At 70.6% G+C, this 57,671-nt stretch carries 42 protein-coding genes and 1 pseudogene (1 of these 43 running past the window's edge); 34 read left to right on the plus strand and 9 right to left on the minus strand.

What is annotated here, in order from left to right; genetic code table 11:
* Window positions 1-110: 110 nt before the first annotated feature.
* Complete coding sequence (locus ILP86_RS00005; RefSeq protein ID WP_046748558.1) at window positions 111-860, minus strand: DeoR/GlpR family DNA-binding transcription regulator; 750 nt, start codon at window positions 858-860, stop codon at window positions 111-113.
* A gap of 54 nt (window positions 861-914) precedes the next feature.
* Between ILP86_RS00005 and ILP86_RS00010 the strand changes: the two genes are divergently transcribed.
* Window positions 915-1,280 carry an NUDIX hydrolase gene (locus ILP86_RS00010; RefSeq protein ID WP_046748559.1) on the plus strand — a complete coding sequence of 122 codons (366 nt, stop codon included), beginning with the start codon at window positions 915-917 and terminating at the stop codon, window positions 1,278-1,280.
* A 9-nt stretch (window positions 1,281-1,289) separates the two neighbouring features.
* Window positions 1,290-1,466, plus strand: a complete 177-nt coding sequence (locus ILP86_RS00015; RefSeq protein WP_193761089.1) for a hypothetical protein — start codon at window positions 1,290-1,292, stop codon at window positions 1,464-1,466.
* A 7-nt stretch (window positions 1,467-1,473) separates the two neighbouring features.
* Here ILP86_RS00015 and ILP86_RS00020 read toward each other — a convergent pair whose 3' ends face one another.
* Window positions 1,474-2,415, minus strand: coding sequence for an SDR family oxidoreductase (locus ILP86_RS00020; protein ID WP_193761090.1), 942 nt, complete (start codon window positions 2,413-2,415; stop codon window positions 1,474-1,476).
* Between the two features lie 121 nt (window positions 2,416-2,536).
* Here ILP86_RS00020 and ILP86_RS00025 point away from each other — a divergent pair, with 121 nt between their 5' ends.
* Window positions 2,537-3,379 carry a helix-turn-helix transcriptional regulator gene (locus ILP86_RS00025; RefSeq protein WP_193761091.1) on the plus strand — a complete coding sequence of 281 codons (843 nt, stop codon included), beginning with the start codon at window positions 2,537-2,539 and terminating at the stop codon, window positions 3,377-3,379.
* A gap of 74 nt (window positions 3,380-3,453) precedes the next feature.
* Here the strand turns inward: ILP86_RS00025 and ILP86_RS00030 are convergent, their stop codons facing one another.
* Window positions 3,454-4,836 carry an LLM class flavin-dependent oxidoreductase gene (locus ILP86_RS00030; RefSeq protein ID WP_193761092.1) on the minus strand — a complete coding sequence of 461 codons (1,383 nt, stop codon included), beginning with the start codon at window positions 4,834-4,836 and terminating at the stop codon, window positions 3,454-3,456.
* 121 nt (window positions 4,837-4,957) lie between these two features.
* On the opposite strand from ILP86_RS00030, the gene ILP86_RS00035 reads away from it, so the two are divergent.
* From ILP86_RS00035 to ILP86_RS00065, 7 genes are all read left to right on the plus strand, one after another.
* Window positions 4,958-6,415, plus strand: a complete 1,458-nt coding sequence (locus ILP86_RS00035) for an adenosylhomocysteinase (protein WP_193761093.1) — start codon at window positions 4,958-4,960, stop codon at window positions 6,413-6,415.
* The gene (locus ILP86_RS00040) at window positions 6,412-7,707 is read left to right on the plus strand and encodes an amidohydrolase family protein (protein ID WP_193761094.1); all 1,296 of its coding nucleotides are present in this window, start codon (window positions 6,412-6,414) and stop codon (window positions 7,705-7,707) included. The genes ILP86_RS00035 and ILP86_RS00040 overlap by 4 nt, the downstream gene beginning before the upstream one ends.
* Window positions 7,704-8,132: a cupin domain-containing protein gene (locus ILP86_RS00045; protein ID WP_193761095.1), complete on the plus strand. Its 429-nt coding sequence runs from the start codon at window positions 7,704-7,706 to the stop codon at window positions 8,130-8,132. The genes ILP86_RS00040 and ILP86_RS00045 overlap by 4 nt, the downstream gene beginning before the upstream one ends.
* 79 nt (window positions 8,133-8,211) lie before the next feature.
* Window positions 8,212-9,063, plus strand: a complete 852-nt coding sequence (locus ILP86_RS00050; protein WP_046748567.1) for an ABC transporter substrate-binding protein — start codon at window positions 8,212-8,214, stop codon at window positions 9,061-9,063.
* On the plus strand, window positions 9,060-9,926 hold the full coding sequence (locus tag ILP86_RS00055; RefSeq protein ID WP_061018176.1) for an amino acid ABC transporter permease: 867 nt from the start codon (window positions 9,060-9,062) through the stop codon (window positions 9,924-9,926). The genes ILP86_RS00050 and ILP86_RS00055 overlap by 4 nt, the downstream gene beginning before the upstream one ends.
* Window positions 9,923-10,660 carry an amino acid ABC transporter ATP-binding protein gene (locus ILP86_RS00060; RefSeq protein WP_193761096.1) on the plus strand — a complete coding sequence of 246 codons (738 nt, stop codon included), beginning with the start codon at window positions 9,923-9,925 and terminating at the stop codon, window positions 10,658-10,660. The genes ILP86_RS00055 and ILP86_RS00060 overlap by 4 nt, the downstream gene beginning before the upstream one ends.
* A gap of 128 nt (window positions 10,661-10,788) precedes the next feature.
* Window positions 10,789-12,150 carry a heparan-alpha-glucosaminide N-acetyltransferase domain-containing protein gene (locus tag ILP86_RS00065; protein WP_193761097.1) on the plus strand — a complete coding sequence of 454 codons (1,362 nt, stop codon included), beginning with the start codon at window positions 10,789-10,791 and terminating at the stop codon, window positions 12,148-12,150.
* Window positions 12,151-12,210: 60 nt separating this feature from the next.
* Here ILP86_RS00065 and pnuC read toward each other — a convergent pair whose 3' ends face one another.
* Both pnuC and ILP86_RS00075 read right to left on the minus strand, forming a co-directional pair.
* A complete protein-coding gene (gene pnuC, locus ILP86_RS00070) occupies window positions 12,211-12,924 on the minus strand; it encodes a nicotinamide riboside transporter PnuC (RefSeq protein ID WP_193761098.1) in 714 nt (237 codons plus the stop codon).
* Between the two features lie 2 nt (window positions 12,925-12,926).
* Window positions 12,927-13,478 carry a GNAT family N-acetyltransferase gene (locus ILP86_RS00075; protein ID WP_193761099.1) on the minus strand — a complete coding sequence of 184 codons (552 nt, stop codon included), beginning with the start codon at window positions 13,476-13,478 and terminating at the stop codon, window positions 12,927-12,929.
* 210 nt (window positions 13,479-13,688) lie between these two features.
* On the opposite strand from ILP86_RS00075, the gene ILP86_RS00080 reads away from it, so the two are divergent.
* From ILP86_RS00080 to ILP86_RS00095, 4 genes are all read left to right on the plus strand, one after another.
* Complete coding sequence (locus ILP86_RS00080) at window positions 13,689-14,138, plus strand: peptidase inhibitor family I36 protein (RefSeq protein WP_193761100.1); 450 nt, start codon at window positions 13,689-13,691, stop codon at window positions 14,136-14,138.
* Window positions 14,139-14,167: 29 nt separating this feature from the next.
* Complete coding sequence (locus ILP86_RS00085) at window positions 14,168-15,040, plus strand: hypothetical protein (protein WP_193761101.1); 873 nt, start codon at window positions 14,168-14,170, stop codon at window positions 15,038-15,040.
* A gap of 108 nt (window positions 15,041-15,148) precedes the next feature.
* Window positions 15,149-16,324: a peptidoglycan-binding domain-containing protein gene (locus ILP86_RS00090; protein ID WP_193761102.1), complete on the plus strand. Its 1,176-nt coding sequence runs from the start codon at window positions 15,149-15,151 to the stop codon at window positions 16,322-16,324.
* Window position 16,325: 1 nt separating this feature from the next.
* The gene (locus ILP86_RS00095; RefSeq protein ID WP_193761103.1) at window positions 16,326-18,269 is read left to right on the plus strand and encodes an ATP-binding cassette domain-containing protein; all 1,944 of its coding nucleotides are present in this window, start codon (window positions 16,326-16,328) and stop codon (window positions 18,267-18,269) included.
* A gap of 42 nt (window positions 18,270-18,311) precedes the next feature.
* Here ILP86_RS00095 and ILP86_RS00100 read toward each other — a convergent pair whose 3' ends face one another.
* The gene (locus ILP86_RS00100) at window positions 18,312-19,526 is read right to left on the minus strand and encodes a hypothetical protein (RefSeq protein ID WP_046748576.1); all 1,215 of its coding nucleotides are present in this window, start codon (window positions 19,524-19,526) and stop codon (window positions 18,312-18,314) included.
* 201 nt (window positions 19,527-19,727) lie between these two features.
* On the opposite strand from ILP86_RS00100, the pseudogene ILP86_RS00105 reads away from it, so the two are divergent.
* A pseudogene (locus tag ILP86_RS00105) lies at window positions 19,728-20,628 on the plus strand (DUF222 domain-containing protein); the annotation flags it as partial.
* Between the two features lie 72 nt (window positions 20,629-20,700).
* Window positions 20,701-20,955 carry an HNH endonuclease gene (locus ILP86_RS19510; protein WP_227750962.1) on the plus strand — a complete coding sequence of 85 codons (255 nt, stop codon included), beginning with the start codon at window positions 20,701-20,703 and terminating at the stop codon, window positions 20,953-20,955.
* A gap of 131 nt (window positions 20,956-21,086) precedes the next feature.
* Here the strand turns inward: ILP86_RS19510 and ILP86_RS00110 are convergent, their stop codons facing one another.
* Window positions 21,087-22,004, minus strand: coding sequence for a DUF808 domain-containing protein (locus ILP86_RS00110; RefSeq protein WP_193761104.1), 918 nt, complete (start codon window positions 22,002-22,004; stop codon window positions 21,087-21,089).
* Window positions 22,005-22,040: 36 nt separating this feature from the next.
* Entirely contained in the window at window positions 22,041-22,988 is a 948-nt protein-coding gene (locus tag ILP86_RS00115; protein ID WP_193761105.1) for an AraC family transcriptional regulator, read from the minus strand.
* A gap of 96 nt (window positions 22,989-23,084) precedes the next feature.
* On the opposite strand from ILP86_RS00115, the gene ILP86_RS00120 reads away from it, so the two are divergent.
* From ILP86_RS00120 to ILP86_RS00200, 17 genes are all read left to right on the plus strand, one after another.
* Window positions 23,085-24,185, plus strand: coding sequence for an iron ABC transporter permease (locus ILP86_RS00120; protein ID WP_308431866.1), 1,101 nt, complete (start codon window positions 23,085-23,087; stop codon window positions 24,183-24,185).
* On the plus strand, window positions 24,182-25,267 hold the full coding sequence (locus ILP86_RS00125; protein ID WP_058631970.1) for an iron chelate uptake ABC transporter family permease subunit: 1,086 nt from the start codon (window positions 24,182-24,184) through the stop codon (window positions 25,265-25,267). The genes ILP86_RS00120 and ILP86_RS00125 overlap by 4 nt, the downstream gene beginning before the upstream one ends.
* The gene (locus ILP86_RS00130) at window positions 25,267-26,103 is read left to right on the plus strand and encodes an ABC transporter ATP-binding protein (protein WP_058631971.1); all 837 of its coding nucleotides are present in this window, start codon (window positions 25,267-25,269) and stop codon (window positions 26,101-26,103) included. Before ILP86_RS00125 ends, ILP86_RS00130 begins: the two co-directional genes overlap by 1 nt.
* Before the next feature lie 76 nt (window positions 26,104-26,179).
* A complete protein-coding gene (locus ILP86_RS00135; protein WP_113681311.1) occupies window positions 26,180-27,199 on the plus strand; it encodes an ABC transporter substrate-binding protein in 1,020 nt (339 codons plus the stop codon).
* A gap of 1 nt (window position 27,200) precedes the next feature.
* Window positions 27,201-27,857 (plus strand): isochorismatase family protein, encoded by a 657-nt coding sequence (locus ILP86_RS00140; RefSeq protein WP_141385682.1) that lies wholly within the window; start codon window positions 27,201-27,203, stop codon window positions 27,855-27,857.
* Window positions 27,854-28,591 (plus strand): SDR family oxidoreductase, encoded by a 738-nt coding sequence (locus tag ILP86_RS00145; protein WP_141385683.1) that lies wholly within the window; start codon window positions 27,854-27,856, stop codon window positions 28,589-28,591. The genes ILP86_RS00140 and ILP86_RS00145 overlap by 4 nt, the downstream gene beginning before the upstream one ends.
* A 59-nt stretch (window positions 28,592-28,650) precedes the next feature.
* Window positions 28,651-29,820 (plus strand): isochorismate synthase MenF, encoded by a 1,170-nt coding sequence (locus ILP86_RS00150; RefSeq protein ID WP_193761106.1) that lies wholly within the window; start codon window positions 28,651-28,653, stop codon window positions 29,818-29,820.
* On the plus strand, window positions 29,817-31,463 hold the full coding sequence (locus ILP86_RS00155) for a (2,3-dihydroxybenzoyl)adenylate synthase (RefSeq protein WP_179515700.1): 1,647 nt from the start codon (window positions 29,817-29,819) through the stop codon (window positions 31,461-31,463). The genes ILP86_RS00150 and ILP86_RS00155 overlap by 4 nt, the downstream gene beginning before the upstream one ends.
* Window positions 31,460-32,824 (plus strand): lysine N(6)-hydroxylase/L-ornithine N(5)-oxygenase family protein, encoded by a 1,365-nt coding sequence (locus tag ILP86_RS00160; protein WP_193761107.1) that lies wholly within the window; start codon window positions 31,460-31,462, stop codon window positions 32,822-32,824. Before ILP86_RS00155 ends, ILP86_RS00160 begins: the two co-directional genes overlap by 4 nt.
* The gene (locus ILP86_RS00165) at window positions 32,811-33,068 is read left to right on the plus strand and encodes a phosphopantetheine-binding protein (protein ID WP_113681471.1); all 258 of its coding nucleotides are present in this window, start codon (window positions 32,811-32,813) and stop codon (window positions 33,066-33,068) included. The genes ILP86_RS00160 and ILP86_RS00165 overlap by 14 nt, the downstream gene beginning before the upstream one ends.
* Complete coding sequence (locus tag ILP86_RS00170; protein WP_058631979.1) at window positions 33,065-33,289, plus strand: MbtH family protein; 225 nt, start codon at window positions 33,065-33,067, stop codon at window positions 33,287-33,289. Before ILP86_RS00165 ends, ILP86_RS00170 begins: the two co-directional genes overlap by 4 nt.
* Complete coding sequence (locus tag ILP86_RS00175) at window positions 33,286-34,119, plus strand: siderophore-interacting protein (RefSeq protein ID WP_193761108.1); 834 nt, start codon at window positions 33,286-33,288, stop codon at window positions 34,117-34,119. Before ILP86_RS00170 ends, ILP86_RS00175 begins: the two co-directional genes overlap by 4 nt.
* A gap of 71 nt (window positions 34,120-34,190) precedes the next feature.
* Entirely contained in the window at window positions 34,191-45,077 is a 10,887-nt protein-coding gene (locus ILP86_RS00180; protein ID WP_193761109.1) for a non-ribosomal peptide synthetase, read from the plus strand.
* Entirely contained in the window at window positions 45,074-52,483 is a 7,410-nt protein-coding gene (locus tag ILP86_RS00185; protein WP_193761110.1) for a non-ribosomal peptide synthetase, read from the plus strand. The genes ILP86_RS00180 and ILP86_RS00185 overlap by 4 nt, the downstream gene beginning before the upstream one ends.
* Complete coding sequence (locus ILP86_RS00190; RefSeq protein ID WP_179515703.1) at window positions 52,480-54,132, plus strand: ABC transporter ATP-binding protein; 1,653 nt, start codon at window positions 52,480-52,482, stop codon at window positions 54,130-54,132. The genes ILP86_RS00185 and ILP86_RS00190 overlap by 4 nt, the downstream gene beginning before the upstream one ends.
* Complete coding sequence (locus tag ILP86_RS00195; RefSeq protein ID WP_193761111.1) at window positions 54,129-55,952, plus strand: ABC transporter ATP-binding protein; 1,824 nt, start codon at window positions 54,129-54,131, stop codon at window positions 55,950-55,952. The genes ILP86_RS00190 and ILP86_RS00195 overlap by 4 nt, the downstream gene beginning before the upstream one ends.
* A complete protein-coding gene (locus ILP86_RS00200) occupies window positions 55,949-56,746 on the plus strand; it encodes a 4'-phosphopantetheinyl transferase superfamily protein (protein ID WP_058631985.1) in 798 nt (265 codons plus the stop codon). The genes ILP86_RS00195 and ILP86_RS00200 overlap by 4 nt, the downstream gene beginning before the upstream one ends.
* Here the strand turns inward: ILP86_RS00200 and ILP86_RS00205 are convergent.
* On the minus strand, window positions 56,737-57,462 hold the full coding sequence (locus ILP86_RS00205; protein ID WP_046748580.1) for a FadR/GntR family transcriptional regulator: 726 nt from the start codon (window positions 57,460-57,462) through the stop codon (window positions 56,737-56,739). The genes ILP86_RS00200 and ILP86_RS00205 overlap by 10 nt on opposite strands.
* Window positions 57,463-57,591: 129 nt before the next feature.
* On the opposite strand from ILP86_RS00205, the gene ILP86_RS00210 reads away from it, so the two are divergent.
* Window positions 57,592-57,671, plus strand: the start of a protein-coding gene (locus tag ILP86_RS00210; protein WP_193761112.1) for an ABC transporter substrate-binding protein. The gene runs 1,519 nt beyond the window's last position; only the first 80 of its 1,599 coding nucleotides appear in the window; its start codon is at window positions 57,592-57,594; its stop codon lies beyond the right edge, outside the window.

Raw genomic sequence — 57,671 nt, forward strand, 5'->3', positions numbered from 1 at the left:
GCGGATCGCCGCCGCCCTGCGTTCGGGCGGCTACGGCATCCCCGCCGTTTCGCGGATCATCGACGAGGTGCGCGCGCACGGTGACACCGCGCAGGTGCAGGGGTCGTCGCTCACGTCCGCGCCGGGATCTGCGCCAGGACCTCGGGGATCAGCGGATTCTCGTCGAGGGGGTCGGTGATGACCGCGGCGATCGCCTCGAACGGCAGTACCGGGTAGCGCGAGGCGGCGCCGATCTTCTCGTCGCTGGCCAGCACGATGGTCGCGGCGCATCGGGAGGCGATCGCCCGCTTGGTGACGGCATCGTCGAGTTCGCCCGTCGTGAGACCGTGTCGGGGGTCGACGCCCGTGACGCCGACGAAGAACACGTCGGCAGCGAGGTGCTGGATCGCCTCCATCGCGAGTCCTCCGCCGGCGACGAGAGAGTGTCGGGCGAGCTCGCCGCCGATCATGATCACGCGCGCATCCGAGTGCTCGGCGACGGCCAGGGCGACGGCAGGACTCGGGGTGATGACCGTGATGTCGGTGCCGGAGGGAAGCAGTCGCGCCATCGCGAGCGTGGTGGTGCCGGCATCCAGCACGATCGTCGATCCGGGGAGGATGGTCGTGACCGCCTGGCGGGCGACCCGCTCCTTGCTCTGGGTCGCCAGATCGTGGCGCTCGCGCACCGGGCGATCGGCCGCGGCGATGGGCAGCGCGCCGCCATACACGCGCTGGAGCCTTCCCTCGTCGGCGAGCTCGCGGAGGTCGCGACGGATGGCGTCTTCCGATACTCCGAGTTCATCGGCCGCAGCCTTCGCCACGACCCGTCCCTCGCGGGTGAGCACGTCGAGCAGGTGGTCCTTGCGCTGAGCAGCGAGCATACGTTTCCTCACGAAGTTGCACGTTTATGCATGATTCAGACTACAGTCATCTCCATGATGAAGCCACTCCTGATCCTGATCGCCGGCCCCTACCGTTCCGGCACGAACGGCGACCCCGCCCTGATCGCTCGCAATCTCGCGCGCCTGGAGGAGGCGTCCGGTCCGATCTTCCGCCTCGGCCACGTGCCGATGATCGGGGAGTGGGTCGCATTGCCGGTCCTGCGCACCCTCGAGCCGGGCGACTCCGGCGAGGGCGACGTCATGTACGAGACCGCCCGCCGACTGCTCCTGCACTGCGACGCGGTGCTGCGGCTGCCGGGGGAGTCGTCCGGCGCCGACAAGGACGTCGAGATCGCCCACGAGCTCGGGCTGCCCGTGTACCGGTCGCTCGACGAGATTCCTGCAGCTTCGACTCCGTAGGCTGGAGGCATGACCAAGAACCTCTGGACCATCCTCGGCGTCATCCTCGCCGTCGTGATCGCGTGGTGGATCGTGAGCGCGCTGTTCTCGGTCCTCGCGTTCATCTTCAAGCTCGGGATCGTCGCGGTCGTGGCCGTGGTGGTCTTCCTCGTGCTGCGAGGGATCTTCAGCCGCGGTGACGACTGACCAGACGTCACCGCGGGTAGGTCACGCCGCTCAGCCGCTCCGAGAGGTCCCAGCTGCGCGCGGCATCCGCCGTGCTCCGTAGCGGATGGTACAGGGCCTGCTCGGCCGGAGCGCCGCCCATGTGGCCAGGACCGCGCGGGCCGTACAGGCGGCCGGGCAGAGCGGACGACGACGCTGCCGCGAACAGGGCGGGCAACGCGGCGCTCTCGGCCGTGCCGACGATCAGCCCGCGCTGGGACGCCCACCGGATCACCCTCACCTCGACGGTGTCGTCGGCGCGACCGAGTTCCGGACGGGCGGCGAGCAGGCTCGTGGGGGCGACTCCGGGGTGGGACAGGTTCGACGTGATGCCCCATCCGAGCGCCTGGCTGCGCCGGTCGAGTTCGAGGCCGAACAACCCGAGCGCGATCTTCGACTGCCGGTAAGACCGCATCCCGTCGTACGACTGCTCCCCGTTCGGATCCTGCCAGTCGATCGTTCCGCGGGCCGCGGCCACGCTCACCTGGGAGGTCACGCGCGCCTGCCCCGCGCTGAGCACGGGAAGAAGGTGTGCGACCAGGGCGAAGTGCCCGAGATGATTCGTCCCGTACTGCACCTCGAACCCGTCGGCCGTGGTCTGCCGGTCAGGCGGCGACATCACCCCGGCGTTGTTGATGAGCAGATGCACGGGGCTGCCGTCCCTCCGCATCGCCTCGCCGAACTCCGCCACGGAGTCGAGCGATGAGAGGTCGAGCGGCGCGGTCTGCACCTGCGCACCCGCCGCGGCGTCCCTGATGGTCGCGGCGGCGGCATCCCCCTTCCGCGGATTGCGCACGGGGAGCACGATCTCGGCTCCGGCACGGGCGAGACGCGTGGCGATGTGCAGGCCGATGCCGTCGCTCCCTCCCGTCACCATCGCACGGCGGCCGGCGAGAGAGGGGATGCGGATGTCGGGGATGCGCGGGCTCATGATGTGCTCCTTCGGGTCTTCCTCCAGTGTGCGTGCTGGGCGTCGCCGCAACCAGGACTCCCCATGCAGTGGATACCGGCACGGACGGATGCGAGGATCGGGGCGTCGGGAGGAGGCCCGGATGGTCATCGACAGGACGGCGCTCGCGGGGTTCCTGCGACTGCGGCGAGACAGTCTGCAACCGGAGGACGTGGGTTTGGCGCGGGGGGCGCGACGGCGCACCGAGGGGCTCCGTCGCGAGGAAGTGGCCGCGCTCAGCCACATGTCGGCCGACTACTACGCGCGACTCGAACGGGGTGACGGGCCGCTGCCCTCGGAGCAGATGCTCGCCGCGATCGCCCAGGGGCTGCACCTCACGATCGACGAGCGCGACCACCTGTTCCGCCTCGCTGGACATCAACCGCCGGCACGAGGGGGGATCAGCGACCACATCGGGCCGGGGATGCTGCGGATCCTCGACCGGCTGCAGGACACTCCGGCCGAGATCGTGAGCGAACTCGGAGAGACCCTGCGGCAGACGCCCCTCGGTGTAGCGCTCACCGGCGACACGGCACACCTCACCGGCATGGAGCGGAGCCTCGGTTATCGCTGGTTCCGCGAGCCGTCCACGCGGGACCTGTACGACCCCGCCGAGCACGAGTTCCTGTCGCGGCTGTGGGTGTCTGGTCTGCGGGAGGTCATCGCCCGGCGGGGCCCCTCATCGCGCGCTGCCCGCATGGCCGACGCGCTGCAGGAGCACAGCGCGGAGTTCCGCGAGATCTGGGAGCGTCATGAGGTCGGCCTCCGGCCCCGCGAGACGAAGCGCTTCGTGCATCCCAGCCTCGGGCCGCTCGAGCTGACGTGTCAGAGCCTCGTCGATCCCGAGCAGTCGCAGTTCCTTCTCGTCTACACCGCGATCCCGGGGTCGGAGAGCTATGAGAAGCTCGCTCTGCTGTCGACCCTGGCTCCCCGGGTCTTCGTGTAGGGGACCTTCGAATCGCGCAAATGGTGGGAAACGGCGTCCGCAGCACCCGTTTGCGCGATTCGAAGGCGAGAGGGCTACGCCTTCGCGAAGGAGCCGACGCGGTACTTCGCGGCGCGGTGCGTGTCCTGCACGCGGTCGCCGCGGCCGTGGAGCTTGTTGCGGAGTGTGCCGGGCGCATACTCCTCGGGGTAGGCGCCACGCGCGCGCAGCACCGGGATCACATGCTCGATGATGTCCTGCCACGTGCCGGGCGTGACCGCATAGGCGAGGTTGAAGCCGTCGATGTCGGTCTCCTCCACCCACGACTGCAGCTCGTCGGCGATCTCCTCGCCCGAGCCGACGATCGTGGGGCCGAGGCCGCCGATCGCGTTGTGACGCCCGAAGTCGCCGACCGTCCACTCGCGACCGAGGTCGGCCTCTTCCTTGAGGTGCTGCAGCACCGACTGGATCGCGTTCGACTCGACGTTCCCGACCGGCTCGTCCTCGGCGTACTGGGACAGGTCGACGCCCATCCACCCCGACATGAAGGTGAGTGCGCCCTCCGGGCTGGCGTAGGAGAGGTACTCGGCGTGCTTCGCGGTCGCCTCTTCGCTCGTCGCTGCGGTGATCACGGTGAGCAGCGTGTAGATGCGGGCGTCGTACCGGTCGCGACCTGCGGCCTCGAGCGCGTCGCGGATGCGCTTGACAGTGCCGGCGAGCACCTCTTTCGAGGGGGCGGCGACGAAGATCGCCTCGGCGTTCTCGGCCGCGAACTTCACTCCGCGGGGACTCGCGCCGGCCTGGTAGATCACCGGTGTGCGCTGCGGCGATGGCTCGGAGATGTGGATGCCGGGAACGCTGAAGTGCTTCCCCTCATGCCCGATCGGGTGCACCTTGCCGGGGTCGGTGAAGATGCCGCGCTCGCGGTCCTCCACCACCGCGTCGTCCTCCCACGAGCCCTCCCAGAGCTTGTAGAGCACCTCGACGTACTCGTCCGCGTGGTCGTAGCGGTCGTCGTGGGCGAGCTGGTCCTCCTGGCCCATGTTCCGTGCGGCGCTGGGCAGGTAACCGGTCACGACGTTCCAGCCGACGCGGCCCTGCGTGAGGTGGTCGAGTGTGCTGAGTCGTCGAGCGAACGGGTAGGGATGCTCGAACGCGGTGCCGGCCGTGATGCCGAAGCCGAGGTTCTCGGTCACCGCGGCCATCGCGCTGACCAGGAGGATCGGGTCGTTCACCGGCACCTGGGCGCCGTTGCGGATGGCGGCCTCGTTCGTGCCGCCGTACACGTCGTAGGTGCCGAGCACGTCGGCGATGAAGATGCCGTCGAAGGTCGCGCTCTCCAGCAGCTTCGCCAGATCCGTCCAGTACGAGATGGTGTTGTACTGCCGGGAGCGGTCGTCGGGGTGCCGCCACAGGCCGGACGACTGGTGGGCGACGCAGTTCATGTCGAAGGCGTTGAAGCGGATCTGACGGGTCATGGGCTCCATGAAAGGCGAACCGCGCCGGGGAATCCAGGGTCGCCGACACGCGCCGACACATTCGGGCGCGACAGCCTCCGCTCTGGCAGTCGGCACACCCGGCGGGCTCTACCCTTGACTGGTGACCGACGAGACCGCGACAGCCCAGCGTCTGGTGCGGCGCTTCGCCCGCGAGACCAACCTGCTCGTGGCCGGTCGCGACTTCTCCGTCGTGGGAACGGATGCCGTGGCCGACGAGCTGCGTCGACTGCTGCCCGCGTTCGGTGCGCATCTCGGAAGCACCGGCACGGTCGGCCACGGAGTCGTCCTCGCACCGGGTGCGACGCCCGAGATCCTGCTCGACGGCAAGGCTCTCCCAGCGCGTGAGACGGCTCACGACCGTGTCGATGCGGCCGGACGTCACATGCCCGTCGCCACCGATCGCGCGCGACGCCTGCGCGAGGCCGGCACGGTGAAGGGTGTGCGGATCGGCATCGCGATGGTGCTGGAGCCGAAGACCGCCCAGCTCGCCCTGCTGCTGCGGGATGCCGGAGCGACGGTCGCCGTCTACGCCCACCCGGATGAGATCGACGTCGAGGTCGCCCAGGTGCTGCGATCCCGCGGAATCCCCGTCGACGGTGACCCGGCCCTGTCGGCAGCTGCGGAGCGCGCCGCCGCCGTGGCCTTCCTGCGCCGCGGCTTCGACCTGCTGCTCGACGACGGCTCCCACCTGATCCGTCTCGCGCACGAGGAGGGGATCGCGGCCGGGCTGCGCGGCGCGGCCGAGGAGACCACGAGCGGACTCACGCCCCTGCGGCTCATGGAGCGCGAAGGAGTGCTCGAGATCCCGGTCATCGCGGTGAACGACGCCCTCACCAAGACCTCCTTCGACAACCGCTACGGCACCGGGCAGTCCTGCGTGTTCGCGATCGCCGACGCCCTGGACGACGCCGGCATCGACCTTCGCGACCAGCCGGCCGTGGTCGTGGGCTACGGGCCCGTAGGAGAGGGCGTCGCCGCCCACCTGCGGGCGCTGGGCGTGCAGGTCGGCGTCACCGAGACCGACCCGGTGCGCGCACTTCGCGCCGCGCACGACGGCTACCGCATCGGGCGTCTGCACGCCCTCGCCCCCGGAGCGCTCGTCGTCTCGGCCACCGGTGCGCCGCACACGGTCGATGCCGAGGTGCTGCGCACGGCGGCGATCGTCGCGGTCGCCGGCGGTGTTCCGCACGAGGTCGACCTCGATGTGTCGACGCTGCAGTCGTACGCGGGAGCGGACGGGCAGAGATCGCCGTTCGTCGAGCGTGTGGGAGACGGCGCGCTCGTGATCGCGAGAGCCGGATGCGTGAACCTCGCAGCCGGCGAGGGCAACCCGATCGAGATCATGGATCTGTCGTTCGCCGTGCAGTTGTACGCCGTCGAGCACCTGCTCTCGCTCGCGCTGCCCGTCGGAGTGCATGCCCTTCCCGCCGAGGCCGACACCGCCATCGGCACGGCCGCTCTCGCCCTGCGCGGAGAGCGCATCGACCAGCGCAGCGCCGCCCAGATCGACGCGCTGCGCGAATGGCGCTCGCCGCGTTTCCGAGGAGAGTCCGCATGACCGCCGTGACCGTCTACTCCGCGGGGCTCGTCGCGCCGATCACCGCCCCGCCGATCGTCGACGGTGCGGTCGCCGTGCGCGACGGACGGATCATGCACGTGGGCGAACGCGAGTGGGTGCTGCGGTCGCTCTCGGAACGCGGGATCGAGGCGGAGGAGGTGCACTGGCACGGCGTGCTCACCCCCGGTCTCGTGAACGCGCACACCCACCTGCAGTACACGGGCATGGCCTCGGTCGGGCGCGGGCAGTACGACGGCTTCGACGACTGGGTGCGCGCGTTCGATCCGGTCTACGAAGGTGGGCGCGACTGGGCGGTGGACGCGGCCGACGGTGCCGCACAGGCACTGCGTTTCGGCACGACGGCCGTTGCGGATGTCGTGACGGACAGGGCGGCAGCGACCGCATTGCACGACGCCCGCCTGCACGGCATCACCTACTGGGAGGTGATGAGCTGGACCAACGCCGACTGGGCTCGCACCGGGCGCGAGCAGGTGGAGCAGGCGCTCGACGCGCTGCCGACGCCGCCGGGGACGGGCCTCTCACCCCACGCTCCCTACTCGCTCGACATCGAGCCGCTGCTGGAGATCCCCGACATCGTGCGCGAGCGCGGCGGACGCATCCACATCCACCTCGGCGAGGCTGCTTTCGAGAGCGAGTTCGCGCACGAGCACCCGCAGGCCTGGCACACGGCAGGGCTCGCGAGCTTCCAGGAGCTGCGCAAGGCCGGATTCGGCACCAGCGCCACCGAGTTCGTCGATCAGCTCGGCGTGCTCGGACCGGACTGCCACATCGCGCACGGGGTGTACATGAGCGCCAGGGACCGTGCCATCCTCCGGGAGCGCCGCACCACCGTGGCGCTGTGCCCGCGATCGAACGCCGTCATCGGGCTCGAGGAACCCCCGATCGCCGCGTACCTGCGCGAGGGCAGCCCGATCGCCGTCGGCACCGACTCGTTGTCGTCGAGCCCCTCGCTCGATGTGCTGGCCGATGTGGCCGAGCTCGCGCGCATCGCCCGCTCGCAGGGGTACACCGACCGCGACCTGCACGCCCGCCTGCTGGGTGCGGCCACCCTCGGAGGGGCGCACGCCATGGGCATCGACGTCGGTCCCGACCGCACCGGGTACCTCGCGGTGGGGGCACTCGCCGACCTCACGTTCTTCGACGTCCCGTCAGGCCCCGATGCCGTGGTCGAACTCGTCGAGCACGGGGCGGGCCGCACGGCCGCCACCATCATCTCCGGCGAGGTCCGCTACGCCGTCGACTCCTTCCCCGAAACCGGAGCACCCGCATGACACAGCGCCCCGCGACCGCCGAACGGCTCGACCTCGCCCCGCACCCCGAGGGCGGCTGGTTCCGTCGCACCTGGACGAGCCCGCTTCCCGTCGAGACGCCGAACGGTCAGCGCCCGGCGGCCACCTGCATCCACTACCTGCTGCTGCCGTCGGAACGGAGTGAGTGGCACGTCGTGACCAGCGACGAGCTGTGGCTGTGGCACGGCCCGGGGCGGCTCGAACTGAGTCTCGGTGGCGACGGCGCGGAGCCGGGGGTGGCGACCCCGGTGGTGCTCGGACCCGACGACGCGGCGCAGGTGCTCGTGCCCGCCGGCGTCTGGCAGGCCGCGCGGCCGCTCGATGCCGACGAGGTGCTGGTGTCGTGCTTCGTGTCGCCAGGTTTCGACTTCGCCGATTGGCGACTCGCCGCATCGCCTACTCTGTAGAGGCAGACCCGCCTCGACACCTGGCGGACCCGCCCTGCCCCGCGCTCTCCTCCCTACCCTTCTTCGCCCTGGAGTCATCGTGCCCTTCGCCCTCTCCCTCCGCCGCGCAGCCGCCGTCACCGCTGCGGCCGCCGCCATCGCGCTCACTCTCTCCGCGTGCACCTCGCCGTCCTCCGACTCCGGCAGCGGTGACGGGTCGGGCCTCTCGACCGTGACCGAGGGCAAGCTCACGATCGCCACCGGCGAGCCCAACTACGAGCCGTGGTTCGTCGACGACGACCCCTCCAACGGCGAGGGCTTCGAGGGCGCGGTCGCGAACGCGGTCGCCGAGCAGCTCGGGTACGCGGCCGACGACATCGTCTGGGTGCGCACCACCTTCGACGGCGCCATCGCTCCCGGTCCCAAGGACTGGGACATCAATCTGCAGCAGTTCTCCATCACCGACGACCGCAAGAAGGCCGTCGACTTCTCGTCGCCGTACTACACGACCACCCAGGCCGTCGTGGCGGTGGGCGATTCGCCCGCCGCATCCGCGACCACCATCGACGAGCTCAAGGCCACCAAGGTCGGCGTCGCCAGCGGCACCACGAGCTACACGGTCGCGAAGGCTCAGCTCGGCGAAGGCAACCTCAGCGTCTTCAACTCGGTCGACGACGTCGTGCTCGCGCTCAAGGGCGGTCAGATCGACGCCATGATCACCGACCTCCCCGGTGCCTTCTACGTCGTCGGCGCTCAGCTCGACGACGGCGTGGTCACCGGACAGTTCGCCGACGCGAACGGCGGAGACGACTTCGGCATCGTGCTGCCCAAGGGCTCCGCCCTCACGGCCGACGTCACCAAGGCGGTCGACGCCCTGCGCGAAGACGGCACGCTCGACGAGCTGCAGCAGAAGTGGCTCAGCGACGCGGTCGACGTCCCCGTCCTCAAATGACCTCGACGTCCGTCGACGCGCAGTGGCAGCCGAGCGAGCTCGAGCTGTCACGCCGCGCTCTGCGGCGCCGGGCCACCACGCGCTCGGTCCTGATCGCCTTCGGCAGCAGCCTCGCGCTCGCCGTGGTGCTGATCGTCGTCGTCGTCAACACCCCCGGTTGGGCGATCGTCAGCCAGACGTTCTTCGACCCCCAGGTGGCGCTCGAGAGCATCGGTCCGATCTTCCAGGGGCTGCTCGTCAACCTGCTCGTACTCGTCATCGCCGTGGTCTGCGTCGCGATCCTCGGCACGCTCCTGGCCACCCTGCGCTCTTTGCGTGGCCCCGTGTTCTTCCCGCTGCGTGCGCTCGCTGCGGCGTACACCGACTTCTTCCGCGGCATCCCGCTGCTGATCGTGCTGTACCTGGTGGGCTTCGGCATCCCCGCGCTCGGGATCTTCCCGCGCATGCCCGCGATGTTCTGGGGCACGATCGCGCTGGTCCTCACCTACTCCGCGTACGTCGCCGAGGTGCTCAGGGCCGGCATGGAGGCGGTGCACCCCTCGCAGCGCATCGCCGCGCGCTCGCTCGGACTCACGCACGGGCAGACGCTGCGGATCGTCGTGATCCCGCAGGGCGTCCGCAAGGTCGTGCCCGCACTCATGAACGACTTCGTGTCGATGCAGAAGGACGTGGGTCTGATCTCCGTCCTCGGTGCGGTCGATGCCGTCAGGGCCGCGCAGCTGATGGTCGCCGAGACCTACAACTTCACCCCCTACGTCGTCGCCGGGCTGATGTTCATCGTGCTCAGCTGGCCGATGATCCGCCTGACCGACGTCGTCACGGCACGTCTGAACAAGCGCGAGCAGGCCGGAGGAGTCGTATGAGCGTGCCGGTGATCGAAGCCAAGGGCGTGCGCAAGCGCTTCGGCGACCACGACGTGCTGCGCGGCATCGACCTCTCGGTCGGCACGCACGAGGTGGTCGTGCTGATAGGCGCATCGGGTTCGGGCAAGTCGACGCTGCTCAAGACGATGAACCTCATCGAGGGGATCGACGACGGGCAGATCTTCCTCTCCGGCGAGGACATCACCGACCCGCGGGTGGATGCCGACGCCGTACGGGGGCGGATCGGGGTCGTGTTCCAGCACTTCAACCTGTTCCCGCATCTCACCGTGCTCGACAACGTCACGCTCGCCGCGGTCCGCGTGCACGGGATGCGCAAGGCCGAGGCGCGGGCGAAGGCGCGCGCGCTGCTCGAGACGCTCGGGCTCGGCGCCAAGGCCGACGAGTACCCCGACCGGCTCTCCGGCGGTCAGCAGCAGCGCGTCGCGATCGTGCGGGCGATCCTCACGCAGCCCGAGGTGCTGCTACTCGACGAGATCACCAGCGCGCTCGACCCGCAGCTGGTCGGCGAGGTGCTCGACCTCGTGCGCGAGCTGAAGGTCCGGGGCGCCACGATCGTGATGGCCACCCACGAGATGTCGTTCGCCCGCGAGGTGGCCGACCGCATCGTGTTCCTCGAGCACGGCGTGGTCGTCGAGCAGGGTCCGCCCTCGCAGGTGTTCGACGCCCCGCAGCAGCCGGCCACGGCGGAGTTCCTGGCCCGCGTGCGGCACTGACACCCGCCAGGATCCGCACGCGTCGACTTCATCCGCTCGACGGATAGAAGCGGTACTGAGGGTGGATGTGTGCCCTCGGGCGTTCGTGTTGAGCTTGAGGTCTCTGCTGAATCCTCGAGAGGTCTCCTTTGAGCACGCCCCACAACATCCCGTCATTCCCTGCGCCGACGGAGGACGCTTCGGTCGCAGACTCCGGCGACCGTCCGCGACGCGGAGGAGCCACCTCCACGGGTAGGCGCCGTATCGTCGGCGTGGATGTCGCGCGCGGACTCGCGCTGGTCGGGATGTTCGGCGCGCACCTGATGGTCGCGAGCGGTCCCGACTTCACTCTCTCGGATCCGTCGACGTGGCTGGACATCGTCAACGGGCGCTCCTCGATCCTGTTCGCCCTGCTGGCGGGGGTATCTCTCGCGCTGATGACCGGCGGTGCGCAGAACGCGACTGCGGACGAGCTGCGGAAGATCCGGTTGCGCCTGGTCGGTCGAGGAGCGGCGATCTTCGTGATCGGGCTGCTGGTCGAGCTGCTGGGCTCCGGGATCGCCGTGATCCTCACGCTGTACGGGGTGCTGTACATCCTGGCGGCGTTCACGGTGCACCTGCGCACCAGGGTGCTGGTGATCGCGGGGGCGGCGCTCGGCATCCTCGGTCCTCCGCTGCTCGCTCTGATCGGCACGCTCTCGCCGGATCTGGGTGGCCCTGGGCTGTCGCTGGTGCTGTTCGGCACGTACCCGATCACGGTCTGGGCGGCGCTGCTCTGCGCAGGCCTCGTGATCGGCCGCCTCGATCTGACCCGCGTGAAGACGGCGGTGGTCATGCTCGTCTGCGGTGGGCTGGTGGCGATCGGCGGATACACGCTGGGTGGGCTGCTCACGCCGCCGCAGCAGGATGTCACGACGTCGAGCTCCGCCTCCGGCTCGAGTTCGGGTTCAGTTCCGGGCTCGATGAGCATGGTCCCGGGTGACGAGGTCGACATCTCCGGGCTGACCTGCCAGACGAGCGACGGCATCGTCGCCTGCTTCGCGCCCGAGAAGGCCTCGCTGTTCGGTGGCGACGGCGGTGGCGACGTCGACGGCCAGTCGTACTTCGACCGGGTGGCGTTGCAGGACCCGCCGGCGAAGATGCTCGAGGCCGTCACCAACTTCTCCGCCCACTCCGGCGGGGTGCTCGAGATCCTCGCATCCGGCGGATTCGCGGTGGCGATCCTCGGGCTGTGCCTGATCGTCACCCGCTACGCGAGGTGGGCGGTGGCACCACTGGCCGCCTATGGTGCTGTGCCCCTCACCGGCTACGTCATCCAGGCGATACTCATCCTGGCGGGTGCGGCGACCTGGCTCCCGAACCCGGTGCTTCCCTGGATCGCGTTGTCGCTGCTGATGATGGCCGGCGCACTCGTCTGGACGCGCACGGTCGGCAAGGGTCCGCTCGAACGGCTCACGGCGCGTGCGGCCGATGTCATGGCGCTGACCGTGAAGGGGAAGAGCCGGGCCTGAGGACTGCCTCGTTTCGAGGAGGGGCGACAGCGAGGCGGAAGGGCCGGGGGAGGGCGGAGCTCAGGCGAGCTCTTCCTCCTCCGGACGTCGTGGGCTCGGGTCGGGCGGCAGGATCTCGATCGGATGCGCGGCGGTGCGCTGTGCCCGCCACCAGATCACGAAGCCGACCGCGGTGAAGACGCCGTAGAAGACGTACATGAAGCCGGTTGCGTAGTAGCCGGAGCTGAACAGCAGCGGCACGCCGACCACGTCGACGGCGATCCAGATCAGCCAGAACTCGGTCCAGCCCTTGGCCATGCCGTAGGTCGCGAGCAAGGATCCGACGAACGTCCAGGCATCGGCCCACACCGGCTCCCACGATCCGAGCAGACGGAACAGCGGGGTCAGGGCGACCGTGCCGACGATCATCACGAGCACCATGCCGATGCGTGCGCTCGTCGGGGCCCAGCGGGGAACCACTCGCCCGCCGTCGAGATTCCGCCAGCGGATCCAGCCGTAGATGGCCACGGCGATGAACATGATCTGCCGACCGGCCTGCCCGAGCAGGTGCGGCAGCGACGGGTCGGGGCTCAGCGCTGAGCCCAGGAAGACCGTGAGAAGCAGCAGGTTGCCGATGATGCCGACCGGCCACGCCCACACCTTGCGGCGCATCCCGCCGAGGGCGCTCGCGAGGCCGAACGTGTTGCCCACGACCTCACGCACGAGGAGGGTCTGCCCGCCCGGCAGGATCCACTGCGAGTTGAAGGCTTCGACGAACCACTGCAGCAGGTCCATCGTCAGGATCCGGTGCGGGGTTCGGTGCGGGGTTCGGTGCCGGGTTCGGCGCGATCGTCGAGCATGAGTTGCAGCATGCTCAGATCGAGCCAGCGTCCGAACTTCGCGCCGACCTGCGGCATGCGCCCGACCTCGACGAAGCCCAGTCGCTCGTGCAGGGCGATGGAGGCCGCGTTGCCGCTCTCGACCCCCGCGATCATCACGTGCATCCCGGCCACCCTGGCACGCTCGAGGAGGGCCGTCATCAGCGTGGTGCCGATGCCCCGACCATGCTGGCCGTCCCGCACGTACACCGAGTGCTCGACCGTGTGACGGTATCCGCTGTGCGGGCGCCACTGCGCGTAGGAGGCATAGCCCAGCACCCCGGTGTCGTCGACGGCCACGATGACCGGAAAGCCACGGACGGTGCGATCGGCGAGCCAGGCGGTGCGGTCGGCGAGGTCGACAGCCTCTTCGTTCCAGATCGCGGTGGTGTGCAGCACGGTATGGTTGTGGATCGCGGTGATCGTCTCGAGATCGGCAGTCTCGGCATCCCTGATTCGCACGGCTGTCATCGGCGGGCGGTCTCTCTTCTTCTGCGCTTCGGGTGCGCATCGCCGACGCTAGCAGGAGGGGCGCTGTTCGGGCGCGCTGCGACCGAACAGTTACGAGAGGCAGAGTGCGGGTGTCGCTCTTGTCCCCCGAACGGCCTACAGACGCGCGCAAAGATCATGTCTACTGTGTAGAACGTATTATTTTAGTTGGCGGGTGCATCGGAGGATCTCATGTCTTTGGAACACGCGCGTCGCGCAACCTGGCGCACAAGAGCGGCCAGCGCGCTGATCGCACTCGTCCTGTCCGGGGTGGGAGTTCTCGCCTTGGCGGGCCCTGCCGCAGCCGCGCCGAGTGATTGCCCATCCGGGTACACGTGCAGTTACTCGGGTTACAACTACACCAACGACGCATGGCAGCAGCCATCCACGCACAAGTTCGCGAACTGCGTGGATGTCATGGCCATCGGCTGGAGGTCCTACGGCAACGTCATCTCCTCCACCTTCAACAGCGGGCGCTCCCAGAACTCCTACCTCTACAAAGGACAGAACCAGACAGGAGGGAAGGGCCTCCTTATCCTCCGGGGGCAGGGCTTCGGCAATGTGGGTAGCTACAACGACGAGATCGAGTCGGGATACTTCAGCGGCACCCTCAGTAGCGTTGGTTCGGCTCTATGCCGGTGACGTCTCCGCGCGTAGGTGGCCGCCTGGTCATGGCGACCGTCCTTGCGGTCACGGTTGCCGGGGGTCTGGTGGGGTGTACCGCGTCCGACAGTGAGACGGATGCGGGGGTGAGGAATCAAGCGGCTTGGAAGATGCCTCTTGATGAGTTCGTCGTGTATTCCCCGGACCTGGACAACTATGCGGAGCAGTTGTTGATCTCGGATTGTCTGGGTGCGCAGGGGTATGAGTGGCCGGTGCCGTGGCAGGATACCGACTTCCCCCGTGCGGAAGACTTCAACCGGGTAGGTCTGCGGCTGTTCAATCTGGAACTGGCAAAGAAGTGGGGTTACCATTTCGCGCGGCTGGATGATCCGGAGAGCGCTGAGCTGTGGTTTACATACACAGAGACAGTGGATTCGTACTTTCCGAATCAGGAACTGGATGACGCGCTCGTGGCCTGCACTGACAAGATCCGCGCGAAAGACAAGGACTTCGCATCCACCGCCGACGGGCTGAACTACAACGCTGAGCTATCCGCCCAGGCTTGGGACATCGTGGAGCAGGATCCGGATGTGGTCAAGGCGGTGAAGGCCTGGCGGGAGTGTCTGACCCCACGGGTGGATTACGCGGTGACTCAGGAGCAACCTTGGGAAGGAGCTCCTTATGAGGTGGCAGAGGTGTGGGGTGCGGTGACCGGGTCGTCGTCCGCGCCTTCGGCGGAGGAGCTTGCTGCGGCTGTTGCTGATGCGGAGTGCCAGGAGTCGAGTGGGTGGGCCTCGCTCTGGTATGAGCGGAATTGGGAGGAGCAGGAGAAGCTCGTCGCGGAGAACAGGGACAAGCTCGATCGGATCCGTGCGGACGCGATCGAACGGAAGAAGAAGCTGTTGACGATCGTGGCGGAGAACGCGCCAGCCGCGCCCTAGAGAGGCGGCGCGAGAGTTGGCTCGGTAATGAGCCTTGGCCGATCAGTGAGTGATGAGAGTCCGATGGATGAAGTAGGTGTGCCGGAGACGGCGAGACGGTCCCGTTGGATGGCCGTGATCGCTGTGGTGCTGATCGTGGCGCTGATTGGGGCGGGATTCTGGTTTGCTGCGCAGTTCCAGTCTTCGGCGCAGCAGGAGGCTAATGCCAAGGCGCCCGCCCCCGGGCCGGTCTTCGCGGAAGTTACGCAGGGTTCGCTGGCCGGAGAGGTTGGCTTCACTGGGCAGGCGGGGCCGTCGACGCAGACTCCGGTGACGGTGCTTCCGGTCGCGGATGCGTCGCTCACCGTCGTCACCGGACGCCCATTGGCGACGGGTGCAACCGCTTCTTCGGGGCAGGTTCTCACCGAGGTCAATGGGCGCCCTCTCTTCGGTGTGCAATCGGCTTTCTCCTTCTATCGCGACATGGGCGTCGGGGATCGTGGACCGGATGTCGAAGCATTACAGGCCGCACTGGTGGCGCGGTCGTACCAGCTCAACGCTGATGGGCGATTCGGAAGCGAGACGGCCACGGCGGTGAAGCGCTGGTATCAGGACAGCGGCTATGAAGCCCCCACTCGCAGTGCCGCGGCAGAAAAGACGAGCCCGGGAGAGGGCGAGAAGTCGGCGGAGACGAGCGCGAAGGTGCCGACTGCTGAGGGGTATGTTCCTGTCGCCGAAATTCTGGCGATGCCTTCGGCGTCCGCTCAGGTCGTGCAGGGCGTTCAGGTCGGACAGCGTCTGGCGGCGGAGGGCGTGCCGGACTTCATCCTCGGGTCGGCGGATCTGGTGGTCACGATCACGGTTCCCGTCACCGATCTCGGGGATGTGGTCGCAGGCGACGCGGCTGTGATCTCGATCGGTGGCACTGAGGTCGAGGGCACCGTGGGGGACATCCGCCCCTCCGGCTCGGCCGAAGACCCAGAGGGAACGGGCTCGAATGGGGACGCGGAACAGGCAGCGCCCGAGGTCACCTTCGCCGTGATACCGAAAACAGCACTGCCAGAGTCGGCGGGGCGGGCGCGGGTGACGGTGGTCAAGCAGATCGTGGCCGAGGACGCGTTGATCGTCCCGGTTCTCGCAGTCTCGGACCGAGGGCCTGACAAGAATGTTCTGACAAAGCAGCAGGCGGACGGAACGCTCTTCGAGGTGCCGGTCACGGTCCTGGGCACACTGCAGGGCGAGGTCGCCGTCGAGCCGCTCGACGAAGGTGCCCTGAAGGCCGGCGACCTGGTTCGAGTCGGTTGACGTGACGCTGATTCAGTTACGGGGAGTGCGTCGGACGTACTCGTCGGCAGGTCGGCCCGATGTCGATGCACTGCGCGGTATCGACCTGGAGATCGACCAGGGGGAGTTCGTTGCGATCGTTGGGCCATCGGGCGGTGGCAAGACGACACTGATGAACATTCTGGGGCTCCTCGACGACCCGACGGCGGGTAGCTATGTTCTGGACGGAGAGGAGGCTCGTGCCGGCGACGGCCGCCGTGCGGCGAGCGTGCGGGCACGGACGATCGGATTCGTGTTCCAGGCCTTCCATCTTCTCGAGGCCAGACCAGCCGTCGACAGCGTCGAGCTGAACCTGCTCTACCGGGGCGTGCCGCGTGTCGAGCGGCGTGAGACTGTCCTCCGCGCCATCGACTCTGTCGGGCTCGCGGAACGTGCGTTCCAGAGCACCTCGACGCTGTCGGGCGGGCAGCGTCAACGCATCGCGATCGCCCGGGCGATCGCCGGGGACGCGAAACTGATCCTTGCCGACGAGCCGACCGGAAACCTCGACTCGGTCAACGCCGCTCGTGTTCTGGACGAGCTCGAACGCATCAATCGCGGCGGCGCGACGGTCGTCGTCGTCACCCATTCGGCTGAGGTCGCGGCGCGGGCGCGTCGTGTGGTCCACATCGCCGACGGGGCGATCGTGTCCGACGAGCGACAGCCCGGCACCGGAGCGGATCCGGCACCGAAAGAGTCCGGGGATAGGCCGCTGGCTTCTGCAGTCGACGAGGGGCCCTTCCCTGTTCCGGGCGACGACGAGCAGGCGCAGCTCACCGGGCGCATCCGATTCGCCGACATACTGCGCGACGCCTGGGCGTCGGTGATGTCGAGAAAGTACCAATCGATCGGACAGGGGCTCGCCGTCGCCATTGCCGTGGCATTGACGATCACCACCCTCGGGCTTTCGGCATCGGCACGGGCCCAGGTGTCCGCCACGTTCGATGCTCACCTGAACCGCGAGGTCTCGGCGACGTGGTCGACGGGAGCCAAGCACTCGCTTCCGCCCGAGGAGGTTCCGCAGGCGATCGAGCGACTCAGCGGAGTGGATGCAGCCGCGGTCGTCAGCGATCTCAATGTCAGCACGGTCTCGACGTTCGCGGAGGCACGCCAGATCCGGCCGCACGTCGCCATCGGAGACATCGCCGGCGCTGCGCGTCTCACCGTCGACGAGGCACCGTGGCATGAGGGACCTCTGGCTGCCGGTGAGGCCTACGTCGGAGATCTTCTCGCGAAGGACATGCAACTCAGCAGCATCGACGGCGCCCCCACGATCTCAGTTGATGGCATCACCTATGTCGTCGCCGGCATCATCACCACGTCCTCGCGCCTCCCCCTGCTCCGCGGTGAAGTGGTCGTCGGACCCCGCGACGACATCACGGCGAAAGGGGCCGTCGACGTGACGATGTTGGTCGTGACGTCCTCCGGCGCAGCGCAGCAGGTCGCCAAGCAGTTGCCTTCGGCGCTGAACCCGTACGAGCCGGACCGGATCGTCGTCGCTGCGCCGACCGATTCTGCACAGTTGAGAGGACAGGTCGAACAAGGGGTGCAGGCCACCCTCACCGCGTTCACGCTGCTCGCGCTGATCGTCGCGATCGCCGCACTCATGAACGCCACGCTCCTCGCTGTCAACGCACGCCGGGGTGAGATCGGCATGCGCAAAGCGCTCGGAGCCCGAGACCGACAGATCGGGGAACTCATCACCCTCGAATCCGCAATCGTCGGTGTCGTCGGAGGGGCCGCAGGTCTCGTGCTCGGCATGGCGGCAATCCTCGTCGTCACAGTGAGCCAACGATGGGCGCCCGTGTTCGATATCCTGCTGCTTCCCATCGCCATTGCCGTCGGCCTGATCGTCGGTGCCGGAGGAGGTGGATTGGCCTCCATCCGCGCCGCGCGTCTGCGCCCCGCCGAGAATCTCCGCAGCTGACATCCCTGCTGGACGTCGTGCGGGCGCGCTGCGGCCGAACAGTTACGAGGAGCGGCGCGCCGGTGTCGTGCTGACGGCCTCGCGCACGAGGATCGCTCGCCGCATGTCGGCCATGATCGGGTCGAAGAACCGCTCCCGGTAGCGTGCCTCGCTCACAGCGGAGAACACGAAGGGGAGGGCGGCGATCACGGCGAGCAGAGTGGCGGCCTTGAGCAGGTTGACGGTGAGCGGCAGCTTCGCCCCGAAGAACTCCAGGGGCTGCACCGCGAGCGGCTGGGCGGCGCTGCCGGGACCGAGCCAGATGCCGACGACGCCCTGGGGGATCGCGATGCCTCCGATCACGATCAGCAGCGCCGCGAGGAGCCCGGCGAAGAACAGCGCCTGCACGAGTTGCGCGACGGTCATCGCGAGCAGGATGTTGATGCGCTGCGGAGCGTGCAGGCGCCCCGGCCGCCCGGGTGCGGGACGCCCCTCCGCCGGGGTGCCGACGAGCAGGGCGGCTCGCTGCTCCGCGGTCGGCGCGTGCGCGTGGTCATCGATCTCCGACGCGCTGACGCGCAGCACGACGATGCCGGCGAGCACCGCGACGACGAGGCCGACGAGGGCGATCGATCCCCATGACAGCGCGGAGGCCATCTGCCAGACCTCGGCAGAGAAGAACGAGAAAACCACCAGCATGAGGATCACGGGCAGCGCGATCGACGCCATGTGCCCGATCGCCGACGCATTGCGCACCGCCAGGCGCGAGGCCCAGGAGATCATGGCACCGCCGCCCATGCCGGTCACCAGGATGCAGAGGGCGAGCACGAGCGCCGTGCGGAGGACCGGCCCCACGGTTGAATTCGGGTGGGTGCTGTAGTCGTAGACGATCGTGAAGGCGAGGCTGACGGCGATCAGGACGAGGGCGACCGCCGTGCCGATCCCCGCAGGGAGACGCCGCAGCAGGGCTCGGACGAGGAAGTAGGCGGCCCAGGCGAGGCCCACCGCCAGCAGGAAGATCGTGAGGGCGAGGGGGACGATAAGGAGCTCCCACCCGATCGAGTCGTCGTCGAGGGCGAAGTCGAACACGACCTCGATCCCGTCCTGGAAGAGGTAGGCGGCCACCGCGACCCAGGCGATGAGGGGGGCGACGCGACGGGGGAGGTCGGTGAACCAGCGCCGCAACGGCACGAAGGTCGGAAGCCCCTGCTCGCGGAACCAGCGGTCGGCGTCGCGCTTCGTGCTGCGGGACTTCGGCGACGGCGAGGTGGCGGACATGGCGATGAGACTACGGCACGGCGGCGCATCGACTTATCCACACCCCTCCAATACATCGAAGATATGTTCTAAACTGAGGGCATGACGAACCCACATCTGAGCCCCCTCCTCGAGGCCGTGGAGTGCCTCGAAGACGTGTGGGCGGATGCGTCGAACGCGGCCGAGCTGACCAGAGCACAGCTGCTCGAGGCGCATCGCACGATGGGGCTGGTGCAGCGTCGACTCGACGGCATCCACGCCGAGATCGCGGCGAGCATCGCGCGGGAGTCGCGCCCCGAGCTGGGAGCGGCGAGCCTGGCGAAGGAGCAGGGGTTCCGCAGCCCTGCGACCATGATCGCGGCGACGACCGGCGGATCGACGGGAGATGCGGTGCGCCTGGTGAAGGTGGGGGAGGCTACGGCTCCCCGGGCGAACCTCCTGGGCGAACCGCTGCCGCCGCGTTATCCCGCGGTGCAACAGGCGATCGGCGCGGGCGCGCTGAGCGCCGCAGCAGCAGCGTCGATCGTGACCCTGCTCGATCGGGCCCGGCTGAAGGTCGGTCTGGAGCGGATCATCGAGGCCGAGCGACTGCTCGTCGAACGCGCCGCGGAGCTGTCGCTCGACGACGTGCGCAAGCTGGTCGTGCACGCCGAGGCCTGGCTCGATCCCGACGGTGTGGCTCCGCGCGAAGACGAGGCTCGTTCACGGCGCTCGCTGACGATGTTCGAGCGCGACGGGTCGCTGCACCTGACGCTGCAGACCGATGTCGCCTCCGGCGCGCCGGTGAAAGCGGCGATCCAGGCCTACGTCACTGCGACGTTCCAGGCCAGGGCGCACGTGCTCGATCCCGAGGCGCCCGATGCCGATCGACGCACGGTCGCGATGCTCCAGGCCGATGCGTTCGTCGAGATCTGCGCACACGCGAGCGGATGCGACAACGGCGGTCTCCCCGTGTCCGGCGACGGTCGTCGTGCGGGTGGGCCTCGACGAGCTGACCGGCGGCACCGGGTTCGCGACGGTCGACGGCCTCGGTGGGCCCATCAGCATCGCCGCCTGTCGCCGGATGGCGGCGGGCGGTGGCATCATCCCCGTCGTGCTCGGGGGTGGAGGCGAGATCCTCGACTGGGGTCGTGAGAAGCGGCTGTTCACCCGTGCTCAGCGGCTCGCGCTGGTGGAGCGTGACGGCGGCTGTGTGATGTGCGGGCTCGCGCCGCAGCTGACCAGGGCGCATCACCTGCGTTGGTGGCAGCGGGATGCCGGGCCGACCGACCTCGACAACGGGGTGCTGCTCTGCGAGAGCTGTCACCACCGCATCCACGACAACGACTGGGAGATCAGGATCGAGGGGGTCGGGGTCGCGGCACGGGTGTGGCTCATCCCACCGCCCAACGTCGATCCGGAACGCAGACCGAGACTCGGGGGTCGAGCGCGCTACGACATCGCAGCGTGACTGCCTGCCGCGCGGGTGTGTGCGTGGAGTGAGGCGCGGGCGCGCGGGTTCGACTAGGACGAGGGTGCGGCTCGAGAGCGGCACGTCGCATCCCCCGCACGGCGGATAGTCGCGAGACGGCCGACTCGGAATCAGACGTGCACGTCGGCGGGGGAGGTCTCGCCCTCGTGGAAGCTGGGCGTCTTGCCGAAGAGCCGCGCGATGCCGAGCACGATCACGACGATCAGCAGTCCCAGTGCGAGGCCCGCGATCGCCGACACGAGCGTCTCGACCAGCCAGACCACGAATCCGCCGGCCGGCTCCAGGGCGTGCTCGATCCCGTGCAGCAGGTCGGTGGTGAAGTGCAGCCCCACCTCGCCCAGGTTCACGAGCACCAGGTGGCCGCCGACCCAGAGCATCGCGACCGTGCCGAGGATGCTGATGAAGCGGAACACCGCCGGCATCGAGCGCACGATCCTGGTGCCGGTGTGGCGCACGCGCTGCACCGGATTCTTCGCCATCCTCAAGCCGATGTCGTCGATCTTCACGAGCAGCGCGACCGCACCGTAGACGACGCCCGTCATGAGGAGGGCGATCACGGCGAGGATGGCCAGCGTCGCCCAGATGTCGAGCCCCTTCTCGAGGCTCGCGAGCGAGATGAGCATGATCTCGGTGGAGAGGATCAGGTCGGTGCGCACGGCGCCCAGCACGAGCTTCCTCTCGTCGCGCGCGCCCTCGTCGGCGTGGCCGTGCTGCACGCCGAACCACTCCAGCACCTTCTCCGCGCCCTCGAAGCAGAGGTAGGCCCCACCGAGAATCAGCAGATAAGGCAGCACCCACGGCGCGAACGCGGTGAGCAGCAACGCCACCGGGATGATGATCAGGAACTTGTTCGCCAGCGAGCCCAGGGCGATCTTGCCGACGACGGGCAGCTCCCTCGCCGGAGTGAGTCCCTGCACGTACTGCGGGGTCACCGCGGCATCGTCGATCACGACGCCCGCCGCCTTCGCCGACGCCTTCATCGCGGCGCTCAGGATGTCGTCGACGACGGCCAGAAGTCCAACGGACATGCGTGGGTTCCCCTCGTGAAGTGCCGGATGATCACACTACCGACTTCGAGGTGCCCCGCCCGCGCCAGACGGCTTCATGTCGCGGGTCTGATGCCGTCTCATCGCGCTCGGCCGGCAGCCGTAGCCACGATGGAACGCGGCGAGCAGACCGTTGTGGGTGAGCCCGACGGCCCTGGCGGCATTCGCCACCGGGTATCCCCGACGCAGAAGCGCAGCGGCCGCTTCGAGGCGGACCGCTGTGCGCCACGTCGTGTAACTCGTGCCGAGCTCCGTCACGAAGGCGCGACGGATGCTCGTCGTGCTGGTGTGCAGGCGTCGCGCCCATCCATCCAGAGTGCGATCATCCGCAGGATCGGCGCGGAGTGCGGCGCCGATCGCGGAGGTCAGGGGGCCGCGCAGCTCCGCGTGCGCGATGCGGGCGACCTCCGACCGCATGCGAGCCCGCTCCGCAGCGGCATCGCTTCTCCGCGGAGCGGGCGCACCAACCGGCGAAACGGCGACCGCGTCGACGTGAGCAGGATCCCCCACTCCGCGGACCGAACGACGTCGACTGCTCCTGCGCAGTGCGGCGCACAGCAGGGGAGAGGCGTCCGCTCCGGAGATCGCGGTCGCCAGCAGGCGGTTGCGCAGCTCCACGGATACGGTGACAGCGCACGGTGCGGAGACGACGCCGGTGGGAGCACCCGTGCGGTGCACGAACGGTGCGAACCCGGGATGGAACCGCGCGGAATGCGGCACGCCGGCCGGGATCCAGATCCCCTCGGTCTGGTCGACCGTGAACGGCTCGCCATCCACCTCGATCACGGCACTGCCGCTCAACGCGACGATGAACTGGTCATCGTCGTGGCGGTGCCTCCCATGACCCCAGGGGCCGAAGTCCTCGTCGTCCGGACCCTCCTCGTCACCTCTCTCGCTTCCGGTCCCTATGCCCTCCGGGGCATCGACACGGGCCTCTTCGGGGATGGGGGGACGTGAACGGAACATGGGACTCCTGGAACGCTGAGTGGGAAATAGTTAGGTTAGCCTAACCTCGGCCATCGCGGGAGATCGCGATCGGGATTGAGGGGAGCAGGGCACGAGGTGAGTACGACCCAGACGGCGGATGCCTCTGAGCGGAAGGTCGCTGAGGAGATCGCCACGGACCCTCGTGCCGTCCTCGGACCCGTCCGCTCGAGCATGCGCCGGAGGCTGATCGGTCTCACCGCACTCCTCCTCTTCCTCGCGGTCGCCGCGCTGCTCTCGCTCGCTATCGGGGCCCGGGACATCGCCCCCGATGTCGTGGTCCGAGCGCTGGCCGCTGCTTTCCGCGGTACCCCGGACGGCGACTTCGAGGCCACGGTCGTGATCACCGAGCGACTGCCGAGGACCATCCTCGGCCTCCTCGTCGGGGCCTGCCTCGGCGGCGCCGGCGTGCTCATGCAGGGGCTCACCCGCAACCCACTGGTCGACGGGGGCATCCTCGGCGTCGAGATGGGTGCGGCGTGCGCGGTCGTGGCGGGGATCGTGCTGATGGGCCTCACCGGCGTGGGTGCGACGTTCTGGTTCGCCCTCGCAGGCGCGGGGATCGCCGCTGCCCTGGTCTTCTCGATCTCGCGGCTCTCCCGTGCAGCGTCCACGGCGATGAGCCTGGTGGTGGCGGGAGCGGCGACCGCCGCGATGCTCGCCGCCGTGATCAACCTCCTGATCGTCCGGGACAACACGGCATTCTCGCGCTACCGGTTCTGGTCGGTGGGGCAGCTCGCTGGGCGCGGGGAGACCATTCCGGAGCTCTGGCCCTTCGCCGTCGCCGGGATCGTCCTCGCCCTCCTCTGCGGCGCCACGCTGAACGCCCTCGCACTGGGCGAGTCGACGGCAGCTGCCCTCGGCGTCCGCGTGCGTCGAGCGCAGCTGGGGGTGGCGTTCGTGGCCGTCTTGCTCTGCGCCGCCGCTGTCGCCGCGGCGGGACCGATCGGCTTCATCGGTCTGATCGGAGCACACCTCGGGCGTCTCATCGTCGGCGCCGATCAACGGCTGCTCGTCCCGTTCGGTATGGTCTGCGGGGCCGCTGTGCTGCTGGCAGCCGACGTTGCGGGGCGCATCACTCCCGGCAACGGGGAGATCGCCGTCGGCATCATGACCGCCGTGGTCGGCACCCCGGTCTTCGTCGTTCTGGCGCGCACCAGGAAGCTGGTCGAGGCATGAGCGGGACCGGCACCGTGGCATCCACGGTCGGCATGCACGTCCGACGCCCGAAGGAGGCGGAAGGCGCCGTCGTCGGGCTTCTGAGGGATGTGCGACGGCGCACGTGGCTTCGGGTCTCCGCAGTCTTCGCGGCTCTCGTCGTCATCGTCTTCGCCGCCTTCTCGGTCGAGCTCCTGGTCGGCGGGAGTGCGGAGCTCTCGCCCGGTGCGGTGCTCGATGCGCTCTTCGGCGAGGGAACGGTCGTCGGTCGACTCGTGGTGTGGGAGTCCCGGCTGCCCCGCGCGCTCACCGCCGTGCTCGTCGGCGCGCTGTTCGGCATGGCGGGTGTCGTGTACCAGCGTCTCATCGGCAACGTGCTGGCCACGCCTGACATCATCGGCGTCTCCAGCGGGGCGAGTGCCGGGGCGGTCGCTGTGCTGGTGGGGCTCGGCGGGACCGGCATCGCCGTCCAGGGCGGGGCTGTCGTCGGGGCCGTCCTCGCCGTGCTGGTGATCTTCGGTCTGAGCTGGAAGCGCGAATCGTCCACCTACCGGCTGGTGCTCGTGGGTATCGGGGTGGGGGCGTGCTTCGCCGCCGTGACGAGCTACCTGCTGACGTTCGCCGACACGATGACGTCGACGCGCGCGATGCGCTGGATGATCGGGTCGCTGGCCGGCACCCAATGGTCCGATGTCGCGCTCCTGGCCGCAGCCCTCGCCGTCGGGATCGGCGCCGTCGCCCTCATCGACCCCTCGCTGGACGCGATCCGGCTCGGCGATCCGCTCGCCAGAGGTCTGGGTACGCGAGTCGGACTCATTCGTGTCGCCGCGCTGCTTCTCGGAGCTCTGCTGGCCGCGATCGCCACGAGCGTCGTCGGTCCGATCGCGTTCCTCGCGCTGGTGTCCGGACCCATCGCCTCCCGGCTGGTCCGTCAGGGCGGGCCGTTCCCCGCCGCGCTGGTCGGCGCCGCCCTGCTCCTGCTCTCCGACATGGTCGCGCAGTCCGCGCCGTTCGTGAGTCCGGTGCCGACCGGAGTCGTGACCGGACTCATCGGCGCCCCCGTGCTCATCTTCCTGCTCCTGACCCGGAAGGCGGATGCCTGATGACCGTGCTCGATGAGGCTTCGTCCGTTCCCCCCGACGTGGGCAGCGCGGAGCAGCCGATACTGGCCGCGCACGGCGTGCACGCCGGCTATGCCGCGAAGACGATAGTGAGCGACCTCGATCTACTCATCGCCCGAGGAGGGATCACCGCGCTCATCGGGCCCAACGCCTCCGGGAAGTCGACGCTGCTCGGAGCCCTCTCGCGTCTCGTGCCCCTGCAGGCCGGATCGGTGCTCCTCGACGGCGCGGACATCCATGCGCTGCCCACGCGGGAGGTCGCCCGTCGGCTGGGGATCCTCCCGCAGAGCCCGGTGGCACCCGAGGGCATCACGGTCGCCGAGCTCGTGCGGCGTGGTCGTCACCCGCATCGCCGGTTCGGGAGCGCGCGGGCCTCCGACGATCTGATCGTCGCCAGGGCGCTCCTGCGCACCGGCGTGGCCGACCTCGTTGATCGTCCGGTGGACACGCTCTCGGGCGGGCAGCGTCAACGTGCCTGGATTGCGATGGCGCTCGCGCAGGAGACGCCGCTCCTCCTGCTCGATGAGCCGACGAGCGCGCTCGACATCGCCCACCAGGTCGAGGTGCTCGATCTGCTGGTCGATCTCGTGGCCGAGGGGACGACCGTGGTCGTGGTGCTGCACGATCTCGCGCACGCCGCCCGCTACGCCTCGACCGTCGTGGCCCTGCGCGACGGCACCATCGTCGCCTCCGGCCCGCCCACCGAGGTCATCACCGCCGAGCTCGTCGAGCAGGTGTTCGGGGTGCAGGCCCGCGTCATCGCCGACCCCGACACCGGAGCGCCGCTCGTGCTGCCGCGCGGACGCCATGGGATGTGACGCGAGTCGCCCTCGCACTCTGAAGTCGCCCTCGCACTCTGAAGCCCTCCTCTCACCCCGAAGAAAGAAGAGACACATGACCCGCTCCGTGCTCCGCCGCCTGACCGCGGCAGCCGCCGCACTCGTCGTCAGCACCGCGCTGCTCGCCGGATGCGGCGCCTCCGCAGCCACTCCGGCATCGTCTGCCGGCGGGGGCGAGGGGTATCCCATGACGCTCACGAGTCCGTACGGGGAGACGACGCTCCAGAGCAAGCCCGAACGCGTCGCCGTGGTCTCCTCGGTGGACCTCGACATCGCGTTGGCTCTCGGCATCGTCCCGGTGATCAGCCCGCAGTACGGCGACGCCGAACTCGATCCCTGGGAGATCGACGCCCTGAAGGGACTGGGTGAGAAGAAGCTCACGACCTACGACTCCACCGACGGCGTGGACTACGAGGCGATCGCGGTGGCCGAGCCCGACGTGATCCTCGCCACCAGCGGCTGGACCCTCGACGCCGACTACGAGCAGCTGTCGAAGATCGCCCCGATCGTCTCCTACACGGGAGCGGACGGGCTGAGCACGATGACCTGGGAGCAGCGCACAGAGTCGGCTGCCACCGCCCTCGGCCGCAGCGATCAGGCGAAGGAGGTCATCGACAGCATCGCCGCCGACTTCGACGCCGCCGCTGCCGCGCATCCCGAGTTCGCCGGAACGACCTTCACCTATGCGGTCATCCACCCCGAGCAGATCACCTACATCTCGTACGAGGGCAGCGACGTCACGTTCTTCACGAAGCTCGGACTCGCACTTCCGGAGCGCGCCACCGACTTCAGCGCCACCTCGGCCGCGGTGAGCCGCGAGAACCTCGATCTGCTCGACGCGGACATCCTGCTGATGGGCTATCCGTTCGGCGACGAAGGCCTGCTGACGCAATCCGACCTGGAGCAGGACGCGCTGTTCCGCCAGATCCCCGCGGTCGAGGGCGGTCACTACGCCGTGATCGACGACGCCTTCGCCTCGCCCCTGGCCTACCCGACACCGCTCACCGAGTCCTGGCTGCTGGAACGGCTCGTCCCGGTGCTCGCCGACGCCGTGGCCGGAAACGGAGGGAAGTGACATGGGGCTTCCCCGCATCGCGACCTACGACGTGCCGGGCGCACACGAGCATCCGACGGGACGCGTCGACTGGACCGTCGACCCGAACCGCAGCGCGATCCTCGTGCACGACATGCAGCAGTACTTCGTCGACGCCTTCGCGGAGGCGGACGGTCCGGTCGGGCTGGCCATTGGCCACATCTCCCGCCTGCTCGATGCGGCGCGCGCGGCAGGCGTCCCGGTGATCTACACCGCGCAGCCGGCCGCGCAGGCTCCCGACGACCGCGGCCTGCTGTCCGAGTTCTGGGGCCCCGGCCTGCAGGACCAGGAGAGCGCCGCGATCGTGGCAGAGCTGCGCCCCGCTCCCGGAGACACGATCCTCACGAAGTGGCGCTACAACGCCTTCATCCGCACGCCGCTGCGGGAGACGCTCGCGGCCCAGCATCGGGACCAGCTCGTCATCGTCGGGGTCTACGCGCACATCGGGTGCCTGCTGACGGCGGCCGATGCGTTCATGAACGACATCCGGCCGTTCCTCGTCGCCGATGCCGTCGCGGACTTCTCCCGCGAAGATCACCTCTTCGCGCTGGACTACGCCGCCAAGCGATGCGCTCGTGTGCTCGACACCGACACGGTGCTCGCCGCCTTCTCCTCCGACGCGCCAGGAGCGTCCCGATGAGCACGGTGGCCCTCGTCACCGGCGCAGCGGGAGGCATCGGCGCCGCGGTGGTCGAGCGACTGCGGCGCGACGGCCGAACCGTCATCGGCCTCGACCGCGATCCGGGGACGGACGTCGTCGTCGATGTCACCGATCGTGCTGCGGTCGAGGGCGTGGTCGCCGAGATCGAGAAGACGGGAGCGGGCATCGATGTGCTCGTCAACGCGGCGGGGATCCTACGTACCGGCTCCGCGTTCGAAGCGGATCCCGATGACCTCGCCGAGATGCTCGCGGTGAACGTGCTCGGCGTGGCGACGGTGTCGAGGGCGGTGGGCACGCGGATGGCGAGGCGGCGGCACGGGTCGATCGTGACGGTCTCGTCGAACGCCGCCGCGACCGCCAGGGCGGACATGGTCGGCTACGGCGCCTCCAAGGCGGCGGTCGCCCAGTACACGATCGGACTGGGTCTCGAGCTCGCTGCCGACGGAGTGCGATGCAACGTGGTCGCTCCCGGCAGTACGCGCACGGCCATGCTCGTCGCCGCCGGGGTCCGCTCCGACGGCGACGACCGCGCGGCGCAGGCGGTGGCGGCAGCGATCGCCGGCGACGCCGGTCGCTTCCGCAACGGCATCCCGCTGGGGCGCGTCGCCGAACCAGAGGACATCGCCGCCGCCGTCGCCTTCCTGATCTCGGACGACGCCCGGCACATCACCATGCAGACGCTGACCGTCGACGGCGGGGCGACGGCGTGCTGAGCGGGAACCCGGAGATCCCGGCTTCCCGGACCCACCCGCAGGCAGTGTGAGGAGAGAACATGTACGGATCGGATGACGTCATCTTTCATGGGCGTCGACGGTGGCACGGCACCGGGCGACGCGCGGTGCTCCCGCGGGAGCTGTCCGCGGGACCGGGTCTGGCCGATGCCGTGCTCTCGATGCTGCGGCGGACGGAGGCGGAGGACGGCGTCCCCCGGATCGCCCTGGGGGCCATCCCGTTCGACCCGTCCCTTCCCGCGCACATCATCGTGCCGGAGCATGTGGTCGAGGTCTCGGCCCAGGACGAAGAGGCGGCCGACGGCGTGGCAGGACCGATCGTCGGCGCATCGTCCGAACCGGCGCAACGTGCCGCGGCCGTCATCCCGCCGGACGACCCGGGCTATCGCATCGCGGTCGGTGCTGCGCTGCGTGCGATCCAGGCCGGCATCGTCACCAAGGTGGTCCTGGCGCGCACGATGGACCTGGAGGCCGGCGATCCGATCGACACCGCCGCGCTGTTCCGCGCCTTCGCGGGGCAGAACCCCTCCGCTTACGCGTATCACGTGCCGGATGACGCGGGCGGAGTGCTCGTCGGAGCCTCCCCGGAACTGGTCGCCGCGGTCGAGGGCGCGCGCCTTCGTTCCCTCCCGCTCGCCGGGACGGCCGCTCGCCACGACGACCCCCGCGCCGACGATGTCGCAAGGGTGGCCTTGGGGTCGTCCGCCAAGGATCGCCACGAACACGCGGTGCTGGTCTCCGAGCTCGCCGCGCGGCTGCGCCCGTTCACCGAGACCCTCTCCGTCCCCCGCGAACCCGAGATCGTCGAGACGCCGCGCCTCTGGCATCTCGGTACGCCGATCGAAGGACGCCTGCGTCCGGGGACCACCGTGCTCGACGTCGCGGGGGCCGTGCATCCGACTCCGGCCGTGTGCGGCATGCCGACCATGGCCGCGCACGACCTCATCCGCATCCTCGAGCCGCAGGACCGCGGGCTCTACGCCGGGCTGGTGGGCTGGATGGACTCCTCGGGCGACGGCGAATGGGCACTCGCACTGCGGGGGATCCACGTCTCGGGTTCGACCGCGCGTCTGCATGCCGGCGCAGGGATCGTGTCGGGCTCCGACCCGGTCGCCGAGCACGCCGAGACCGCGGCCAAGCTCGGCTCCGCTCTGCGTGCGCTCGCCGCCGTCACCCCGGTGCGTCGCCGCACGCTGGTGGGTGCCGCATGAGCGCCGTGGAGCCGCTGAGCGTGGAACCGCTGACAGTGGAGGGCGTCGTGCCCTATCCCGAGGAGTTCGCGGAGCGCTACCGGCGGGCGGGACATTGGATCGGTGCGACCTTCGACGCGCTGCTGCGCGAGGCGGTCGCGGCGGCACCGAACAGCGTCGCGATCGTGGACAGCGACCGGTCATGGACCTACCGCGACCTCGACGGACGCGTCGGCCGGTTGGCGACGGCGCTCATCGCCGACCAGGGGATCCGTCGCGGTGACCGGGTCGTCGTGCAGCTTCCGAACATCGCCGAGTTCGTCGTCGTGGTGTTCGCCCTGTTCCGAGCGGGGGCGGTCCCGCTGTTCGCGCTGCCGGCGCATCGACGTTCCGAGCTGCTGCACTTCTGCCGGACATCCGAGGCCGTCCTGATCGTCACGGCGGAGTACATCGGCGGGTTCGACCACGCCGCACTCGCCACCGAGGTCGCCGACCTCGTGCCGAGCGTCCGCGGAGTGCTCTTCGCGAGCGCCGTCGAAGCCGTGTCCGACGGGAGGACGCAGGCGCAGACCGTCCCCGTTCGGCCGGAGGACATCGCCTTCCTGCAGCTGTCCGGGGGGACGACCGGCACGCCCAAGCTCATCGCCCGCACCCACGACGACTACCTCTACTCGGTGCGCGAGAGCGCGCGCATCTGCGGGCTGCACGCGCACAGCCGCATGCTCGTGGCGATGCCCGTGGCGCACAATTTCACGATGTCCTCTCCGGGCATCCTCGGCATCATCGCGGCGCACGGCACCATCGTCCTTACCACCGACCCGGACCCCGACACGGTGCTGGCTCTCATCGAGCGGCACGGCGTGACGATCGTCCCCGCCGTGCCTCCGCTCGTCCTCTCCTGGCTCAACGCCCCGCAGCGGCAGTCGCACGATCTGCGCAGTCTGGAGGTCGTGCAGGTGGGCGGGGCCAAGCTCAGCCGCAGCGTCGCCGAGCGGATCGAGCCGGCATTCGGATGTCGTCTGCAGCAGGTGTTCGGCATGGCGGAGGGGCTCGTGAACTACACCCGGCTCGATGACGACCTCGAGACCGTGATCTCGACCCAGGGCCTGCGCATCAGCGAGGACGACGAGGTGCGCGTCGTGGACGAAGCCGACCGTCCGGTGCCGCCCGGCTCGCCCGGGGCCCTGCTGACGCGCGGCCCGTACACGATCCGCGGCTACTTCCGCGCGCCGGAGCACGATGCACGATCGTTCACCGACGACGGCTTCTACCGCACCGGCGACATCGTGATCGAGCGGGAAGACGGCTATCTCACGGTCGTCGGCAGATCGAAGGACCAGATCAACCGCGGCGGCGAGAAGATCGTGCCGGAGGAGATCGAGAACGCGCTCCTCACGCATCCGGACGTGCACGACGCGGCGGTCGTCGGGGTGCCGGACGACGCGATGGGGGAGCGGGTGCACGCCTCCGTCGTGCTGCGCCCCGGCCCCGAGGGGGTCCTCCCGCCGGTGCGACCCGTCGACCTGCGTCGTCATCTCGCCGCCGTGGGACTGGCGGTATACAAGGTGCCCGACGTCTTCGCCCTCGTGCCTGAGCTCCCCGCGACCGGCGTCGGCAAGGTCGACCGTCGAGGGGTCGCCGCACACGAGGGGAGCCGTTCGTGAACGCGACAGCTCTGGATGAGGGGAAGGACGTCCCCGAGACCGTCGACGTCGTCGGCGTCGGATTCGGGCCGGCGAATCTGGCCATCGCGATCGCTCTGCGCGAGCACGCGGAGGAGGGCAGACCGCTCGAAGCGGTGTTCTTCGAAGCGCAGGAGGAGCCCACGTGGCACCCGGGAATGCTGCTCGAGGACGCGAGCATGCAGATCTCGTTCCTCAAGGATCTGGTCACCTTCCGCAACCCGGTCTCCCCCTACTCGTTCGTTGCGTTCCTCCATCAACGTCAGCGTCTCGTCGACTTCACGAACCGCGGGTGCGCCGAGCCCCTGCGGATCGAGTTCGCCGCCTACCTGCGGTGGGTGGCCGAGGCGTTCGTCGACGTGGTCCGCTACGGATCCCGCGTCGAACGGGTCACCCCCGTCCGCATCGAGGGTGAGGTCGAGGCCTTCGACGTGCTGGTGGCGTCTGCAGACGGCGTGCGCACGGTGCGCGCCCGCAGCGTCATCGTCGCGGCGGGACTGCGGCCGCGATTCCCGGCCGGCATCGCCCCCGGCACGCGCGTGTGGCATTCGGCCGACCATGTGCACCGCGTGGGGCAGCTGCGCGCTCCGCGTCGTCTCGCGGTCGTCGGCACCGGGCAGAGCGCGATGGAAGTCGCCCTCGACCTGTCCGATCGGTTCCCCGAGGCCACGGTCCATGTGATCTCCTCCCAGTTCGGCGTCGCGCCGAGCGACCAGGGGCCCCTGGTGAACAGGATCTTCGACCCGGCGTCGGTAGACCTGCTCTTCGATGCCACCGATACGGTGCGCGCCAGACTCGACGTGCTCCACCGGAACGCCAACAACGGCGTCGCCAGCTCCTCGGTGATCCGCGCCTTCTTCGACCGGATGTACCGCGATGCCTGGCTCGACCGCGAGCGCCTGGTGCTGCACCGCGTCAGTCGCGTCGTCGCCCTGGAGGAGGCCCCGTCCGTTGTGGAGCTGCGGGTCCAGTCGGACCTCGACGGTGATGTGACCTCCCTCCATGTCGACGCCGTCGTGTTCGGCACCGGCTACCGGCCCTTCGACACCGCGGAGCTGCTGCAGGACGACGTCGACCTCCTCCGCCGCGACGACGCCGGTCGGCCGGTGCTCCGCCGCGATCACTCGGCCACGCTCACCGAGCCGGGCTCGGCGCGACTGGTGCTCGTGGGACAGAGCGAGCACCAGCACGGTCTGACGTCGACGCTCCTGTCGACGACGGCCGTGCGCGCGGGGGAGATCGCCGACGCCCTGGTGGCCGAAGCCGCAGAGAACCAGCACTCGCACGACAGGTCGGCCGGAGCGCACACCGCCGACAGGAAAGGAACCCATGTCCCCGTCTGAAGCCCTCGAGCGCGCCCGTGCGCTCGCCGCCGCCGTCGTGCCGGACGATCTCGCCGATGTCCAGGGAGACGAGGACCTCCGGGACTACGGGCTCGACTCGGTCCGCGTGATCGGACTCCTCACCGCCGTGCGCGATGCGGGCGGCGCGATCGAGTACGCCGATCTCGTCGGCGGACCCACCCTCGACATCCTCGCCGGGGCACTCGCCGCGGCGCACCCCGCACCCCAGGAAGGCGAATCATGAGCACCAACCCCTTCGACGACGAGGACGGCGTCTTCCTCGCACTCGTGAATGACGAGGAGCAGTACTCCCTGTGGCCCGAGTTCGCCGAGGTCCCCTCCGGCTGGCGGATCGTGTTCGGTCCGGCGAACCGGGCGGCGACGCTCGAGTTCATCGAGAAGACCTGGACCGACCTGCGCCCGCGTTCCCTGCGCGAGGCGATGGCCGCGGAGGAGGCGCGATGACCGCGGTCGCCCCTGCTCCGGTCGAGTACGTCGACTTCCCCGTGCGCATCCGAGAGGTCGAGGTCGTGCGCACCACCCGGCTCTCCGACACCATGATCAGACTCACCTTCGGCGGCTCGGGTGCAGAAGGGTTCGAGAGCGCGATCTTCGACGAGCACGTGAAGCTCATCTTTCCCGAGCCCGACACAGGCGAGTTGCGGCTGCCCCGCCCCGACGGCGATGAACTCATCTGGCCTCGTCCGATCCCGACCAGCCGCGAGTACACGATCCGCGCGCACCGACCCGATCTGCGGGAGATCGACATCGACTTCGTCGTGCACGCGAGCGGGCTCGCGTCGGACTGGGCGCGTGATGCGCGGCCGGGAGACAGGGTGCACGTCGCCGGCCCTCCCGGGGGATATCGCGTCAGCGACGACTACGACTTCTACGTGCTCGTCGCCGACGAGACCGCGCTTCCGGCGGTCGCCCGCTGGCTGGAGGAGAGTCCGCGCTCGCGAACGGGGGCTGTCGTGATCGAGGTCGAAGGGCCCGGATCGGAGCAGCCGCTGGAGACGCCGGAGGGCGTGTCGGTGACCTGGCTGCACGGCGGTGGGGCGGCGACCGACAACCTCATCCGCGGCGCTCTCGCCGTCGACATCCCCGATGGTGCGCGGGTTTTCGTCTGGCTCGCGGGAGAGGCCGGCGCCATCAAGCCCCTCCGACGCTGGGTGCGAGACGACCTGGGTCTGACCAAGCACCACTCGTCGATCACCGGGTACTGGAAGCGCGGCATCGCCGACACGCACGAGCACCTCGACGATGACGACGAGGACGAGGACGACGAGGACTGACCTCCCCCGCCCGCCAGCCCGCACCGGGATCCGCTCCTGATCTGGACCCCTCCCACGAAGAGAAGACCGCGATGACCACGACCTCCCCCGTCCCCCCGTCCGACGACCGGCTGCTGAGCGCCGCCGAGCGCAGCATCGTCGACGCGCAGCTGCTGGACCCGGACTCCGACGTCTTCGTCGTCGCCGACCGGGTGGACATCGCCGGCGATGTCTCGACGGCGATGCTGGCCGAGGCGATCCGCGCCACGATCGCCGAGGCGGACACGCTGGGAGACCGGATCGTGATCGGGGACGATGGTGCCCCGTGCCGGGTGCGCAGCGATGCACCCGTGCGGATCGAGGTGCATGACGTCGCGGACCGACCCGATCCGGAGGCCGCAGCGGAAGCGCTGTTCGCCCGCGAGCTGGCACGCGGGCGCGGGGGGCTGGACGCGGATTCGCTGGTCGGACAGGTGATCGTGCGCACCGCAGCGGATCACGTGGTGTGGCTGCTGCGCTCGCACCATGCTCTCCTCGACGGCTACTCGATCTCGCTCATCGCGCATCGGGTGGCCGAGCGGTATCGCGTGCTCGTCGGCGCAGGCCCTCTGGGCGTCGGGTTCGCGCGCTCCTCCTCATTGCGCGACGAAGAACGTGCCTATGCGGAATCGGCCGTTGCGGACTCCGATCGGGCATCGGTGCGGAGCCTGCTCGACGCGGCCGTGGTCGTGGAGGATGCGGATGTCCCTACGCTCTCCGGAGGTGCTGCTCCGGCTGTGCGGCGAGCCCATACGGTCGACGTGCCCGTCTCGGCGCAGACGGCCGCCGACCTCGGGGCCGTCGCAGGATCCGACCGGCGTCTCACCTGGGCGGACGTGCACGTCGCCGCCTTCGCCGCGTTCGCGGGAAGGGCGGCCGGCGTGTCCCGTCTCGTGCTCGGCGTGCCCTTCGCCGCACGCGCGACCGGTGTCGCGGCCCGCACGCCGTCCATGTCGGTGAGTGTGCTCCCCCTCCCGGTGCGGGTCGATCCCGCCGACTCCCTGCTCGCCGTGGCCCTGCGCGTGAGCTCCGACCTCGGGGTGCTCCGGCGTGCTCAACGGACCAGAGGAGAAGAGATCTCTCAGGAACGCGGCATGCCCTCACTGCTGCGCGGACCGGGCGTGAACATCAAGCCGTACACCCCGGTGCTCGACTTCGCCGCGGCGGTGGGAACCGTCAGCACCGTCGCCGCAGGTCCCGTCGACGACGTCGACCTCACGATCATTCCCGCGGCGGACGGCGGTGTGCGTCTGCGACTGGAGGTCAACCCCGACGTGTACTCGCCGACGGAGGCGGACCGGATCGCCGGACGGTATGCGGGATTCCTCGCCCGGATCGCCGCCGAGCCCACGCGACCGCTCGGCCGGGCGGCCGCACTCGCGGACGGTGACAGCGGTGCGTCGGGTTCGGAGCCCCTACCGGACGGCGGGTATCCGCTCGTCGACATCTCCGAGGCGCTCGCGCGTGCCGTCGCGGCCGATCCGGAAGCGGTCGCGATCCGTGCGGGAGATGATGCGGTGACCTTCGCACAGCTGCAGGCGCGGGTGCGTGCGCTCGCCGCCGTGCTCGTCTCCCGGGGCATCGGCACCGACGACGTCGTCGCGATCGCTCTGCCGCGCGGCATCGATCTGGTCGTCACGATCTTCGCGGTGCTCGAAGCCGGCGCCGCCGTCGCACCGGTCGATCTCGCCTACCCGGACGAGCGGATCGCCTTCGTGCTCCGGCATGCGGACCCGCGACTCGTGGTCGCACTCGACGGATCGCCTGCCGCCGCACACCCGCGTGCGCTCGTGCTCGGCGAGGACGGAACGGCGGAGCTGCCGGCCGCTCGGGTCGATGCCGTCTTCCCGGTGCCGGCATCCGGGGCTCTCGCCTCGGTCACCTACACTTCGGGATCGACCGGCACCCCGAAGGGTGTCGGCGTCGGCCGCGGTTCGCTCGCGTTCTTCCTCGCGCATCACGCGGACACGCTCTTCCGGCCCATCGCTGCCCATGCCGGACGGAGGCTCCGCGCCGCGCACACCGCATCGTTCGCCTTCGACTCCTCCTGGGAGCAGCTGCTCTGGCTCCTGCTGGGCCACGAGCTGGTCGTGTTCGACGAAGAGGACCGCCGCGATGCCCGCGAGATCGTGGAGGCGGTCGATCGCCTGCAGATCGATGCCCTCGACGTGACCCCGACCTTCGCCTCCGCCCTCGTGGACTCCGGTCTGCTGGAGACCGCGCACACGCCGGCCCTCCTGCTCATCGGCGGCGAGGCCGCATCCCCCGAGCTGTGGCGGCGGCTGGCCGACGGGCCCGTCCATGCCCACAACTTCTACGGCCCCACCGAGGCCACGGTCGACGCCCTCGGCGCCGTCGTCGAGGGACCGGAGCCGCGCATCGGTCGGGCGCTCGCCGGCACCGACGCACTCGTGCTCGACTCCGCGCTCCACCCCGTTCCCGTCGGGGTCTCGGGCGAGCTCGCGCTCGCAGGACCGCACCTCGCGCGCGGCTACCTCGGGATGCCGGGACTCACCGCCTCCCGTTTCGTGGCTGACCCCCGCGGAGGCGGTGGCCGCATCTACCTCACCGGCGATGTCGTGCGCGTCGAGGAGGACGGGCTGCTCTCCACCCGAGGTCGCCGCGACGATCAGGTGAAGGTCCGCGGACACCGCGTGGAACTCGGCGAAGTGCGCTCCGCCCTCGCCTCCCTCCCGCACGTGGCCCGCGCCGAGGCCATCGTCCGCGGGACCGGGGCGTCGGCGCGACTCCTCGCGTACGCCGTCCCCGTCGGATCGACGGACGCCGCGGACGCCCTCGACACCGTAGTTCTCGACCCCGAAGCCCTGCTCTCCGCCCTGCGAAACCTGCTGCCCGATCATCTCGTGCCGCACGGCGTCGTCGTGCTGGACGGACTGCCGCAGACGGCGCACGGCAAGCTCGACGTCGCCGCCCTCCCGGATCCCGTGCGGAGCGCCATCACCGGGATCGCGCCCTCGAACGACCGGGAGCGCACGGTGTGCCGCGCGATCGCCGACGTGCTCGGGCTCGAGGAGGTGCCGGCCGACGCCGACGTCATCGTGCTCGGTGGTGACAGCATCTCGGTGATCGCGATCACGGCCGCGCTCCGGCGCGCCGGGTGGATCGTCCGACCGCGCGAGGTGTTCGCCGCCCGCACCGCGCAGGGGCTCGCCCCGCTTCTGCGTCCGCTCGATGCCGATGCCGGCGCGCACTCCCTGACCGTCGTCGCCGCGACCGGCCCCGTGCCCCTGCCGCCGGTGGTGCGCGCGCTGCAGGCGCTCGCCCCGTCGCTCGAGGACGTGCGCGACTATGCGCAGAGTGTCGAGATCCGCGTGCCGGGTGTCGACACCGCGGGGGTGACGGCCGCACTCGCCGGCCTCGTCGCGCGGCATCCGGTGCTCTCCCTCGTCGTCCGGGAGGACTCGGGCGGAGACTGGCACGCCGAGATACCCGTCGCCCCCACGCCCATCCCGCTGTTCGAGGGCACCGACGTGGCCGATCTGCTGCCCCGCATGCGTGGGGCACTGGCTCCGACCGAGGGGCGGATGGTGTCAGCCGGGTTCCTGCCGGCCGATGGGGTGCTCGTCCTCGTGGCGCACCATCTCGTGATCGACGGCATCTCCTGGCGCATCCTCGTCGACGAACTCGCTCGTCTACTCGACGGGCGCGATCTCCCGACGGCACCGGAGTCTGCCTGGCGCCGCCGGGCGCTGGCCCTGGAGGAAAGCCGCCTCGATCCGGTCGAGGAATCCCATTGGCGTCGTGTCGCCGACCGCTCGTGCGCGGTCTTCCCGCATCCGATCCCCGGCCCCGAGTCCTCGACGGCGCTCCGTCTCTGGCGGGTGGGGGATGCCCGGATCGCGGCGGCCGTGCTCGACCGGATCCCGGCGGGTCTGGAGGCACGCCCGGATGCGGTCCTCGTCGCCGCGCTCGCCGTGGCCCTGCAGGACTGGGCGGAGGCCGAGGGCACGCTGCTCGTGGAGTGGGAGACCCATGGTCGCGAACCCCTGGACGACGGGGAGGAGCTCGCCGACGGCATCGGCTGGTTCACGACCGAGTTCCCCGTGGCGGTCGACCTGCCCGCGCGCGGGCTCGCAGCGGCCGAGCGTCTGACCTGCGCCATCCGCGCCGTGCGTCACGCCAGGGCGGAGGTGCCGCATGACGGCTACGGTGCGGGCGCGGTGGCGGATGCGGCCGTGCCGGGTGTGCTGCTCAACTACCTGGGACGCTTCGGCGAGGCGACGCGCTCCGCCGAGGGGGAGCGGCCCACGGTGGGCCTGCGCGGAGAGCGCCCGTTCACCGTGCATCACCCGGATCGGCTCAGGATCGGCCACGCGATCGAGGTCGCGGTGTTCGTCGCGCCGGACGATCGTGGGCTCGAGGTCGAATGGACCGTGGCGCCGGCGCTGGCCGAGCGGCTTCCGGTGCTGCTCGCGGCGTGGGACCGTGCCCTCGAAGGGCTGGTCGATCTCGCCGATCAGCTGGCCGCGCCCGGAGCGGGACCCGCGGCGACCCTCATCCCTGCCGAGGCCGCGCTCCCCGGCCTCGACCTCGGGACGATCGAGCGGATCGAGGCGGACAGAGGCCCGCTTCGCGACATCGCTCCGCTCACAGCGCTGCAGGAGGGGCTGCTGTTCCACGCGCTCCGCGACGGAACGGACGACGTCTACTCGACCGTCACGACCATCCCGCTGACGAACCCGCGCGCCGATGCCACGGAACCGCTGGCGTTGGAGACGATCGCCGAGGCCGTGCGCTCGGTGGTGCGGGCGCACCCCCAGCTCGGCGCCGCGTTCGTCGCGGATCTCACCGACCGTCCCGTGCAGCTGATCCCTCGGGAGCCCGAGGTCGACGTCATGATCCACGAGGACGACCACACGGGGGACGACTCCGTGCTCGCCGCCCGCGCCGAGACGCGGGTCGCCGACCTCGTCGCCGCGGAACTCGCACGCACGAGCGATGTATCCCGCCCTCCGCTCCTGCATGCCCATGTGGTTCGCAGCGGGCGCTCCAGTGCCGTGCTCGTGCTCGGGGCGCATCATCTCGTGATCGACGGGTGGTCCACGCCGCTGCTCATCGAACGCGTCGTCGCCGCCGCGGCAGGGCAGAGCGTGGCGGACGGGTGGGGAGATCTCCGTCGCACCCTCGTCGCCCAGCAGGCGGAGGACCAGGCACCGGCGCGCGACGCATGGGCCGCGCACCTCGCCGGCCTCGACGGCCCCACGCTCGTCGCTCCCGCGACGCCGAAAGACGATGACACGACGGCGATGTCCACCCCACGGTCCGCGACGCGCACCATCCCGGTTCCGTTGGATCCCCTGGTCGGCGAGCGGCTGCTGGCGGCCGCACGGAGCGCGGGGCTCACGGCCGGCACCGTCGTGGTCGGAGCCTGGGCGCAGGTCGCCGGCCGCGCCGCGGGGCGCACCGACGTGGTCGTCGGCATGACGACCGCCGGACGCGCCACGGCCGTCGAGGGTGTGGATCGCGTGGTCGGGCTCCTCTCGGTGACGGTCCCGGTCCGACTCCGCCTGCGTCCGGGCATCGCGTTCTCGGCTCAGCTCGCCGAGCTGCAGCAGGAGCGCGCCGGTCTGCAGGATCACGAGGCGCTGCCGCTGTCCGACATCGAGTCCCTCACGGGGGTCGGAACCCTCTTCGACTCGTTGGTGGTGGTCGAGAACTACCCCTCGCCGGTCGCGACCGGCCAGGACCGCCTCCGGGTCGGCGAGGTGCAGGCCGCCGGAGCGACGCACTACGCGGTCGGGATCACCGTGCTCCCGGGAGAGGGGCTCCGGATCGCGCTCGAGCACGATCCGGTTCGCATCTCCGATGAGCGTGCCGCCGCTCTCGCCGCGGAGTTCGCGCTGATCCTGCACAGGCTCTCCGAGGACCTGGGCATCGCACCTGCGGAGCTGCCCGTCGCGAGCGGCGAAGGGGCGCTCATCGGGCCGGACCCGGAGCGCGCGCCGCGTGCGGACGACGGCGCCCCCGCCGTGCTCGCCTCGTTCCGCGCCGCCGCGGCGAACGCTCCGGATGCCACCGCCCTGCGCTTCCGCGATCGGGTCGTCAGCGCGGGCGAGCTCGCCGACGTGGCCGGCGGGTTCCAGGCGGCTCTGGAGCGCGCGGGAGTCGGACCGGAGCACATCGTCGCCCTCGCGGTACCCCGCGGTGTCGAGGCGGTCGCCGGGATCATCGGCACCCTGGCTGCCGGTTCCGCATACCTCCCGATCGACGAGTCCTCCCCACGCGAGCGCGTGCGCGAGGTGTTCGCCGAAGCATGCCCGACTCTCGTGCTCGCCCCGCGGGGGAGCACGGCGGCGGAGCTCGCCGCGGAAGCGGACATCGCTGTCGTCGACCCGGCGGACATCTCGCCGGTGACGCTCGCGCCGCGGTCGGTACCGGGCGCCGCGGCGGCCTACGTGATCTTCACCTCAGGGTCCACCGGACGACCGAAGGGCGTGGTGCTGACCAGAGACGCCCTCGACACCCACTTCGAGGGTCTGCGTTCGGGGCGTCATGCCGAACTCGTCGCGCGGATGACGGCTGAGGAGGGGAGGGACCGGATCGTCGCGGTGCACTCCGCATCCTTCGCATTCGACACCTCGCTCATCCAGCTCCACTGGCTGTTCGCCGGGCACGAGCTGATCCTCCTCGACGACGAGGAGCGTCGGGACCCCGCCCTGTTCACCGCCCGAGCGTGCGCGGCGGACGTCATCGACGTCGCTCCCGTGCTGGCGGAGCAGCTGGTCGAGGAGGGGCTGTTCGACGGAGCTCGGCCGCTTCCTGAAGTGCTGCTGGGCGGCGAGGCGGTCAGCACTGCGCTCTGGTCGGCGCTGCGTGAGCGGTCGGCCACGACCAGGACCCTCAACCTCTACGGACCCACCGAGGCGACGGTCGATGCGCTCGGCGCCGTCGTGGCGGAGAGCACGGAACCGCTGATCGGCACGCCGGTGCCCGGCGCGCGAGCCGTGGTGCGTGATGCCTGGCTGCGTCCCGTCGCCCCGGGCACCAGGGGAGAGCTGTACCTCGAGGGAGGACAGCTCGCCAGGGGCTACCTGGGGCGACCCGGCCTCACGGCGTCGCGCTTCGTCGCCGCGCCCGATGGCTCCCGCCGCTACCGGACGGGCGATCTCGTGCGCGTGGACGGTGCGGGACGCGTCGAGTACCACGGGCGGCTCGACGATCAGGTGAAGGTCGCCGGCAATCGGATCGAGCTCGGCGAGGTCGAGGCTGCGCTCCGGAGCCTGGACGGAGTGTCGCAGGCCGCGGTGGCCCTCGACGCCGACGGTCCGGTGGGCGCGCGCCTCCTCGCCGCCGTCACGACTGTCGAAGGCGCTGCTCCGACGAGCATGCGGCTGCGGACGGAACTGGCGGCTCTCCTGCCAGCTGCGGCGGTGCCTGCCCGCATCGTCGTGGTCGATGCGCTCCCGGTCTCCGTGAGCGGGAAGATCGACCGGGTGGCGGTCCGCGCTCTCGCGCTCGCCGCCCCCGGCGAGGACCCGACCAGGGACGTCGTGGCAGCGACCACGCCTGCGGAGCACGCTCTGGTCGCCGCCGTGCTCTCCGTGATCGGCGGACCCGAGATCTCGGTCGACGACGACTTCTTCGCGCTGGGCGGTCACTCCCTGACCGCGCTGCGCGTGCTCGGGGCGATGCGTCGCACCGGCTACCTGCTCAGCGTGCGCGACGTCCTGGAGGAGCGCGTGCTCCATCGGATCGCGGCGCGTGCAAGGGAAGCGACGATCGACACCGCGCCACCGTCGTCGCCGGAACCCATCGACGCGGGGATGATCCCGGTCTCGGCAGCGCAGCGGAGGCTGCTGTTCCTCGCGGAGCTGGAGGGCCCGAGCGCGACCTACACGGTACCGGTGTCGTACGACGTGCCGGTGGGCACGAACGCGGATGACCTGCAGCGGGCCTGGGATGCGCTCGTCGTCCACCACCCTGTGCTGCGCACGGTCTATCGCCGGGCGGACGGCCGCTTCCGGGCCGAGGTGCTCGCCGATCCCCCTCCCTCGTTCGCAGTGGTCGACGTCGACGGACCCCGTGACGTGGCCGTCGCGGCGGAGGAGGGACGCGTCTTCGACGTGTTCGCCGCCCCGCCTGTTCGCTCCGCGCTGCTGCGCCATCCCGAGGGGGACGTATTCGTGATCGCCGCGCACCACATCGCGGTGGACGAGACCTCGTTCCGGGTGATCCGCGAGGACCTCTCGGCGCTGCTCGCCGATCGTGCGCCCGCGGCCTCGGTGCCCTTCGGTGCGTTCGCCATCGTCGAGTCGGCCGCCGAGACCGCAGCGGTGGGGCGCTGGCGCGAGCGTCTGCGGGGCATCCCCGTCGAGCTCGACCTGCCGACGGACCGCCCCCGTCCGGAGCAGGCCGGATACCGCGCGGAGACCGTCGAGACCGCTGTCCCCCCGGCGACCGTCGCGGCGCTCGACGCCTTCGCGACCGCACACGGCGCGACCCGTCTCATGGTGCTGCATGCCGCCGTCGCGACCCTGTTCCGGGCCCTGGGGGCGGGTACCGACATCGTGCTCGGCACCCCTGCCACGACGCGCGACGCGCGGTTCGAGCGGACGGTCGGCTACCTGGTCAACACGCTGCCGCTGCGGATCGACGTCTCCGGCGATGCGGCGTTCCCCAAGATGGTCGACCGTGCGCGCGATTCCCTGCTCGACGCTCTCGACGACGTCGGGGTGCCGTTCGAGGAGATCGTGGATGCCTGTGCGCCGCGGCGCTCCCTCGCCCGGCATCCGCTGTTCCAGACCATGGTCGCCGTCGAGGAACGGGATCAAGGTGCTCTCCAGCTGCCGGCGGGACCGGCCGTCGAGCGCAGCGGGCTCGTCGACGCCGCGCGGTTCGACCTCGCGATCCGGTACCGGGATCCCGGTGAGGGGCACGGACCGGACGATTCCGACGGTGCTCTCACGCTCGTCGCCGCTGCCGACCTGTTCGACAGGTCGAGCGTCGAGCGTCTGGCCCGGCGTCTCGTGCTGTGGATCGGTCGGCTGCTCGATCAGCCGACGGCACCCGTCTGCACGATCGACTCCCGTCTGCCCGATGAGCCGGTGCGCGTCCCCGAGGAGCGGGAGACGTACCGCTTCACGCCGGTCCTCGACGCGCTCGCTGCTCGAGCACTGGAGGCGCCATCGGCCGTCGCCGTGCGGGGAGACGCGGAGACGTGGGACTATGCCGCCCTGCTCGCGCACGCCGCAGGAATCGCCGGCGAGCTCCGTGCGCGCGGGATCGGGCCGGAGGACCGCGTGGCCGTCGCGGTGGGGCGGACCCCGGCGCTCCTGTCCGCCCTCATCGGCGTTCTCGCCGCGGGTGCCGCCTACGTCCCGCTGGACGTGGACTACCCCGATGCCCGACTGCGATTGATGCTCGACGACGCCGACCCGGCGCTCGTGCTCGTCGACGAGAGCACACGGGGTGCGGGCAGAGGACGGGACGAGCTGTCCGTCCGGTCCGTCGCCCCCGTGTCCGGTGGCGTGTACGCCGCGGCTGCGGTCGTGCGCGGCACGCCGGTGTTGCCGGAGAGCGCCGCATACGTGATCTACACGTCGGGATCGACCGGACGCCCCAAGGGGGTGGTCGTCCCGCGCGCGGCTCTCGATGCCTTCCTCTCCCACGAACGATCCGTTCTCGCCCTGACCTCGGCGGACCGCCTGCTCGCGGTCACGACGGTGTCGTTCGACATCGCAGCCCTCGAGCTGTTCGTTCCACTGATCAGCGGCGCGGCGGTCGTGATCGCGAGTCGGAGCGATGTCCGCGACCCACAGCGTCTGGCGGCGCTCGCGACGGGCGAGGCGTGCACCCTGGTGCAGGCGACGCCGTCGCTGTGGCGGCCGCTGCTGGAGGAGCAGCCGGATGCCTGGCGTGCGGTGACCGCGCTGGTCGGAGGCGAAGCCGTTCCGGCGGACCTGGCGCGTGGGCTGCGTGCGTCGTGTCGCGCGGCACGTGTCGTCTACGGTCCCACCGAGGCGACCGTGTGGGCTCTGGGTGCGAGGCTGCAAGCGGCGGACGAGGAAGCGGCGACGGTGCCGATCGGCCGACCGTTCGCGGGAGTGGGCGCGCTCGTCCTCGACGACGCGCTGCGACCCGTGCCGTTCGGCGTCGCGGGAGAGCTCTACCTCGCCGGCCCTCAGCTCGCCCGCGGGTATCGGGACCGTCCCGATCTCACGGCCGACCGCTTCGTCGCCGACCCCTCGGGCGAACCGGGGTCGAGGATGTACCGCACCGGCGACCTCGTCCGCAGAGAACCCTCGGGTGCTCTGCGCTTCCTCCGCCGCGTCGACGACCAGGTGAAGGTCGACGGTCACCGCCTCGAACTCGGCGAGATCGAAGCCGCGTTGCGCGGCGTCGACGGCGTGCACCGGGCGGCGGCCGTCGTCCGCCCGGATCAGACCGGCCGCGCTCGGCTGCTCGGATACGTGGCGCCAGAGGAGGGTGTGGACCTCGACGGAGCCGCCGTGCGCGATGCCGTCGCTGCCACGTCCCCGGCCGCATCCGTGCCCCGCATCGTCACCGTGCTGGATGCCATCCCGCTCACCCTGAACGGGAAGATCGATCGCGGAGCACTCCCCGATCCGGTGGCGGTGGTCGCGACGGGCCGCGCTGCGGAGAACGACGCGGAGCGCGCGGTCGTCGATGCGGTCGCCGAGGTTCTCGGCCTCTCCCGCGTCTCGCCCGATGAGGCCTTCTTCGAGCTCGGCGGCGACAGCATCTCCTCGATCCGCCTGGTCGCGCTGGTCCGCGCCCGGGGCTTCACGATCACCCCGGGTCAGGTGTTCGCGCACGAGAGGCTGGCCGGCCTCGCCGCCGCCGCCGTGCCTTCGGCAGACGCCGAGTCGCCCGCACCCCGTGCCGTCAGACGGACTCGCGCCCGCCTGGCCCCGCGTGACCTCAGCAGCATCGAACGACTCCTGGAGGAGACCCCGTGAGCACGACCGCTTCCCCCTCGACCGCTTCCCCGTCGACCGTTTCCGCATCGACGGCCGCTGTCCTCGACGTCTGGCCGCTCACCCCGCTCCAGCACGGTCTGCTCTTCCACTCGCTGTGGGAGCGGGAGACCGGGGCGTCTCCCACGTACCTGCTGCAGGCCGCCGTCGAGGTCGAGGGTGAGCTCTCGCCCCAAGCGGTGCGGTCGGCCGTCGCGGAGGTCCTCGCCGCGCACGAGAACCTCCGGGTCGGCTTCTTCGCGGGTTCCGACGGCGATCCGGTGCAGTTCGTGCCGGAGCGCGTCGAACCCGATGTCACCGTCGTCGATCTGCCGGAGGCCGCAGGATCTGCGCGCGGACAGGCGTCGATCACCGCGCCGGTGCAGGCGTTCGCCGCAACCGAATGGGAGCGCGGCTTCGATCCGCAGCGGCCGCCGCTGATCCGGGTCGCCCTGCTGCGTGTGACAGCGGCTCGCGCGGTGCTGCTCGTGACCGCGCACCACCTGCTGCTCGACGGCTGGTCGATCCCCCTGCTGCTCGAGGAGATCCTGAGTCGGGCGACCGGCGAGACCCCGCCAGAGTCGGAGGCGCACTTCGTCGACTACCTCGATGTGGTCGCCCCGGAGGAGCCCGACCCGACCGACGGCGCGCTCGTCACCGGACTGCTGGACGGCGTCACGGAGGCGACGATCGTCTCGGATGGAGGCGCCTCGGAAGGAGCCGTTTCGGGCGTCGATGATTCCCCCGTGCGGAAGGTGCGGCACCGACACGACGGTGAGGCGCTGCGTTCCAGGGCCCGCTCCCTCGGCGTCTCGCCGGCTGCCGTGGTGAGCGCCGCCTGGGGCATCGTCCTCGGTCACATCGTCGACCGTGATGACGTGGTCTTCGGCTTCACCGTGTCCGGTCGCGGCGTGGGCATCCCCGGAGCGGAGCGGATCATCGGCCTGCTCGGCAACACGTTGCCGTTCCGGGTGCGTGTGCGACCCGGCGACCTCGCGTCGGAGGTCGTCCAGCGCGCCCACCGTACGCAGGGCGTGCTCGCCGCGGCCCCCAGCGCCGATCTCCGCACGGTGCAGTCGGCTCAGGGGATCGCCCCGCTCTTCGACAGCCTGCTCGTCGTCGAGAACTATCCGGATGCGATCTCGGACTGGGTGAGCGCGAGCGGCGGTCTGCGGGTGGCGGGCACGTGGGCACGTGACGAGGTGCACTACCCGCTTGCCCTCCTGGTCGAGATCGGCGACATGGTCCGGTTGGAGGTCGTCACCCGGACGGGCGCGCGATACGGCGGGGAGACCGTGCTCGATCTGGTCGATGCCGTGCTCGATGCCGTCATCGCGGAACCCTCGGCGCGTGTGGCGAGGATCCCGCTGCCGACGCAGAGCGGTGCCGAAGACGCCGGCGACGAGCTGGACGGCGGACCGGTTCCGGATGCGGACCTGGACGCGCTCCTCGACGCGGCTCGGGACGCTCATGGCGATCGCATCGCGCTCGTGGCGGGGAAGCAGCGCATCACGACAGCGGCGCTGCACGCGGCCGCCGACCAGCTCGCGCGCGTCTTCGGTGCGGGAGTCGGTCCTGTCGCCCTGCTCGCGCCGCGGTCGTCCGCTCTCGTCATCGGCGTGCTCGCGGCGCTCCGCGCAGCACGCCCGTTCGTCGCACTGGATCCAGAGCTTCCTGTGGAGCGCCGACGTGTCGCTCTCGCCGATTCCGGAGCGACGACACTGTACATCGCGCCGGGGATGGAGCCCCTCGCGGAAGAGCTGGGAGCCACGGGGGCTTCCTCCGCCCCGGTGACGGACGCCGCGCTCGGCGCCGGTTCCGTGCGCGAGCTGCGCGTGGCTGCGGCAGCTGGATCCACACTCGCTGCATCCACAGCGCCTGAATCGACAGCAGCAGACGCGGCTGCGCGTCGCCGTTCCGACGCGCCGGCGTACCTCGTCTTCACCTCCGGAACGACGGGACGCCCGAAGGGATGCGTGAACACCCGAGGGGGGCTCGCCGTGCGGCTCGCGTGGATGCGCGATCGCTATCGGATCGACGAGGGCGATGTGATCCTGCACAAGACGCCGCTCTCCTTCGACGTCTCCGTCTGGGAGCTGGTCCTGCCTCTCGTCACCGGAGCCCGGCTGGTGCTCGCTCCTCCTGCCGCACACCGCGATCCCGAGGCGCTGGATGCCCTCATCGCGGCCGAGGCGATCACGACCCTGCATTTCGTGCCCTCGATGCTGTCCGCCTACCTCGACCTGGTGCCTCGGCCGGAGTGGTCGAGCATCACCCGCATCCTCTGCAGCGGCGAGTCCCTGCCGTCTGCCCTCGCGGAAAGGGCCGCGGCGCTCGCCGAAGCCCCCGTGCACAATCTCTACGGTCCGGCGGAGGCGGCGATCGACGTCACCGCCGGGGATCATGCCGAGGGAGCGACGGGGTCGAGCGCCCCGATCGGACGAGCGACTCCCGGCACGCGGCTGCGCGTGCTGGACCGGCTCCTGCGTCCGGTGGAGCCCGGCGGGGTGGGTGAGCTCTACCTCAGCGGCGCACAGCTCGCGCTCGGGTACCTCGGTCGCCTGGCTGTGACGGCCGAGCGCTTCATCGCCGACCCGAGTGGTTCCGGGGAGCGGCTCTATCGCACAGGAGACCTCGTCGAACGCACGCCCGCAGGGCTCGTGCACCGGGGGCGCGTCGACGATCAGGTGAAGATCCGCGGCATGCGGGTGGAGCCCGGTGAGACGCAGGCGGTGCTCGAGGCGCTTCCCGGCGTGGCGGCGGCGGCCGTCGTGCTGGACGAGGATCCGAGTCCGGCTCTCGTCGCCCTCGTCCGTGCGAAGCCGAGCGAGGGACGACCGCCCCGCGCCGATGATCTTCTCGCCGCCGCTGCCGCCCTCCTGCCGGAGGCGCAGCGGCCGGTCGCGGTCGTCGTCGTGGAGGAGCTCCCGACCACCGTGAACGGCAAGCTCGACCGGGCAGAGGCGCTGCGGATGATCCGTTCGACGAGGTCGGCTCCGGCGGCCGGGACCGACACATCCGGCACCGACACATCCGGCACCGACACATCCGGCACCGGCACATCCGGCGCGGAATCACCCGTCGGGGACACCGGGGTCGGCCCTCGCCTGCTCGCCGCGGCGCGCGAGATCCTCGGGGCGGAGGTGGGTGCCGCGGACGACCTCTTCGCCGCGGGACTCGACAGCATCTCGGCGATCCGGTTCGTCGCGCTCGCGCGGCGGACGGGGGCGATCGTCACGCTCGGCGCCGTCTTCGACGCCCGCACCGTCTCGGCGCTCGTCGCACGCGCGACCGATGCCGGCCGTCCGGCCGTGGATGCGGAGGACGACCGGAGCAGCGCAGGGCAGGCCGGCGCGGTCGTGCTCGACGAGCAGGAGCGTGCCGACCTCGATCGCCGCTTCCCCGGGTGGGAGGCCGTGCTGCCTCTGGGGCCGTTGCAGGAGGGACTCTATGTGCACACGCGTCTGGGCGCGGCAGCGGACGGTGTCGACGTGTACGTCGTCCAGCACAAGATCACGCTCCGGTCAGAGGTCGACGCCGACGCGCTGCGCCGAGCCGGCGATGCCCTGCTCCGCCGCCACGCGAGCCTGCGCGCGGGGTTCGTCGACGACGGGAGCGGGAACCCGATCTCGGTGATCGTCCCTCCGACCGCGATGCCCTTCGCGGAACTCGACCTGCGGGGTCGGTCGGACACGGAGCAGCAGGGGGAGCTGGAGCGTCTCACGCAAGCCCAGGTCGACGAGGGGTTCGATCTGGCCGCGCCCCCGCTCATCCGACTCGTCCTGGTGCGGCTCGGTCCCGCGCACGCGATGGTGAGCCTCGTGCATCACCACATCCTCACCGACGGCTGGTCGCAGACCCTGCTCCTGGAAGACCTGTTCGAGCTCTACGACCGCGCGCTCGCCGTCCCGGGGCCCGTCTCGGACGAGGGACTGCCGCCGACAGCCGACTACTCCGCGTACCTCGACTGGGTCGGCGAGCAGGACCGGGCCGCCGGGATCGACGCCTGGAGATCGGCCCTCGCCGGACTCCCCGGTCCGACCCTCGTCGAACCCCGGTCGATCGCCGCACCCCCGGTGCTCTCCGAGTCGGTCACGGCCGTGCTCGACGCCGCGCTCTCCCGCGGGCTCTCGGCGCTGGCCAGGCGCTCATCCGTCACCCTCTCCACCGTCCTCGGCTACGCCTGGGCGCACGTGCTCCGCGGTATCACGGGACAGGATGACGTGGTGTTCGGGACGACGGTCTCGGGCAGACCGGCAGAGGTCGCGCACGTGGACCGGATGGTCGGCCTGCTGATGAACACGGTTCCGGTGCGGGTGCGCATCCATCCCGGGCGTCAGCTGACGGAAGAGCTGCGATCGCACATGGCCGCGCAGTCCGAGGTGATGCACGCCCACCACGTCGGCCTGAGCTACGTGCAGCAGGCGTCCGGTCAGGCCGTCCTCTTCGACACCCTCTACGTCTTCCGCAATCTCCCCGTCGACGAGGCCGTGCAGTCCGAGACGTTCCTCCGGCACGGCATATCCGAGGCGGAGGCCCACGACGGCACGCACTACAGCCTCGCGATGACGGTCAATCCCGGCGAGCGCCTCGAGGTGGCGCTCGCCTACCGTCCCGATGTGGTGGACGTCGGTCGCGCGGAGCGCTATCTCGATCGGTACCTCGCCGTGCTCGGCGCTCTCGCCGCCGATACGGGCGCTCCTGTCGCACGGATCCCCATCGCGGTGCCGGATGACCGCCCGGCGATCGAACGGGTCAATGCCGAGGCGACCACCGTGGCACCGACCGCCAGACACGGTGCCGATCACGACACGGTCGCCGATCTGCTCGCCACCGCAGCAGCCCGTCACCCCGACCGGACGGCACTGGTCGGGCGGGACGCGCGCGGCTCCGCGGCCTCCTGGACGTTCGCGCGTCTGCAGCGGGAGGTCGACCGGATCGCCGCACTCGTCGTTGACGGCACTCGCGGCCCTGGGTCGGTGGTCGCGCTGGAGCTGCCACGCACGATCGAGCACGTCGCGGCGATCTTCGGCGTGCTCCGGGCAGGCCGGGCGTACCTGCCGTTGGATCTCGCCCACCCCGTCGAGCGTCGACGTCGTCTCGCCGACCGTGCGGGAGCGGAGCTCGTGGTCGTCTCCCCGGGGGCCGCCGACACGGCGGACGAGGGGCCCGCCGGCATACCGCGACGGGAGCTCCCCGGCGCTTCTGACGCCGTGCACGAAGGGACGGAGGCCCGCTTCACCCCGCCGCGGCTCACACCGAACCACGCCGCATACACGATCTTCACCTCGGGCTCGACGGGCGAGCCGAAGGGTGTGGTCGTGCCGCACCGCGGGCTCATGACGATGTACGACAACCACCTCGAGGCGATCTTCCGGCCGACCATCGCCCGTGCAGGGCGCTCGCCGCTGCGGATCGCGCACACCGTGTCGTTCTCGTTCGACATGTCGTGGGAGGAGCTGTTCTGGCTGCTGGACGGTCACGAGGTGCACATCGTCGACGAGGAGAGCCGTCTCGACGTCGAGACCCTCGTGGCGCACTACGGGCGAGTGGGCATCGACGTCGTGAACGTCACGCCCTCCTTCGCGCGGGAACTGCTGCGCGCGGGGCTTCTCGACGGGCGGCCGCCGGCGCTGGTCCTGCTCGGTGGGGAAGCCGTACCAGCCGAGCTGTGGACGACCCTCCGCGACCATCCGCACACGGCGGGGTACGACCTCTACGGTCCGACGGAGTTCACGATCAACGCGCTCGGCGCCGACCTGGCTTCGAGTGCCGAGCCCTGCCTGGGGCGGCCCATCCTCGGAGCGCGCGCCTACGTGCTCGACTCGGGGCTGCGCGAGGTGCCGCCGGGAGGGACGGGGGAGCTGTACCTCTCGGGCGACGGCCTCGCTCGCGGCTACGACCGGCAGACGGCACTGACCGCCGCACGCTTCGTCGCCGATCCCTTCGGTGCACCGGGCGACCGTCTCTATCGGACGGGCGATCGGGTGCACCGCAGACAGGACGGCGGGATCGAGTATCGCGGACGCGACGACGGTCAGGTGAAGGTCCGCGGCTACCGCATCGAGCTCGCCGAGATCGAGAAGGCGGCGGAGAGCCACCCCGACATCGTGCAGGCCGCCGCGTCGGTCGGCGGCGCCACGGGCGGCGTTCTCCGGGTGCATGTGGTCGTCGCACCCGGCGCGCACCTCTCGCCCGACGCCGGCGATCCCGGTGAAGCGGAACAGGCGTTCATCGACGGGCTGCGGGCGCACCTGTCCGGCATCCTGCCTCCCTACGCCATGCCGTCCCTGTTCGCCGTCGTCCCGGTGATCCCACTCACGGTCAACGGCAAGGTGGACAGGGACGCCCTTCCCGCACCGCGTGGCTCTGGCGGCGGCGAACCTCCGCAGGGGCGGGCGGAACGGCTCGTCGCCGCCGTCTTCACGAGAGTCCTCGGCGTGGCCGTCGGGCACCGGGACGAGGGCTTCTTCGACCTCGGCGGCCACTCCCTCCTGGCGATGCGGGTCGTGGCCCAGCTGGGCGAGGAGCTGGGAGTGCGGGTTCCGGTCGGGACCGTGATGGCCGCACCGACCGTGCGTGCTCTGGCCGCCGCGATCGGCGATCCTGCGAGGGATGCCGGTCTCGCGCCGGTGCTCGCGCTCCGCGAGCCGACGACGGACGCGCCACCGCTGTTCTGCGTGCATCCTGCCGGTGGCTTCGCCTGGCAGTTCGCGCCGCTGGTCCGCTTCCTCCCCGCCGGTACGGGCGTGATCGGGCTCCAGGCTCCGCTGCTCTCCGGTCGCGAGAGTGGGGCGCGCGACGTGGACGAGCTCGCGCTGGAGTACCTCGCGCGCATCAGGGAGATCGCACCGCACGGTCCGTATCGGCTGGTGGGGTACTCCTTCGGCGGCAACGTCGCCCACGCGATCGCCGCTCGGCTGGTCGCCGAGGGGGAGGAGGTCGACCTGCTCGCCCTCCTCGACCCGGCGCCGTTGTCCGGGGAGCAGGGAGCTTCCTCCTCTGCCGAGGTGTTCGGCTCGGACGACGAGGCCGCGGTGCGCGCCGAGCAGACCGCCTTCTTCGCGGAGCTTCGGGACGGGACCGGAGACTATCCGCACCTCAAGGAGGCGATCCGCGCCTCGCGCGGTGTGCTCGGGCTCGACGACCGTGCCACGGTCGATGCGATCGTCGCCAGCCACGCGTGGGCCTCAGGACTCATGGCCGCGTCCGTCTCGCCCGTCACCGACGTGCCGACGCTCCTGTTCGTCGCGGGACGGGAAGAGCCCGCGTCGACGGGCTGGGGTGTGCGACTCGGAGAGCGCGCGGAATGCTCCGTGCTGGACGTGGACCATGCCGGGATCGTCGCTCCCGTCGCGTGGGAGCGGATCGGACCGGCCATCTCGCGCCGTCTGGAGAGGGGCAGATGAGTCGTCGACCCGCGGGCGGCACCCAGGCCCATCCGGTCCGGTCGGCCGAACGGGGGCGACTGCTCCGCAGGGCGGCGTGGAGCGTGCGTGGACCGCTCGCGCTGTCGATGGCCGGTGCCGTCGTTCGTCAGGCCGGCTTCCTGGCTGCGCCCTTCGTGCTCCGGTTCGCGATCGACGACGGTGTGATCGGGGGAGACCTCGGTGCAGCGGCATGGTGGGCAGCGGTCGTGCTCGCAGCCGGGGTCGCGCAGTTCCTCGGGATGTGCGTGTGGGACCATTTCGCCAACCTCGCCGATGCGAGGACAGGGGTGCTCCTGCGTACACGCCTGCGCACGTGCGCGATCGCCGACTCGGGGCGCGCATCGGGCGGCACCGGCGATCTGGTGATCCGCGCGGGACGGGATGTCGATCTGGTCCGGGTCTGGGTGCACGGCCTCCCCACCTGGGTCGTGATCGCGGTCACGGTCGGGGTGCTCGTGCCGGGGCTCGCGTCGCTGGACCCCTGGCTCCTGGTGGTCGCGGGCGCCACGGTGCCGTGTCTGATCGTGCTCGCGGTCGTGTACCCCCGGCGATTCGAACGCGCGTCGATGCATGCCGCCGAGGCCCACGGCCGGCGGGCGGATGCGGTCGATCATCTGCTGCGCAGCGCCGTCACCGTGCGCGGGGCGGGGATGGAGAACACGGTGGTCGAGCGCCATGCACGACTTTCGGCCGACCTCTCCGAACGCACCGTGCGGGCCGGGGGCATCCTCGCCCGATGGACGGCCCTGGGCGAGGGGATCCCCGCCGTGGCCACCGCGGTCGGCGTGGTCGTCGCCGTGTTCGCGGTTCTCGACGGACGCCTCACGGTCGGTGGTCTCGTGACGTTCAGCGGGTGGATGGCGACCGTCGGGATCGCGGTGCAGGTCGGGCTCCAGCGGTGGACGCAGAGCGCGGACGCGCGCGTGGGCGCGGCACGACTGCAGCCGGTCCTGGACGCCCAGACGGCCGCAGCGGGTGGGACCTCGGCTCGGCGTATCGTGCTGGACGAGCTCCGGATCTTCCCTGAGGGGGAGCCGATCGCGCTCACGCTCGAGCCGGGTCGTCTGATCGGCCTCAGCGGGCCGACCGGAAGCGGCAAGTCGACCCTGCTGCGGGTGATGGCCGGGATCGAAGCCCCCCACGCGGGCCGCGTGCTCGTGGACGGTGCCCCGCCGACGGGACCCGTCGGCGGGGTGCATCTCGTCCCCCAGCGCCCCCTCGTGCTGAACGGGACCGTGCGGGAGAACCTCGCGCTCGGTGCGGCCACGGAAGACGGCGATGCCGACGACGCGCGCTACCGGCGTGCGCTCGCGACGGTCGGCCTCGACACCGAACTCGCCTCGCGATCGGTCGACGCGCTGGACGCCTCGGTCGGTGAGGGCGGAGGAGAGCTATCGGGAGGACAGGTGCAGCGGCTCGCCCTCGCCAGGGCGCTCGTGGTCGAGCCCGCCGTGCTGCTCCTCGATGACGTCACCTCCGCTGTCGATGCGACGACGGGTGCCCGCATCATCGCGGCGATCACGGCGGTGGCGAGAGAGCGGATCGTGGTGGTGGCCGGGCATGGCGCGATCCTCGACGCGGCGGACGCGGTGCTGCGTCTTCCCGCGCGCACCGAGGTGTCGGCATGAACCGCGCAGTAGCAACGGCAACAGCGGCAGCGACGGCGGCAGCGACAGATGCCACCGGCGGGCGGGTTCGGGCAGCGAACCCCGATCGGCTCGTCGCCACGCCTCCGCGGCGCGGGGTCGTGCGTGCAGCGTTGCGGTTCGCGCGGCCGCACGGCTTCCTGCTCGTCAGCGCGATCGTCTTCGGTGTCGGAGCGAGCCTCGCCGCCACGCTGGCCCCGGTGGTGGTCGGCCGGGTGACCGACGCGCTGCTGCGCGGTGAGCGTGCGGCGGCCCTTGCCTTCGCGGGGATCGGCGTGGGGCTCGCTCTGCTCCAGCTCGTGCTCTCGGCGGTGGGCAGGAGTCGACTGGCCCGCGGCGGGGAGTTCCTCGTGCGCGATGTGCGGGATCAAATCGCGGCGCAGCTGACCACCGTGGCCTTGCGATTCGTCGAACGGCATCGACACGGCGAGCTGCTCCAACGTGGCACGGCCGAGATCGCCGCGCTCTCCGCCTTCGTGCGCGAGTCGTCGACCGCGCTTCTCGTGACTGGGTCGACCGTCGTCCTGCTGGTGACCGTGCTCGCATTCCAGTCCTGGGTGCTGACGCTCGTCCTCGTCGTCGTCTTCCTCCCCCCGGCGCTGTTCGTGATGCACCGGTTCCGTTCCGGGGCCGCTCACGCCTACGGTGCGGAGGCGGCGGCTGAGGCGGACGTCGTGGCGGAGCTCGCGGAGAGCGTGCGGGCGCGGACGCTGATCGCCGATGCTCCGCCGGTCACGCGGCGCCGATTGGACGAGCGCTCGGCCGAGGTCAACGCCGCTGCCGTCCATGCCCAGATGCGCACGGTGGTCCTCGGCCGCTGGATCAGCGCGATGTCGCTCATCGAGGGCGTGACGCTCGCGGCACTCATCGTCGTCGGGGTGTCGATGGTGGGCGCGGGTGCGGTCTCCGTGGGGGTCGTGGTCACGTTCCTGCTGGCGAGCGTGACCCTGTTCTCCGGCTTCGCCGACCTGGTCGCCCTCGTCGGGGCAGTGGAGGAGGCGGCGACGGGTGCGGCGCGCGCGCACGACCTCCTCCGCGCGACCGGCTCGGACACTCCCGTCGGCGTGGGCGGTCGCGATGCTCGCCACGGTGACACCGCACCTGCTGACGCGGCGGGATCCGACGGGGGGATCGAGATGCGCGACGTCTGGTTCGACTACGGCGGCGAGCCCGTGCTGCGCGGGGTCAGTCTGCACCTGGAGAGCGGCCTGCGCTACGGTCTGGCCGGCCGCTCCGGAGCGGGCAAGTCGACGCTGGCACTGGTCATCGCCGGGCTGTACGCCCCGATCAGGGGCACGGTGCGCTGCGGCGATGCCGATCTCGTAGCGCTCGCCCCCGCGGAGCGCGCGCTCCGCGTCGCCTTCGTGCCGCAGGAGGTGCAGCTCGGCACCGGCACCATCGCCGAGGAGCTGCGTCTCGCGGCACCCTCCGCGAATGACGCGGACCTGCGGGGGGCGTTCGCCACCCTCGGCCTGTCGCGGTGGGTCGACGCGCTTCCGGAGGGACTCGATACGGCCGTCGGAGCGGACGGATCTCTCTCCGCCGGTCAGCGGCAGTTGGTCGGGCTCGCCAGGATCGCCCTGCTGGAGAGCCGCGTGATCGTGCTGGACGAGGCGACGTCCGACGTGGATCCGGAGACCGCCGGACTCGTCGAGGCTGCGCTCGATCGACTCGCGCAGGGCAGGACCGTCGTCGTCGTCGCCCATCGGGAGTCCACTCTCGCCCGGCTCGACCGCGTGCTGGAGGTTCGCGAGGGCACCGTCACGGACATCACCTCCGTCGTGCGCGAGGCGACGGGATGACCTCGTCCCCCCTCCTCGACATCCCGCCTCTCGACATCCCGTTCCTCGTGCCCGGCGACGCCCGCGTCCCCGGCGATGCGCGGACCGAAGCCCCGCCCCGCCGCCTGGTGGCCGAGGTCGAGCTCGTCGATCGGCTGGAGGATGCGGATCCGCCGTCCTGGCTCCCGCTCACGCACGACGACCGTGTCCGCCTCGCCGCGTTCCGGCGTGAGGGCGATGCCCGCCGTTTCGTCACGGGGCGCGTCATGGTGCACCGTCGACTTCGGGAAGTGCGGGGAGTCCCGCTGGGCGCCGCCCGCTTCACGCGGCGGTTCACGGCGGCGGGGGAGTGGAAGCCGGTCCTGTCCGGGGAGCCGGGGCGCGGATTCGAGGGCACGCAATGGCCCGACGTGTCGATCTCGCACAGCGGGACGTTCGTGGCCGTCGCCTTCTGCGAGGGGGCGGAGGTGGGGATCGATGTCGAGCAGCACTCCGCCTTCGTGGACGGCGACGACGTGCTGTCCATGGCTTTCACCCCGCAGGAGCGGGCACGCGTGGCGTCGATCGCCGACGCCGCACGCGTCTTCACCGCCAAGGAGGCCGTGCTCAAGGCCGTGGGCTTCGGCCTGGCGATCGATCCGCTCCTGGTCGAAGTCCTCGACGGTGCGGTGCGGCGCTTCGATCACCCGGAGCGTCGCCCCGTGGTGCTGGCGCCCGTCCCGGTCCCTGACCGCCTCTCGGGCCTCGTGTCGGCGACGGTCGCGATCGCCCCCGCCTCCTCCCCGGGCAGTGGGAGTCGCACCGATCAGCCCTGAGCGTCGCCCGCGGCACTCGCGAGCACGCGTTGCAGCGGCTCGTAGTGCTCGACGACAGCCCGGCGATACCGGTCGACGTCGCCGGAGCGCGCCGCTTCGAGCATGTCGCCGTGCGCCTTCGCCGTCTTGTGGATGTCATCGGGCTGCGGGATCCCCAGCTGGGGGAGCACCGCCGTGTGGACATCCCAGAAGGCGCCGACGAGCTGCCCGACCAGGCGGTTCCCGATCGTGCCGAACAGGCGGGTGTGGAAGGCGCGGTCCTCCTCGAGGAAATGCTCGCCGCGCTCGGCCTTGTCGACCATGTCGGCGACCAGCGCGTCGAGCTCGGGGTCATCATCCGCCTTGGCCGCCTCCACGATGCGTTCGGCCATCGAGAGGTCCAGCGCCAGGCGCACCTCGACGACCTCGCGCAGCGCCTGCAGCGACCCCTCCGGCGACAGCACCCCGCGGAAGACGAGGGCCTCCACCATCGGATCCAGCGACATCGGTCCGACGTACGTTCCATGGCCGTGACGCACGTCGACGATGTCGAGGGTCGAGAGGGTGCGGATGGCCTCACGCACGGAGGATCGCGAGACGTCGAGCTCGTCGCAGAGCTCCGCCTCCGTAGGCAGCGGGTCGCCCGGGGTGAGCCCGCGCGTCAGGATGAGCTGCTTGATCTGATCCGCCGTGGTCGAGCGCCGCATGCGTGACGCCCTACTCGTGGTGGACTTCATGGGGCTCCCTCTCGTGCCTGGCAGAAACGCTCCGATCATCTCACTCTTGTGATCTGATCGAACCTGTGTTTAGAGTACATCAGACATCAGATGTCCTCAAGATGTTCCCCCCACCACCCTGGAGCACACATGAACCGACACTTCACCCGCCGTCGCGCGGGTCGATTCGCGATGGCGGTCGCCGGCACAGTCGCCGCATCCGTCGCCCT

It is taken from the genome of Microbacterium sp. R1, assembly GCF_015159725.1.
Classification (GTDB): domain Bacteria; phylum Actinomycetota; class Actinomycetes; order Actinomycetales; family Microbacteriaceae; genus Microbacterium; species Microbacterium oxydans.

What these genes read in the sequence shown, in the direction of transcription:
- ILP86_RS00140 (WP_141385682.1), top strand. Translation starts at nt 27,201, where the DNA reads ATGGGGCTTCCCCGCATCGCGACCTACGACGTGCCGGGCGCACACGAG.
- ILP86_RS00020 (WP_193761090.1), bottom strand. Translation starts at nt 2,415, where the DNA reads ATGAGCCCGCGCATCCCCGACATCCGCATCCCCTCTCTCGCCGGCCGC.
- ILP86_RS00100 (WP_046748576.1), bottom strand. Translation starts at nt 19,526, where the DNA reads ATGTCCGCCACCTCGCCGTCGCCGAAGTCCCGCAGCACGAAGCGCGAC.
- pnuC (WP_193761098.1), bottom strand. Translation starts at nt 12,924, where the DNA reads ATGGACCTGCTGCAGTGGTTCGTCGAAGCCTTCAACTCGCAGTGGATC.
- ILP86_RS00130 (WP_058631971.1), top strand. Translation starts at nt 25,267, where the DNA reads ATGACCGTGCTCGATGAGGCTTCGTCCGTTCCCCCCGACGTGGGCAGC.
- ILP86_RS00075 (WP_193761099.1), bottom strand. Translation starts at nt 13,478, where the DNA reads ATGACAGCCGTGCGAATCAGGGATGCCGAGACTGCCGATCTCGAGACG.
- ILP86_RS00090 (WP_193761102.1), top strand. Translation starts at nt 15,149, where the DNA reads ATGGCCGTGATCGCTGTGGTGCTGATCGTGGCGCTGATTGGGGCGGGA.
- ILP86_RS00205 (WP_046748580.1), bottom strand. Translation starts at nt 57,462, where the DNA reads ATGAAGTCCACCACGAGTAGGGCGTCACGCATGCGGCGCTCGACCACG.
- ILP86_RS00200 (WP_058631985.1), top strand. Translation starts at nt 55,949, where the DNA reads ATGACCTCGTCCCCCCTCCTCGACATCCCGCCTCTCGACATCCCGTTC.
- ILP86_RS00055 (WP_061018176.1), top strand. Translation starts at nt 9,060, where the DNA reads ATGACCTCGACGTCCGTCGACGCGCAGTGGCAGCCGAGCGAGCTCGAG.
- ILP86_RS00025 (WP_193761091.1), top strand. Translation starts at nt 2,537, where the DNA reads ATGGTCATCGACAGGACGGCGCTCGCGGGGTTCCTGCGACTGCGGCGA.
- ILP86_RS00030 (WP_193761092.1), bottom strand. Translation starts at nt 4,836, where the DNA reads ATGACCCGTCAGATCCGCTTCAACGCCTTCGACATGAACTGCGTCGCC.
- ILP86_RS00040 (WP_193761094.1), top strand. Translation starts at nt 6,412, where the DNA reads ATGACCGCCGTGACCGTCTACTCCGCGGGGCTCGTCGCGCCGATCACC.
- ILP86_RS00175 (WP_193761108.1), top strand. Translation starts at nt 33,286, where the DNA reads ATGACCGCGGTCGCCCCTGCTCCGGTCGAGTACGTCGACTTCCCCGTG.
- ILP86_RS00125 (WP_058631970.1), top strand. Translation starts at nt 24,182, where the DNA reads ATGAGCGGGACCGGCACCGTGGCATCCACGGTCGGCATGCACGTCCGA.
- ILP86_RS00115 (WP_193761105.1), bottom strand. Translation starts at nt 22,988, where the DNA reads ATGTTCCGTTCACGTCCCCCCATCCCCGAAGAGGCCCGTGTCGATGCC.
- ILP86_RS00005 (WP_046748558.1), bottom strand. Translation starts at nt 860, where the DNA reads ATGCTCGCTGCTCAGCGCAAGGACCACCTGCTCGACGTGCTCACCCGC.
- ILP86_RS19510 (WP_227750962.1), top strand. Translation starts at nt 20,701, where the DNA reads ATGTGCGGGCTCGCGCCGCAGCTGACCAGGGCGCATCACCTGCGTTGG.
- ILP86_RS00080 (WP_193761100.1), top strand. Translation starts at nt 13,689, where the DNA reads ATGTCTTTGGAACACGCGCGTCGCGCAACCTGGCGCACAAGAGCGGCC.
- ILP86_RS00145 (WP_141385683.1), top strand. Translation starts at nt 27,854, where the DNA reads ATGAGCACGGTGGCCCTCGTCACCGGCGCAGCGGGAGGCATCGGCGCC.
- ILP86_RS00060 (WP_193761096.1), top strand. Translation starts at nt 9,923, where the DNA reads ATGAGCGTGCCGGTGATCGAAGCCAAGGGCGTGCGCAAGCGCTTCGGC.
- ILP86_RS00045 (WP_193761095.1), top strand. Translation starts at nt 7,704, where the DNA reads ATGACACAGCGCCCCGCGACCGCCGAACGGCTCGACCTCGCCCCGCAC.
- ILP86_RS00085 (WP_193761101.1), top strand. Translation starts at nt 14,168, where the DNA reads ATGGCGACCGTCCTTGCGGTCACGGTTGCCGGGGGTCTGGTGGGGTGT.
- ILP86_RS00110 (WP_193761104.1), bottom strand. Translation starts at nt 22,004, where the DNA reads ATGTCCGTTGGACTTCTGGCCGTCGTCGACGACATCCTGAGCGCCGCG.
- ILP86_RS00015 (WP_193761089.1), top strand. Translation starts at nt 1,290, where the DNA reads ATGACCAAGAACCTCTGGACCATCCTCGGCGTCATCCTCGCCGTCGTG.
- ILP86_RS00135 (WP_113681311.1), top strand. Translation starts at nt 26,180, where the DNA reads ATGACCCGCTCCGTGCTCCGCCGCCTGACCGCGGCAGCCGCCGCACTC.
- ILP86_RS00155 (WP_179515700.1), top strand. Translation starts at nt 29,817, where the DNA reads ATGAGCGCCGTGGAGCCGCTGAGCGTGGAACCGCTGACAGTGGAGGGC.
- ILP86_RS00180 (WP_193761109.1), top strand. Translation starts at nt 34,191, where the DNA reads ATGACCACGACCTCCCCCGTCCCCCCGTCCGACGACCGGCTGCTGAGC.
- ILP86_RS00150 (WP_193761106.1), top strand. Translation starts at nt 28,651, where the DNA reads ATGTACGGATCGGATGACGTCATCTTTCATGGGCGTCGACGGTGGCAC.
- ILP86_RS00190 (WP_179515703.1), top strand. Translation starts at nt 52,480, where the DNA reads ATGAGTCGTCGACCCGCGGGCGGCACCCAGGCCCATCCGGTCCGGTCG.
- ILP86_RS00170 (WP_058631979.1), top strand. Translation starts at nt 33,065, where the DNA reads ATGAGCACCAACCCCTTCGACGACGAGGACGGCGTCTTCCTCGCACTC.
- ILP86_RS00195 (WP_193761111.1), top strand. Translation starts at nt 54,129, where the DNA reads ATGAACCGCGCAGTAGCAACGGCAACAGCGGCAGCGACGGCGGCAGCG.
- ILP86_RS00165 (WP_113681471.1), top strand. Translation starts at nt 32,811, where the DNA reads ATGTCCCCGTCTGAAGCCCTCGAGCGCGCCCGTGCGCTCGCCGCCGCC.
- ILP86_RS00010 (WP_046748559.1), top strand. Translation starts at nt 915, where the DNA reads ATGATGAAGCCACTCCTGATCCTGATCGCCGGCCCCTACCGTTCCGGC.